Origin of the sequence: Desulfitobacterium sp. (assembly GCF_034927245.1) — a bacterium.
Lineage (GTDB): Bacteria > Bacillota > Desulfitobacteriia > Desulfitobacteriales > Desulfitobacteriaceae > Desulfitobacterium_A.
Genome location: NZ_JAYFQK010000003.1, coordinates 1 through 57,671, shown reverse-complemented (window position 1 = coordinate 57,671; position 57,671 = coordinate 1). Strand labels below are relative to the sequence as shown.

At 46.5% G+C, this 57,671-nt stretch carries 53 protein-coding genes, 1 riboswitch and 1 other annotated feature (1 of these 55 running past the window's edge); of the genes, 2 read left to right on the top strand and 51 right to left on the bottom strand.

Annotation, left to right across the window (positions count from 1 at the left end; all coding sequences use genetic code 11):
* The 44 genes from gcvPB to VB077_RS00250 form a co-directional block, all read right to left on the bottom strand.
* Positions 1-412, bottom strand: the 5' portion of a protein-coding gene (gcvPB, locus tag VB077_RS00465) for an aminomethyl-transferring glycine dehydrogenase subunit GcvPB (RefSeq protein ID WP_323413238.1). Its footprint begins 1,049 nt before the window's first position; the window shows 412 of its 1,461 coding nt (coding positions 1-412); it begins with the start codon at positions 410-412; its stop codon lies off the left edge, out of view.
* Positions 409-1,749 (bottom strand): aminomethyl-transferring glycine dehydrogenase subunit GcvPA, encoded by a 1,341-nt coding sequence (gene gcvPA / locus VB077_RS00460; protein ID WP_323413237.1) that lies wholly within the window; start codon positions 1,747-1,749, stop codon positions 409-411. Before gcvPA ends, gcvPB begins: the two co-directional genes overlap by 4 nt.
* 1 nt (position 1,750) lies before the next feature.
* Positions 1,751-2,134, bottom strand: a complete 384-nt coding sequence (gene gcvH, locus VB077_RS00455; RefSeq protein ID WP_323413236.1) for a glycine cleavage system protein GcvH — start codon at positions 2,132-2,134, stop codon at positions 1,751-1,753.
* 38 nt (positions 2,135-2,172) lie between these two features.
* Positions 2,173-3,276 (bottom strand): glycine cleavage system aminomethyltransferase GcvT, encoded by a 1,104-nt coding sequence (gene gcvT / locus VB077_RS00450; protein WP_323413235.1) that lies wholly within the window; start codon positions 3,274-3,276, stop codon positions 2,173-2,175.
* 194 nt (positions 3,277-3,470) lie between these two features.
* Positions 3,471-3,580, bottom strand: a riboswitch (glycine riboswitch).
* 58 nt (positions 3,581-3,638) lie between these two features.
* A complete protein-coding gene (locus VB077_RS00445) occupies positions 3,639-4,496 on the bottom strand; it encodes a methyl-accepting chemotaxis protein (protein ID WP_323413234.1) in 858 nt (285 codons plus the stop codon).
* A gap of 221 nt (positions 4,497-4,717) precedes the next feature.
* A complete protein-coding gene (ileS, locus tag VB077_RS00440) occupies positions 4,718-7,486 on the bottom strand; it encodes an isoleucine--tRNA ligase (RefSeq protein WP_323413233.1) in 2,769 nt (922 codons plus the stop codon).
* A gap of 53 nt (positions 7,487-7,539) precedes the next feature.
* Positions 7,540-7,744, bottom strand: a binding site (T-box leader).
* 29 nt (positions 7,745-7,773) lie between these two features.
* On the bottom strand, positions 7,774-8,241 hold the full coding sequence (locus tag VB077_RS00435; RefSeq protein ID WP_323413232.1) for a hypothetical protein: 468 nt from the start codon (positions 8,239-8,241) through the stop codon (positions 7,774-7,776).
* Between the two features lie 102 nt (positions 8,242-8,343).
* Positions 8,344-8,817, bottom strand: a complete 474-nt coding sequence (locus tag VB077_RS00430) for a DivIVA domain-containing protein (protein ID WP_323413231.1) — start codon at positions 8,815-8,817, stop codon at positions 8,344-8,346.
* A gap of 16 nt (positions 8,818-8,833) precedes the next feature.
* Positions 8,834-9,631 carry an RNA-binding protein gene (locus tag VB077_RS00425; RefSeq protein WP_323413230.1) on the bottom strand — a complete coding sequence of 266 codons (798 nt, stop codon included), beginning with the start codon at positions 9,629-9,631 and terminating at the stop codon, positions 8,834-8,836.
* Entirely contained in the window at positions 9,628-9,930 is a 303-nt protein-coding gene (locus tag VB077_RS00420) for a YggT family protein (RefSeq protein WP_323413229.1), read from the bottom strand. Before VB077_RS00420 ends, VB077_RS00425 begins: the two co-directional genes overlap by 4 nt.
* A gap of 5 nt (positions 9,931-9,935) precedes the next feature.
* Positions 9,936-10,385, bottom strand: coding sequence for a cell division protein SepF (locus VB077_RS00415; protein WP_323413228.1), 450 nt, complete (start codon positions 10,383-10,385; stop codon positions 9,936-9,938).
* A gap of 36 nt (positions 10,386-10,421) precedes the next feature.
* On the bottom strand, positions 10,422-11,132 hold the full coding sequence (locus VB077_RS00410; RefSeq protein WP_323413227.1) for a YggS family pyridoxal phosphate-dependent enzyme: 711 nt from the start codon (positions 11,130-11,132) through the stop codon (positions 10,422-10,424).
* Between the two features lie 62 nt (positions 11,133-11,194).
* Positions 11,195-12,139, bottom strand: a complete 945-nt coding sequence (locus VB077_RS00405; protein ID WP_323413226.1) for an HlyD family efflux transporter periplasmic adaptor subunit — start codon at positions 12,137-12,139, stop codon at positions 11,195-11,197.
* 10 nt (positions 12,140-12,149) lie between these two features.
* A complete protein-coding gene (locus VB077_RS00400; RefSeq protein ID WP_323413225.1) occupies positions 12,150-13,523 on the bottom strand; it encodes a sensor histidine kinase in 1,374 nt (457 codons plus the stop codon).
* Positions 13,524-13,527: 4 nt separating this feature from the next.
* The gene (locus VB077_RS00395; RefSeq protein ID WP_323413224.1) at positions 13,528-14,211 is read right to left on the bottom strand and encodes a response regulator transcription factor; all 684 of its coding nucleotides are present in this window, start codon (positions 14,209-14,211) and stop codon (positions 13,528-13,530) included.
* Positions 14,212-14,226: 15 nt separating this feature from the next.
* Entirely contained in the window at positions 14,227-15,033 is an 807-nt protein-coding gene (gene pgeF / locus VB077_RS00390) for a peptidoglycan editing factor PgeF (protein WP_323413223.1), read from the bottom strand.
* 231 nt (positions 15,034-15,264) lie between these two features.
* Positions 15,265-15,537: a YlmC/YmxH family sporulation protein gene (locus tag VB077_RS00385; protein WP_323413222.1), complete on the bottom strand. Its 273-nt coding sequence runs from the start codon at positions 15,535-15,537 to the stop codon at positions 15,265-15,267.
* 46 nt (positions 15,538-15,583) lie between these two features.
* On the bottom strand, positions 15,584-16,357 hold the full coding sequence (gene sigG / locus VB077_RS00380) for an RNA polymerase sporulation sigma factor SigG (RefSeq protein WP_323413221.1): 774 nt from the start codon (positions 16,355-16,357) through the stop codon (positions 15,584-15,586).
* A 60-nt stretch (positions 16,358-16,417) separates the two neighbouring features.
* Positions 16,418-17,143 carry an RNA polymerase sporulation sigma factor SigE gene (sigE, locus tag VB077_RS00375; protein ID WP_323413220.1) on the bottom strand — a complete coding sequence of 242 codons (726 nt, stop codon included), beginning with the start codon at positions 17,141-17,143 and terminating at the stop codon, positions 16,418-16,420.
* A gap of 3 nt (positions 17,144-17,146) precedes the next feature.
* Positions 17,147-18,052, bottom strand: coding sequence for a sigma-E processing peptidase SpoIIGA (locus VB077_RS00370; protein ID WP_323413219.1), 906 nt, complete (start codon positions 18,050-18,052; stop codon positions 17,147-17,149).
* Positions 18,053-18,222: 170 nt separating this feature from the next.
* Positions 18,223-19,287, bottom strand: a complete 1,065-nt coding sequence (ftsZ, locus tag VB077_RS00365) for a cell division protein FtsZ (protein WP_323413218.1) — start codon at positions 19,285-19,287, stop codon at positions 18,223-18,225.
* 155 nt (positions 19,288-19,442) lie between these two features.
* Entirely contained in the window at positions 19,443-19,772 is a 330-nt protein-coding gene (locus VB077_RS00360; RefSeq protein ID WP_323413217.1) for a small basic family protein, read from the bottom strand.
* A gap of 18 nt (positions 19,773-19,790) precedes the next feature.
* Positions 19,791-20,516, bottom strand: a complete 726-nt coding sequence (locus VB077_RS00355) for a cell division protein FtsQ/DivIB (protein ID WP_323413216.1) — start codon at positions 20,514-20,516, stop codon at positions 19,791-19,793.
* A 54-nt stretch (positions 20,517-20,570) separates the two neighbouring features.
* A complete protein-coding gene (murA, locus tag VB077_RS00350; RefSeq protein ID WP_323413215.1) occupies positions 20,571-21,830 on the bottom strand; it encodes a UDP-N-acetylglucosamine 1-carboxyvinyltransferase in 1,260 nt (419 codons plus the stop codon).
* Between the two features lie 27 nt (positions 21,831-21,857).
* Positions 21,858-22,736: a UDP-N-acetylmuramate dehydrogenase gene (gene murB / locus VB077_RS00345; protein WP_323413214.1), complete on the bottom strand. Its 879-nt coding sequence runs from the start codon at positions 22,734-22,736 to the stop codon at positions 21,858-21,860.
* A complete protein-coding gene (locus tag VB077_RS00340; protein ID WP_323413213.1) occupies positions 22,651-23,463 on the bottom strand; it encodes a hypothetical protein in 813 nt (270 codons plus the stop codon). The genes murB and VB077_RS00340 overlap by 86 nt, the downstream gene beginning before the upstream one ends.
* 78 nt (positions 23,464-23,541) lie before the next feature.
* A complete protein-coding gene (murG, locus tag VB077_RS00335) occupies positions 23,542-24,651 on the bottom strand; it encodes an undecaprenyldiphospho-muramoylpentapeptide beta-N-acetylglucosaminyltransferase (RefSeq protein ID WP_323413212.1) in 1,110 nt (369 codons plus the stop codon).
* A 789-nt stretch (positions 24,652-25,440) separates the two neighbouring features.
* Positions 25,441-26,535: a stage V sporulation protein E gene (gene spoVE / locus VB077_RS00330; RefSeq protein ID WP_323413211.1), complete on the bottom strand. Its 1,095-nt coding sequence runs from the start codon at positions 26,533-26,535 to the stop codon at positions 25,441-25,443.
* A 20-nt stretch (positions 26,536-26,555) separates the two neighbouring features.
* Complete coding sequence (gene murD, locus VB077_RS00325; protein ID WP_323413210.1) at positions 26,556-27,926, bottom strand: UDP-N-acetylmuramoyl-L-alanine--D-glutamate ligase; 1,371 nt, start codon at positions 27,924-27,926, stop codon at positions 26,556-26,558.
* A 27-nt stretch (positions 27,927-27,953) separates the two neighbouring features.
* Positions 27,954-28,958 carry a phospho-N-acetylmuramoyl-pentapeptide-transferase gene (gene mraY, locus VB077_RS00320; protein WP_323413209.1) on the bottom strand — a complete coding sequence of 335 codons (1,005 nt, stop codon included), beginning with the start codon at positions 28,956-28,958 and terminating at the stop codon, positions 27,954-27,956.
* An 18-nt stretch (positions 28,959-28,976) separates the two neighbouring features.
* Positions 28,977-30,383: a UDP-N-acetylmuramoyl-tripeptide--D-alanyl-D-alanine ligase gene (locus VB077_RS00315; RefSeq protein ID WP_323413208.1), complete on the bottom strand. Its 1,407-nt coding sequence runs from the start codon at positions 30,381-30,383 to the stop codon at positions 28,977-28,979.
* Entirely contained in the window at positions 30,370-31,860 is a 1,491-nt protein-coding gene (locus VB077_RS00310) for a UDP-N-acetylmuramoyl-L-alanyl-D-glutamate--2,6-diaminopimelate ligase (RefSeq protein ID WP_323413359.1), read from the bottom strand. The genes VB077_RS00315 and VB077_RS00310 overlap by 14 nt, the downstream gene beginning before the upstream one ends.
* A gap of 99 nt (positions 31,861-31,959) precedes the next feature.
* The gene (locus VB077_RS00305; protein WP_323413207.1) at positions 31,960-34,002 is read right to left on the bottom strand and encodes a stage V sporulation protein D; all 2,043 of its coding nucleotides are present in this window, start codon (positions 34,000-34,002) and stop codon (positions 31,960-31,962) included.
* A gap of 50 nt (positions 34,003-34,052) precedes the next feature.
* The gene (locus tag VB077_RS00300) at positions 34,053-34,541 is read right to left on the bottom strand and encodes a septum formation initiator (RefSeq protein WP_323413206.1); all 489 of its coding nucleotides are present in this window, start codon (positions 34,539-34,541) and stop codon (positions 34,053-34,055) included.
* 30 nt (positions 34,542-34,571) lie between these two features.
* On the bottom strand, positions 34,572-35,504 hold the full coding sequence (gene rsmH / locus VB077_RS00295) for a 16S rRNA (cytosine(1402)-N(4))-methyltransferase RsmH (protein ID WP_323413205.1): 933 nt from the start codon (positions 35,502-35,504) through the stop codon (positions 34,572-34,574).
* 17 nt (positions 35,505-35,521) lie between these two features.
* Complete coding sequence (gene mraZ, locus VB077_RS00290) at positions 35,522-35,953, bottom strand: division/cell wall cluster transcriptional repressor MraZ (RefSeq protein ID WP_323413204.1); 432 nt, start codon at positions 35,951-35,953, stop codon at positions 35,522-35,524.
* A 208-nt stretch (positions 35,954-36,161) separates the two neighbouring features.
* Positions 36,162-37,655: a sigma-54 dependent transcriptional regulator gene (locus VB077_RS00285; RefSeq protein WP_323413203.1), complete on the bottom strand. Its 1,494-nt coding sequence runs from the start codon at positions 37,653-37,655 to the stop codon at positions 36,162-36,164.
* Positions 37,639-39,795: an ATP-binding protein gene (locus tag VB077_RS00280; RefSeq protein WP_323413202.1), complete on the bottom strand. Its 2,157-nt coding sequence runs from the start codon at positions 39,793-39,795 to the stop codon at positions 37,639-37,641. The genes VB077_RS00285 and VB077_RS00280 overlap by 17 nt, the downstream gene beginning before the upstream one ends.
* Positions 39,792-40,790 (bottom strand): ABC transporter substrate-binding protein, encoded by a 999-nt coding sequence (locus tag VB077_RS00275; protein ID WP_323413201.1) that lies wholly within the window; start codon positions 40,788-40,790, stop codon positions 39,792-39,794. The genes VB077_RS00280 and VB077_RS00275 overlap by 4 nt, the downstream gene beginning before the upstream one ends.
* Positions 40,791-40,915: 125 nt before the next feature.
* Entirely contained in the window at positions 40,916-42,103 is a 1,188-nt protein-coding gene (gene nrfD / locus VB077_RS00270; RefSeq protein WP_323413200.1) for an NrfD/PsrC family molybdoenzyme membrane anchor subunit, read from the bottom strand.
* 1 nt (position 42,104) lies between these two features.
* Positions 42,105-42,716, bottom strand: a complete 612-nt coding sequence (gene dsrO, locus VB077_RS00265) for a sulfate reduction electron transfer complex DsrMKJOP subunit DsrO (protein ID WP_416337009.1) — start codon at positions 42,714-42,716, stop codon at positions 42,105-42,107.
* Positions 42,709-43,422 (bottom strand): molecular chaperone TorD family protein, encoded by a 714-nt coding sequence (locus VB077_RS00260; protein WP_323413199.1) that lies wholly within the window; start codon positions 43,420-43,422, stop codon positions 42,709-42,711. The genes dsrO and VB077_RS00260 overlap by 8 nt, the downstream gene beginning before the upstream one ends.
* Before the next feature lie 79 nt (positions 43,423-43,501).
* Complete coding sequence (locus VB077_RS00255) at positions 43,502-46,639, bottom strand: molybdopterin-dependent oxidoreductase (RefSeq protein WP_323413198.1); 3,138 nt, start codon at positions 46,637-46,639, stop codon at positions 43,502-43,504.
* A gap of 451 nt (positions 46,640-47,090) precedes the next feature.
* Positions 47,091-48,062, bottom strand: coding sequence for a D-alanyl-D-alanine carboxypeptidase family protein (locus tag VB077_RS00250; RefSeq protein WP_323413197.1), 972 nt, complete (start codon positions 48,060-48,062; stop codon positions 47,091-47,093).
* Positions 48,063-48,309: 247 nt separating this feature from the next.
* Here VB077_RS00250 and VB077_RS00245 point away from each other — a divergent pair, with 247 nt between their 5' ends.
* Positions 48,310-48,660: a PadR family transcriptional regulator gene (locus VB077_RS00245; protein WP_323413196.1), complete on the top strand. Its 351-nt coding sequence runs from the start codon at positions 48,310-48,312 to the stop codon at positions 48,658-48,660.
* Positions 48,647-49,951, top strand: a complete 1,305-nt coding sequence (locus tag VB077_RS00240; RefSeq protein ID WP_323413195.1) for a permease prefix domain 1-containing protein — start codon at positions 48,647-48,649, stop codon at positions 49,949-49,951. The genes VB077_RS00245 and VB077_RS00240 overlap by 14 nt, the downstream gene beginning before the upstream one ends.
* A 2-nt stretch (positions 49,952-49,953) precedes the next feature.
* On the opposite strand, the gene VB077_RS00235 is transcribed toward VB077_RS00240, so the two are convergent.
* From VB077_RS00235 to VB077_RS00205, 7 genes are all read right to left on the bottom strand, one after another.
* Entirely contained in the window at positions 49,954-50,826 is an 873-nt protein-coding gene (locus tag VB077_RS00235) for a PH domain-containing protein (RefSeq protein ID WP_323413194.1), read from the bottom strand.
* Between the two features lie 207 nt (positions 50,827-51,033).
* Entirely contained in the window at positions 51,034-52,218 is a 1,185-nt protein-coding gene (locus tag VB077_RS00230) for an ABC transporter permease (protein ID WP_323413193.1), read from the bottom strand.
* Positions 52,215-52,949, bottom strand: a complete 735-nt coding sequence (locus VB077_RS00225) for an ABC transporter ATP-binding protein (protein ID WP_323413192.1) — start codon at positions 52,947-52,949, stop codon at positions 52,215-52,217. Before VB077_RS00225 ends, VB077_RS00230 begins: the two co-directional genes overlap by 4 nt.
* The gene (locus VB077_RS00220; RefSeq protein ID WP_323413191.1) at positions 52,946-54,232 is read right to left on the bottom strand and encodes an efflux RND transporter periplasmic adaptor subunit; all 1,287 of its coding nucleotides are present in this window, start codon (positions 54,230-54,232) and stop codon (positions 52,946-52,948) included. The genes VB077_RS00225 and VB077_RS00220 overlap by 4 nt, the downstream gene beginning before the upstream one ends.
* Before the next feature lie 106 nt (positions 54,233-54,338).
* The gene (locus VB077_RS00215; RefSeq protein ID WP_323413190.1) at positions 54,339-55,016 is read right to left on the bottom strand and encodes a Yip1 family protein; all 678 of its coding nucleotides are present in this window, start codon (positions 55,014-55,016) and stop codon (positions 54,339-54,341) included.
* A gap of 423 nt (positions 55,017-55,439) precedes the next feature.
* Positions 55,440-56,192, bottom strand: a complete 753-nt coding sequence (locus VB077_RS00210; RefSeq protein WP_323413189.1) for an ABC transporter permease — start codon at positions 56,190-56,192, stop codon at positions 55,440-55,442.
* On the bottom strand, positions 56,189-57,157 hold the full coding sequence (locus VB077_RS00205) for an ABC transporter ATP-binding protein (RefSeq protein WP_323413188.1): 969 nt from the start codon (positions 57,155-57,157) through the stop codon (positions 56,189-56,191). The genes VB077_RS00210 and VB077_RS00205 overlap by 4 nt, the downstream gene beginning before the upstream one ends.
* Between the last annotated feature and the right edge of the window lie 514 nt (positions 57,158-57,671).

Genomic DNA, 57,671 nt, shown 5'->3' with positions numbered 1-57,671 from the left:
CTGCCGGCTGCAAAGTGAACGCATCCATTCCCGTAATTTCACCCAGATCCTGCTGGAGCTCATACATCAGCTGCAGGGAGCCTTGGGTCAACTCTTCCGGCTGATATGGATGAAGCATCGTAAAACCCGGTAAGCGAGCCAACATCTCATTGACTTTAGGATTATACTTCATCGTACAGGATCCTAAAGGATAAAAGCCGGTATCCACTCCATGATTAAAAGTCGATAACCGAGTAAAATGGCGGACCACATCTACTTCTGAAACCCCCGGCAATTCCGGTTCTTGCTCACGCAAATAATCGGAAGGAAGAAGTTTATCAATAGCAACCTCCGGAACATCACAGACAGGCAGACTGACTCCGGTCCGTCCCTCCCGGCTTTGCTCAAAAATTAACGGTTCTAATTCGATCATTTCACTTCCCCCAATCTTGCCACAAGATGATCAATGTCATCTTTGCTCTTGGTCTCAGTCACGCAAAAGAGAAGATGGTAATCGAGTTCCGGATAAAAACGGGAGAGCTCAAGTCCGCCGATAATCTTATCTTTAAGCAGTTCCTGATTGATTTTCGTCGGATTTATGTCTGTCTCAATCACGAACTCATGAAAGAAGGGTTGAGCATAAGCCAGCCGTATTCCGGGGAGCTTGCTCATTTCCTGTGCGGCATAATGCGCTTTTTGCAGATTTAAAGCAGCCATGTCTTTAAGACCTTTTTTCCCAAGCCCTGTTAAATGGATCGTGAAGGCTAAAGCACACAGCGCTTCGTTGGAACAAATATTGGAGGTTGCCTTTTCACGGCGAATATGCTGCTCACGCGCTTGCAGTGTAAGAACATAACCCTTTTTGCCGTTTATATCCGTGGTCGCGCCAACGATTCGTCCGGGCATCCGCCGAACATACTTATCCCGAGTTGCCAGGTAGCCAAGATAAGGTCCTCCATAATTAAGCGGATTACCAAAAGGCTGCCCTTCCCCGACAACAATATCTGCTCCCAATTCACCCGGCGATTTTAAGATTCCCAAGGAAACCGGGTTGACAGACATGACAAACAGGGCTCCCCGGCTATGAGCAAGCTGACCGATTTGCTCGGCCTTTTCAATAGCCCCAAAGAAATTAGGACTTTGGAGAAGAACACCGGCGATATCTTTATCCAGTACCTTTTCCAGGATTTCCGGATCAACAACTCCATCTTTGGAGGGAACTTCAATGATTTCTACACCGCGAGGGGGCAGGTAAGTTTGAAGTACTTCGCGATATTCGGGATGAATGGTTGTCGGGACTAATACTTTTTTGCGGCGGGTCGCATCACAGCTCATCAAGGCTGCCTCCGCCAAGGCGGAAGCTCCGTCGTACATGGAGGCATTAGCCGCATCCATTCCTGTCAGCTCGCAAACTAAGGTCTGGAATTCATAGATGGCCATCAATGTCCCCTGGCTGATCTCAGGTTGGTAAGGGGTATATGCCGTATAGAATTCAGAGCGTTGAAGCAGCTGATCGACATAACTTGGGATATAGTGTTCATAGGCGCCTGCGCCCAAATAAGAAGTATACTCCTCTAAATTCCCGTTACGGTTAGCAAGCCCTTTCACTAACTTCACCAAATCTTGTTCGGCCATTCCCCCCGGAACATCAAGACTCTTTTTCAGCCGAACCGTTTCCGGGATATCTTTAAACAGTTCATCAATGGACTGTACACCGATCCTAGCCAAAAGCTGATCCCGCTGATCTGCAGTGTTCGGCACGTAATTCATTTTAATGTTCCTCCTCAAGCAGTCCTTCGTATTCCGCTGCCGAAAGCAAATTATCAAGCTCTGAAAGATCATCCGCTTCTACTTTAATAAGCCATCCTTCCCCATAAGGATCACTATTTAACACATCGGGGGCGTCAAGAATAGCTTCATTGAATTCAACGACTTTTCCGTTCACAGCGGAAATGATATCCGAGACTGCTTTAACGGACTCAACGGTACCATAAGGCTCGCCTGCGGTTACTGTTGTTCCTTCTTCAGGAAGCTCAACAAAGACTACATCCCCCAAGCTTTCTTGGGCATGATTTGTAATACCTAAGGTTACAATATTGCCATCAACTTTTACCCACTCATGGGTTTTAGTGTACTTAAGATTTGTTGGATTCATTATTATCGTCCTCCTTAGTTTTTATATTAACCTTAAACCTAGTTCGTCCTTTCCCTCTTATAGAAAGGAGTCGGGATAATCTGAGCCTTAACTGCTTTGCCGCGAATGATGACATCTAAGGTTGAGCCTATTTCTGCTAAATCCGCCCGGATTAAGCCCAAGGCAATATTTTTGTTTAAGGTTGGGGAAAAAGAACCTGAGGTAATAATGCCGACTTCCTCCCCGTCTTTTTGGATGGGGTAATGGGAGCGAGCAATTCCCCGTTCAATCATTTCTAAACCGACCAGCTTGCGACTTACCCCTTTTTCCTTCTGGGCTTTAAGGGCATCCTTGCCTATGAATTCATCTTTAGTAAGCTTCACAAAGAAGCCGATTCCCGCTTCCAGGGGTGAAATGTCCGGGCCAAGTTCGTTACCATAAAGCGGAAGCTTTGCTTCGAAACGCAAGGTATCCCGAGCTCCAAGGCCAATGGGTTCAATGCCTTCAGGGGCACCTGTTTCAAGTATTTTGCGCCAAAGTTCGGGGGCTTTATCCGGGGGTAAATAAATCTCGAAACCATCTTCACCGGTATAACCCGTTCGGGAAATAAGGCTAGGGATTCCGTTTACCTCTCCGTGTTTAAACCAATAGTATTTGATCCCTGAAAGATCTGTTGAAGTCAGTTTCTGCAATATCTTTTCTGCAAAGGGACCTTGTAACGCCAACTGAGCCACTTGTTCTGAGATATTATCCAATTGAACATCATATCCATGAGCTTGTTCTGCCATCCAAGCGTAGTCTTTATCCGTATTCGATGCATTGACAACAATGTAAAAATGGTCTGTTCCGTAGCGATACACTAATAGATCATCGACTATTCCGCCATCCGGATAACACATCGGTGAGTATAAAATCTGCCCGTCTTGAATTTTAGTCACATCATTTGTAATCAAGTGCTGAACAAAAGGAAGTGCTTCTTGTCCCTTTACATCAACTTCACCCATATGGGACACATCAAAAAGACCCGCCTTCGTTCGGACCGTGTTATGTTCCTCAATTACTCCGGCATACTGAACAGGCATTTCCCAACCGCCAAAATCAATCAACTTAGCCTTAGCCGCGTGATGTTCCTCATAAAGAGGAGTGCGTTTAAGCTGTGCCACTAAAAACACCTCCTTAAGTTTTGAGTATTTCCAAATGCAAGGCAAAATAAAGGTCATACAAAAGTGTTAAATACTTTCAGATAGTAAAAAAAACAGAGGATAACGCATCGCGCGCTTCCTCTGTCCTTTAACCTGAGAGATTCGCCATTCGGCTTCCCCTTTGGTGTTCTCATTCGAGAAACTCTCCAGAGCCCCGTCTTTCAGCAGTACATTTGCCTGAGAGTTTCCCTTCCTAAATGAGCGATATTTAAGAAGTTTTCTCCTTCGGCGTCCGAGTTGATCGGATCTCTCCCACTGAAATCATTCGGTAATATATGTATTTTCCTTGCACTTATATTATACGCAAACAGTTGTGTATCCGTCTATAGTTGTTGGGCTAAATTATTTAGATTATCTCCGACCCGTTGAACTTCTTCAATCATATGCGCAATTTCTTGGGTTGCTTTCGCCTGTTCTTCGGTGATCTCCTTATTATGGACTATGCCTTCAGTGATGCGCCCAATAATCTCATGAAATCGATCTAGAATTGTTCCGATCTCATTTGCGGAACGATTGCTTTCCTCGGCGAGCTTCCGAACTTCATTCGCAACGACCGAAAACCCTTTACCATTTTCAGCGGCACGTGCTGCTTCAATAGCCGCATTCAATCCCAACAACTTTGTCTGGGTTGAAACCCGGCGAATAAAGTCCAAGATATTGGTCGTTTCCTTAACCTGCTCTTTTCCCTCATAAGCGACTTCCGAGACAGCTTCACTGATTCCGGCGACTTCTTGGGCCGAAGCGGCCATTTCTTGAATTGCTCCCGCTGCTTGTTCAATCGCTTGATGCAGCTTAATGACATGATTTCGGATTACATCCTTCACTCTTTCCTCTTTTAACAAGGAAACCACCACGCCGACAGCAACACGCGCCACAGGCGTTACTATCTTAAGCGGCCCGGCAATTCCAAAGCTCCCCAGTTTTGTTCCTTCCGTTTCAATTGCAATATTTAATCCTTCACGAACACGTCCCTGGGAATCTTCCTCATCTTCCTTAGTGATAGCAATTTCATGGATTGGAGTCGTCATAATTCTCCGGCTGCCATCATGGATTTTCCCGACCCGAACCCCTGCCGAGTCGGAAATAATTTTTCCGGTTGAATCACATACAATACCATGATAACCACTCTCGGAATAAATCAATTTAACGATTTGATCTGCGATCTGCTGAGTGAGAAGCATTTCCACCGCTCCTTCATCTTCCTTCTAAATTTATGAAGCTCCATCTCCATTTGCGCTTTCTCACTTTTTGTAATTGTGAATCTGCTCCAAATTTTCAGCCAATGGTGCCTCTGGTTATATTCTATGTTTTTTGAGGAATAATGTCTACTCTTGTCATAATATAAGGTCCTAAGGTTGGATTTAAAATCCGTCCTTAGGGCCTTATATTATGTTATTTTATATTACATTGTTTCAACGACCGATGCGCAACGCGGGCAGAGTGTCGGATGGGCTTCATCCTTGCCTACTTCCGTATGATACATCCAGCAGCGTTCACACTTTTCACCCTTTGCCGGGCTGACCTTTATTCTTAACCCTTCGATCTCTTCAGCTTGCGCTGCGTCTTCAGGTACTGTTTCCGTCGGCTGATGCAATTTAACGGCAGACACAATAAAGATTTCCGCAAGGCTGGAAAACCCTTGAAGGAATTGATAAAGATCATCGGGGACGTAAAGATCCACTTGTGCCGTCAGCGGATGATTGATGAGCTTATCTTGGCGGGCTTTTTCCAATGCTTTTGTCACTTCCGCACGCAAGGCTAAGATCCGATCCCATTTTTCTTCCAGCTGATCATCTTTCCATTCCGGCTTCACTTTTGGCATGTTTTCCACTTGAATATTAGATCCTTCAGGGACTCCCGGAACATAAGGCCAAATCTCATCGGCTGTGAAGGTAAGAATCGGGGCAATTAAGCGTACCAAAGCATCTAAGGTCTGATAGAGAACCGTCTGTGCACAACGGCGCAGTTGAGAGGTCCTTCCTTCGACATAGAGACGATCTTTGACGATATCGAGGTAAACTGCACTCAACTCAATCGTACAGAAATTATGCACAGTATGGTAAACCCCGTGGAACTCGTATTTTTCATAACCTTCAAGGGCTTTGTTAATAACCTTCCCCAGTTGGAGAAGCGCCCAGCGATCAATCTCATAAAGCTCAGAATAAGGAACCTGATCTTTAGCGGGGTCAAAGTCATTAAGATTACTGAGCAGGAACCTTAAGGTATTGCGGATCTTCCGATACGCTTCAGACATTTGCTTCATAATCCGTTGGGAAACTGCAATATCATTTTTATAATCGGCAGAGGCAACCCAAAGCCTTAATATATCCGCCCCCATTTGGTTTGTAACATCGAGTGGATCAACCCCATTTCCCAAAGACTTCGACATCTTGCGGCCCTTTTCATCGACCAGGAAACCATGCGTGAGTACGGCTTTGTAGGGAGCTGTTCCAAAGGCAGCGACAGAGGTTGACAGCGAAGAATTAAACCAACCGCGATGCTGATCCGAACCTTCAAGATAGAGATCCGCCGGCCAAGCTAATTCCTTCCGTTGTTTAAGCACTCCTGCATAGCTTGTTCCCGAGTCAAACCAGACATCCATAATATCTGTTTCCTTGCGGAACTTATGTCCGCCACAGGAACAGACCGTCCCTTCGGGCAGAAGCTCCTCTGCGGAATGCGCAAACCAGGCGTCTGAGCCCTCTTGACGAACGAACTCCTGAAGTTTGGCAATTGTTTTATCGGTCAAAAATTCTTTTCCGCAATCCTCGCAGTAGAAAATCGGGATGGGTACACCCCAAGTCCGTTGACGGGAAATACACCAATCTCCCCGGTCTCGGATCATGTTATATATCCGATCCTTACCCCAAGCGGGAATCCACTGCACTTTATCGATTTGCTCCAAAGCTTCTTTGCGGAAGCCATCAATGGAGGCAAACCATTGTTCTGTGGCTCGGAAAATGATAGGGTTCTTGCAGCGCCAGCAATGAGGATAGCTATGGGTTATCTTTTCTTCATAGACAAGTGCATTTGCTTTGTTAAGATCATCTATCACGACGGGATTTGCTTTGGCGACTTTCATACCGACATACGGTCCGCCTTCTTCAGTAAACTTACCTTGATGGTCGACCGGACAAACGACGGGTAAATCATACTTTTTCCCGACGATGAAGTCGTCTTCCCCATGACCCGGAGCGGTATGAACACACCCTGTTCCTGCTTCAAGCGTGACATGTTCACCCAGGATCAGCAGAGATTCCCGATCAAGAAGCGGATGCTGGCATTTGACAAATTCTAAATCCTTGCCCACAAACGTTTTCTCAACAGGTAACTCCAGCTTCCATAGCGCACGGAGCTGATCAAGAAGTCCTTCGGCAACAATCCAATGTTCTTCGCCGACTTTGACTTGGGCATACGTAAATTCAGGATGCAAACTGATAGCCACATTAGCGGGAATAGTCCAGGGGGTCGTGGTCCAAATCACAACATAGGTCTTATCTTCGGTGAGAACCCCTTTACCGTCTTTTACGGCAAATTTGACGTAGATCGCCGGAGAACTATGATCGGCATATTCAATCTCTGCTTCAGCTAATGCTGTTTCACAGGAGGGACACCAATACACCGGTTTTAAGCCTTTATAGATATATCCTTTTTTCGCCATTTCACCAAAGACGCCAATTTGCTCGGCTTCATATTCTTTATGAAGGGTTAAATAAGGATGATCCCAATCGCCGCGCACACCCAGGCGCTTAAACTCCTCACGCTGAATTCCGACATATTTCTCAGCATATTCTTTGCACTGCTTACGGAATTCAAGCGTCGGCACGGCATGCCGATTCACGCCGAGTTTTTTAATCACTTGCTGCTCAATCGGCAAGCCATGCGTATCCCATCCGGGAACATAGGGAGCATCATATCCCATCATCGTCTTATACTTGACGATAATATCCTTGATGACCTTATTTAAGGCATGCCCGAGATGAATATCTCCATTGGCATAAGGCGGTCCATCGTGAAGAATAAACTTCTTCTGACCGGCTCTTGCTTTTTGAACCTGCTCATAGAGATTATTATTTTCCCACTTTTTTAAGATTTCCGGTTCGCGTTGGGGTAAATTCCCCCGCATCGGGAAATCTGTTTCCGGCAGGTTTAAGGTATCCCGATAATCCATTATAATTCCTCCTAAATAAAGATATAAAAAAATAAAAAAATCCCTGTCCTCTGGAAAGGGACGGGATATTCTCGCGGTGCCACCCTTGTTGCTCAATTGAGCCACTTGGAACCCGATAACGGAGGTGATCCGGAAAAGCTTACTCAAAGATTCAGCCTCTCACTCTAAGGTGATTTCCTTGCCTTACCCCGCGGGCTTGCACCGACTCCCGCTCGCTGATGAGGATACATCAAGGACTGTCCTTATCCACGTTTTATTAAAATTTTTTATTAAAGTTCAATGAATGCTTAAGCCAGTATTTTCCGGATTATACTGACTAATTTGGCTGTTCCCTCCGCATCGACCGGCTCGACGAGAAATAAACAGAGGTACGCAATCCCTCGTTTCTCTAAGTTCAGTACCATCTCAGACAATCCGTCTTTTACAAGGTTAACCTGATGAGCGTCCGGTTCCGGAGATAAATCAACAACAAGCCCGCGCTGCTCCATTTGATCAAGTGCAAGAAACGCGCGATCAAGTAATTCATCGCTGCCTGCCATAAGAATATCTCCGGCCCGAAAAGGGTCTGCCTCAGCCTTTCCGAGGTAGATAACCTGAATATCCTCCGGATACAGCATTAGCTCACTGATGCTTGAAACCAGTTCCAGATCAGCACGGCCTGCTTTTCCAACCGGGTGATCCTTATCCCGGCAATGCAGTCCTAATCCCTCGATCAAGAAATCGGAAGCCAGTTCCGTGTACAATATACTCTTCATTAACCAGCCATCCTTCTAATAAACTATTACCTAAACGATATCGTACATTTTACATGATTCCGGCCTATTCCGCAAGATTTAACATCATCAAGATAATCAGTCTTAGGAAACTTCAGTAGAAATTCCGGAACTTTTATTAAAAGATTCGGCAAGGTCAAGCTGTGCGTTCAGGAAAGACTTTAATTGGGTCCGAATCAGTTCTCTTCGTTTAAGAAGCTCTTCAATTTCCTCATTTGTTTCGCTAACCTTTTTCTGAGCCTCTATAAGCTGCTGAGTGCTTTCTTGTTCAGACTTCTTGAGGATCAGTTCAGCTTCATGCCGGGCGGATTGCTTGACTTCCTCTGCTGTCTGCTGCGCTAGCACCATCGTCTGCTGCAGTGTCCCTTCAAGCTGTTTATATTGCTTTAGTTCCTGCTCAAAGCGTTGAACCTTTTCGCGGAGATCAAAGTTTTCCGTATAAAGAATTTCAAATTCCTTACTCACGGTATCGAGGAATTTTTCCACTTCTTCCGGGTGATAACCGCGAACCCCTTTACGAAATTCTTTATTCCTGATGTCCATCGGAGTCATTGGCATGGTTCTATTCCCCTTTCTAGCGCTTTTGTATCCGGTATAGGATAATGCTCCAGCCAATCCGCCCTTTTCGCGTCTCCCCCGCTTCGCAAAGGCGTAAGCGACCTTGCCCCCGGCAGGATATTATATCTCCGGACTTCACTTCTAAATCGGGTTTGCTTATGATCAAATCATTTCGTTTAATCTTTCCTTGACGAACCCATTCTTGAACAACGCCGCGGGCGACATTAAAACCTGCGGCAGCAATGGCATCAATTCTTGAAGAGGAAACCGTTATCCGCCGTTCTTCTCCCGGATCTTCCCTGAGCATAAGATCTCCTTGCACCCGCTCGACCCGAATATTGACCCGTCCGGCTTTACACCACTCCAGGAGTAAATAATCCGTAATCTCATCAACGACTGCAACAATCATTCCCTGAACTCCGGGGCGGATGTCTCCGACCAACTCCCGCTTCAGGCCAAGTCCCATCAATGAACCCAAAATCTGCCGATGTTCCAAATTGACATGGGGATCTGTTGAAACCACCGCTAATAATGTGATTCCTTCGGGTAAATATTCCAGACTCTCGGTATTCTGTCCCAGGAAATAGCAAACTCGTTCAGCGTCCGGAAAGCCGCCACGAGCCTGGTAACTTAAGGATTCCTTCTGCAAAACCCGCTCAAACCATTGGGCCAGACCGAGCCCTAAGAAAGGGGTTCTTACCGCAAGCTGTTTCCTCATCGCTTCCTCTGTAAGATCTAGGAGATGCGCCGCTTCAAGACGCATCTCCTTATCTTGCCAAAAGCTTAGAACATGACGATCGATCCGGTGCTTCATAACCCTAACCTTAACAATAAGCTGTAAATAAGAGGCAATACCGCTATTCGTATAAGATAGAGAGCAAAATAAGCGAAAATCGGGGAGAAATCTATTCCGAAACCCATTCCTCCGATTTGAAAGCGTCGGAAAGGCCTTAAAAGCGGTTCGGTAATCTCATCAAGAATGCGGCCGAGCCATGAATTCGCCAGTGGTGGTATCCATGACATAATGGCTTGAAGAATGACAGCCCACCCTAGGATCATTAATACTGCATCTACAACTTGGTAAATAAACGTAAGGATAGAGATAACGACCACACTCCTTATTTACTGCTCAATGCCCAGGAAAATCCTTTTTCTTTAATCTTTTCATGAGACTCCCCGGAGATATCGATATTATTAGGCACGAACAGGAAGATTCCCTGCCCGACTTTTTGCATATTGCCCCCTAAAGCATAGGTAGCGCCACTGACAAAATCAACGATTCGTTTGGCAAGATTGTGGTCTACAGTCTCTAAATTGACAATAACAGGACGGCGATTTTTAAGCTGATCCGCAATATTTTGGGATTCCTCAAATGAAGTAGGTTCCAGCACAATAACTTTAACTTGTTTTTGGGTATGTATGCTCACGACTTGAGCATTTTTTCGGCTTGATGGCCGAGTCTCCTCTTGTACGTTCTGCTCGCTTTCTTCCTCTTCAAAGAGTTCCTCATCATCCTCTTCATCGGCAAATCCCATAATCCCAATCATTTTGTCCAATATTTTAGCCATAAACAAATCCTCCTTTGATTCCTCAGTTATATTAATCTAAATGTTTGCGTTTCTAGTGATGGGTTTACGTTCTCCAAAAATCTGCCTGCCCACCCTGACGATTGTAGCTCCCTCGGCAACGGCCAGCTCAAAATCGCGGCTCATCCCCATCGAAAGCTCTTTTAGCTTGACATGGGGAATATTTTTACTTTGTAAAGCATCCCGAATTTGGCGAAGTTCCCGGAAAAAGACTTGGGTCTCCTCCGGAGCGGCATCCAAGGCCCCAATCGTCATCAGACCCTGAACTTGAACATGAGGGAAATCAGCGATAATATCTAAGAAATCCTCGACCTCTTCCCTCATCAGCCCTGCTTTATCGGGGTCACGAGCGGTGTTGACCTCAATCAGCACCGGCCAAATGATATCTCGCTTGGCTCCTTGTTCCTCAAACGTTTTAAGCAGACACATTCGGTCAAGGGAATGAATTAAGGCGATTTTATCTGTTAAATATTTAACTTTATTGGTCTGCAATCGTCCAATGATATGCCATTCACAATCTTGGGGTAAGGCGGGAGCCTTTTGAACCCATTCTTGAACCCTGTTTTCCGCAAAAATACGCTGTCCCGCTTGATAGGCTTCCCTTACTGTTTCTGCATCCATGGTCTTACTGACTGCCAGAAGTTTGATGTCTTGCGGTTTGCGCCCGACACTTTCCGCAGCCTGTCCAATTCTTTGATAAACCTGTTTTAGGTTATTTTCAATACTCAACGTTTACACCACCAATGCTGAAAGATTCTACACGTGTTCCATATTTCCTGCTAATTCCAGCCCTAGGATGGGATTTTTACGTTTGCCGTCAAGCCTTCGATCCCTGATCGCGGATTTTTTACAACGGGAATACCCTGTGGAAGATTATTCACACAGACTAAAGAATCATTTTCATCGATCACGTTAACCTTGCGGAATTGTAAAATTCCTTCCTGAACAACATAGACTCCAAGCTCCTCTCCCTTCGTGTAAAGGGCACTTTTGGGAATGACGATTCCCGTCTCCGAAGGTTTGGCAACCCATTGCACACTTTGAATTCTCTTGTTTACTGTCCCCTCAAGGTATTGATTAAATCGAACCACAATCCCCTTTGGATTATCAGATACCCGCAGGATTTTACCGGTACGGATCTGATCGTCCAGATTAAATTTGACCGTTTTCCCTACACTCAAATCCTTCGAAGGTTCTACCTCAACAAACGCCACAGTAGGGCTTAAGTTATTAACCACTTTCCCCAGAGGAACGCCCGCTTGGACAGTATCCTTCGGCGCTTCGGAATTTTCCTGCTGCTCAAGAATCCTGGCTAAATCCATATTCACCAAACTCTCGGGGGTAAGCACACTTTCTAAGCCGTCTACTTTTTGAAAAAACAATCCGCCTTTAGGCATACTGACTTGAGCCGTTTGCCGCTGGGTATTGCTTCCGGGAGCGGCCCCTTCCGGATGGATCTGGGCCACAGGTTCACCGAGTCGAAATCTTTGTCCCTCTTTTCCGAGCAATTCCACTTTTCCTGACGCGGGAGATTGTATGACATATTCCTCATTGGCGAAGATTGCTTTGACTGTAACATAATGGTCAATACTTCCCGTTTGTGCCGTTTCCACCTCAAGTGATCCTGTAATCCAATTTGCACGATATACCCAACCTAAGGAGAATAGGATGAGGGCCACGAGCAAACTACCCCAGAGCACGCTTGCTGCCCGAGCATGTTTACTCCTCTTACGCATATAATTCCTCCTATTCGGCGACTGGTATTTCACAGGCAAATACCGATCCCGAGCCCAGATGGGAAGTCACTTTGATTCTCCCATTTGAACCCTCAACGATATGTTTAACAATGCTTAAGCCTAAACCTGTGCCCCCTTGTTCCCGAAAACGCGCCTTATCTACCCGATAAAACCGTTCGAAAATACGCGGAAGATCCTGTTCGGGAATCCCACAGCCTGTATCTTTAAATTCTAAATAAACAAAAGAACCTTTTTGACACGCGGATAACTCGACTTTACCTTTTGTTGTATATTTCACAGCATTCTCCAGCAGATTCAGAAGAACCTGACTCAGCATGTCTGTTCCCATTGCCACAGTCGGCAAATCAGAGGGTATATCCACGACTAATTCCAATTTTTTGGCCCTTGCATAGGATGAGATCACAGGTTCAATATGTCTATAGGCTTCCTGAACCAGGCTTGTCCCCCCTACTAAATCGGTCCGCCGATTTTCAATTCGCGAAAGGGTCAAGAGGTCGTCGATAAGCCGCTGCAAGCGTAAGGTTTCCGTCTGGATAATCGTCAAGAATCGTTCACGAAGCGCAGGATCATCAGCCGCTCCGTCGAGCAGGGTTTCCACAAACCCTTTAATTGAGGTCAAAGGTGTTCGCAGTTCATGGGAAACATTACCGACAAAATCAGTCCGAACCTGCTCTAAGCGGCGAAGCTCGGTCACATCATAACCGACAATGACAGCCCCCCGTGAACGCGTCTTTGTCTGTTCCTCCAGAAATGGATTAACCTGTACCCTAACTATTCGTTCACCCATAGTAATTTCAGAAATACCGGACTGCCCTTTTTCCAAAGCATTTTGCACTAAACCTTCCAGTTCCGGATAACATAAAGCTTCGATAAAATATTTCCCTTTGAGTTCATCCTTCGTGAAAGTAAAAATGCTTTCGGCAGCTGTGTTGTTCAGAACCACCCTGCCGACTTGATCGAGGGCCACAACCCCTTCTTGCATCGAGGCGAGGATTGTTTGAACTTTCTCAGCTTCTTGCATATTTTTTTGGAGGTTGACTCTGAATTGCTGAGCTACGGTGATCATTTCAATCCCGATTTTCCCCAGTTCGTTGGAAGAATCAAGATTATAAACCTCGCTGAAATTGTCGAAGTCTCCTTTGGAAATTGAGTGAGCCGTGTTATAAAGCTTTTTCAGCTGATAGCTTAAACGATGGGTAAGGTAATAAATTATTCCCGCAGGTAATAATATTGCCAGAATCAAAGTGCCCCAGTCAATAATGAACTTTTCTCCATTAACAGCCTGTTCTCCCAATACAAAAAGGAAAAAAGAAAAAGATACCGCGGTCAGATAAACGATTAATATTTTCCACTTTATACTCATATTATTATTCCTTTAACCGGTAGCCAATGCCCCGCAGTGTTTCAATATATTCAGGATTGGAGGGATCCCGTTCCACTTTCTGCCGCAAATGCCGAACATGGACATCGACTGTTCGGGTATCTCCGGCAAACTCATAACCCCAAACGCGTTCTAAAAGCTCATCCCTTGAATAGACCTTGCCCGAATGCGTAGCAAGGACTCGCAAAAGTTCAAATTCTTTGGGTGTGAGTTCAACCGCCTCACCTCTGACGATGACCTGAAACCGATTTAGGTCAATTCTCAAGTCACCCCGTACTAATTCAGCTTCTTCTGTTTGCGGTTTAGCCCGGCGAAGCCGAGCACGGATGCGAGCTAAGAGTTCACGCGGACTAAAGGGTTTAGTCAAGTAGTCGTCGGCGCCAAGCTCCAAACCCAGAACCTTGTCAATCTCCTCTCCTTTAGCCGTTAACATGATGATCGGGAGGTCTCGGTATTTCGAATTTTGCCGAAGCCGATTGCATATTTCCATACCATCCATACCGGGCAGCATAAGATCAAGGACTACGAGGTCAGGATGCTTTTCTTCAATCATCGTCAAAGCTGCCGGACCATCCCCCGCCACCAGTACCGTATACCCTTCCTTTTCGAGATTAAATTTGAGCAATTCTTGAATGGGCTCTTCATCATCCACCACTAGAATAACAGCCATCGATTATCCTCCTCGTCAATCTTTGCGCCGTATCCATCCCGCCATCCGGCCCGTTTTCGGTCCTTCCCGGCGATGAGAGAAAAAACTGTCCGTATGACAAGACGTGCAAATAGAGGCACTCCAAATATGCTCCGGCACTGCTCCCGCCTCAAGCAAAAGCTGTCGATTCGCTTCCCAAAGGTCAAGCTGAGCATGGCCCGGGCGAGAAGGTTTAATAAAGGGCGTTTCCTTAAATGCCTCTTGGAAAAGATTGATAACACGTTCGTCTACTTCATAACAGCAGGCCCCGATACTCGGACCCAGGGCAACCCAACAATCGCTTATGTTTCCTCTCATGTTTTGAAACTCCAGAAGAACACGATGAGCGATTTTTCCTACTGTCCCCCTCCAGCCTGCATGGGCAATGCTCACCGCTTTCAGCGTCGGATGATAAAAAAACACAGGTACACAATCCGCAAAAAAGGCCATAAGGCCCAGCGAGCTTGTCGTGACTAAACCATCTACCCCAGGCAGAACCGTTTTTATATCCCGGCCTCCCCGACCGGCATCAGCGGGCTCAACGCGTTGTACCTTTACATCGTGGACTTGTTCACCGATGACAAAATCGTTCCATTCGGCGTCCCATTCTTGAAGCCAAAGTTCGCGATTCCGTAATACGCGATCTTGATCATCTCCCACATGCAGCCCTAAATTTAAGGATTCATATGGGGTTCGCCCAATACCGCCCCACCGTGTTGAAAAACCAACTTGAATTCCGCATTCTTCCCATTCCGGAAGTGTAAGATAGGTTAACCGTTTACCTTGACGAAAACACCAACCCATATTTAACTCCTCTCATTCAGAGAAATAGAGCTTAAAGATCCCTTCTCTTAACTATACCATAATATTTCCAGTCTAAAAACCAACTAAAGTCCTATCTTCTTCTAGGAAATTCAACAAAATTCATAAGGGAAACTTTTTATTGCCTTTAGGAACTTACGAATATGCAAAAAGCTCCCCAAAGGGAGCAAAATATACATCTAATCGCGGCAATGTATTTAGAAATAGTTAAACCTAACGGTGCTCCGGATCTTGGTTAAAACCGGCCAACCCCTGAGCATCCACTAAGATAACATCCACGCCGATCTTCTTGACGCGATCCCATGAAATGCTGATATCCTCAGTTCGGTTCCCTCCAAAGAATCCCCAACTGCGTGACGGTCCCGAAACAACAATTCCCTTCACCACACCCCGTTCCAAATCCAAATCCAAATCCTTTATCGGACCGAGCCGCCGGCCGTCCTTTATATTGACAATATCTAACAAGCGAAGTTCAGAGATCCGCATCGATATCCCTCCCTCTCTATTATATGAGGGGAGGTAGGTTTTTAGACTATACATATTTCCGCATGTGGTTTAAAGCTGCTTTTTCTAAGCGCGAAACCTGAGCTTGAGATATGCCAATCTCATCCGCAACTTCCATTTGCGTTTTGCCATGAAAAAAGCGCAAGTTTAAAATGAGTTTCTCACGCTCGCTTAAGCGACGAAGGGCTTCACGCACCGCGATACCCTCGAGCCAGCTGGCATCCGAATGCTTCTCATCCCCGATTTGATCCATCACAAAAATCGGATCACCCCCATCATGATAGATGGGCTCAAAAAGTGAAATCGGTTCTTGAATCGCATCAAGAGCGAAAATCACTTCTTCCCGCGGCACCGTCAATTTATTAGCAATTTCCGAGACCGTCGGTTCCCGAGAGCATTCGCTCACTAACTGATCCCGAACCTGGAGAGCTTTATATGCGATATCCCGTAAAGAACGACTCACTCTTATTGGATTGTTATCCCGTAAATACCGCCGGATTTCGCCGATAATCATCGGCACAGCATACGTTGAAAACTTGACATTTTGCCCTAAATCGAAATTGTCAATCGCTTTCATAAGTCCGATACATCCCACTTGGAAAAGATCATCGACATATTCTCCTCGATTTGTGAATCTCTGAATCACACTGAGGACAAGCCGTAAATTTCCATAGACAAGTTTTTCTCTGGCCTCACGCTCCCCACTTTGATAAGCAACAAACAGTTCTGTCATCTTCTTACTGTTCAAGACAGGCAATTTTGAGGTGTTCACTCCACAAATTTCAACCTTGTTTAAAGCCATTCGAGCACTCACCTTCCCAGCCAATTTCCTCTTGGTGAGTATACCCGAACTGACTTTATGTTATTCTAACCGACAAAATTCTTTCTTCAGTCTCCTAATTATACGCTTTTCCAATCTTGAAATGTACGATTGGGAAATCCCCAGCCGATCGGCAACCTCTTTTTGGGTTTTCTCCTCTCCATTATCCAAACCAAAACGAAGTTCCATGATCAGTTTTTCACGGTCGGAAAGGCGTCCCATTGCCAGATGGAGAAGCTGGTGATCTACCTCTTCTTCAATGGGCCGTGAAATAATATCATTTTCTGTTCCCAAAACATCAGACAGCAATAGTTCGTTTCCATCCCAGTCAATATTTAAGGGCTCGTCAAAAGACACTTCGGAACGTGTCTTATTATTCCTGCGCAAATACATAAGAATCTCATTCTCGATGCATCGGGAAGCATATGTAGCCAGTTTAATCTTCTTTTGCGGATCAAAGGTATTCACGGCCTTAATGAGGCCGATCGTCCCGATCGAAACAAGATCTTCAATCCCTATACCGGTATTTTCGAATTTGCGGGCAATATACACAACCAACCGCAGATTCCTGGCAATCAGCACATCGCGAACCGTTGAATCCCCCATTTCCAGACGTTCCAACAGATCGACTTCTTCATCCGAACTCAGCGGAGGAGGCAAGGCCTCGCTGCTGCCGACATAGTAAATTTCCTTTAGGCCGATCAGCTTTTGCTGTACCATAGTCCATAAGACCAAAAGTTTAGTTAATATCTTTTTGTACCCTTTCATCACTTAACCTCCGCTTCCTTGAACATGTTCCGGATGCAGTAATGCTTGATATTGCCCATCTGGACTTAAGGATTGTTGTACTAACGCTAATGTCGCTTTGATTTCCTGACTCTTTAATCCTGAGCTGAAAAAAACGCGTTGCGGACGAATTCCCAGCAGCCAGCTTTTATGTCCAACCGCCTGGTAGGGAATAAAGACAAAGGTTTTCATCCACAAAGGATCCGCTTTCCAAAGCCAAGGCCAGGGATCCTCTAATTCCCGCCAAGGCGCTTTAAGTATGGGCCGTAAATTTTCCGGCAAAGCGGCGGCAGCGATTTCCTCTTCCATGAGGAGCACCGGAATCCCGGTCAGAGGATCTCGCAGTTGATTACCCGTATCCAGCAATGCTCTCACTTTAACCGTCTCACGGTCTGCTTCAAATTCAATTTCTAAGTCATACAGAACAGGCTTCAACTGCATTGTTTTGGTTAACCAGCGAAGCCAAAGATTTTGCCCGCCCCACCAAATGAGTATACCGGCGGGTAAAATCCAGAAATTCTGTGCACCTAAGCTAAAAACAGAAGACATTAGCCCATCAAATTCCGCCCAGCCCCACAGCGCGTATACCGCTCCTCCCAAACCGGCAGATATAACCCAGAACAAAGCTAATCGCTTAACGTAAGTCCTCCAACCGGCAGGGGCAAAGCTCACCCAGATCATAGCAAAGGGGGTGAGCAGCTTGCTGAGGACTAAGAGTGTTGAAGCCGGCCAATACGCCGAAAGAATCACCGGAAACTCACCCAGGATCACGCCCCCGATCAGACGATATCTGCATTTTGGAATATTAAGCAGCCGAGCTGTTAAAAGCAGGAGGAAAAGATCCATTATTCCATTAATCACAAGATCAAGATCCAGGTATCTCACGTTCATCTCCTAGGCAGTCCCTTCTGTTCCTGAACGCTCTTCTCAGATTATACCGTAGATGGAGAATAAAACCTGTCGTATTGCGTGGGAAATTTTAGGAAAACGCAGACGACTCTTGACGAATATAAAAGAGCCAGCCCCTCGGCTAGCTCTTTTGAAAACAATAATATATTTTATTAACGTCTGCGGCGCAAAAACTCAGGGATATCAAGGTCATCCGGAGCGGCTGCCGGTACAGGCCGAATAACCTGCTCAGCGGACGTTCCCGTTTTACTGAACGAACCCTGCATCTGATCAAAGCCTGTGGCAATCACGGTAACACGAACTTCATCCTTCAAGCTCTCATCAATCACAGCCCCAAAAATGATATTGGCTTCGGGATCAGCGGCTTCGGCAATGATCTCCGAAGCCTCATTGACTTCAAATAAGGTCATATTTTGGCCCCCGGTAATATTGAGAAGCACGCCTTTTGCTCCTTCAATGGACGTCTCCAAAAGCGGACTGGAGATTGCTTTGCGCGCGGCATCGGCAGCCCGATTCTCCCCGGTGGCTTGTCCAATCCCCATCAATGCGGAACCGGTGTTTTTCATGATGGTTTTGACATCGGCGAAGTCCAAATTGATCAAGCCCGGTACGGCAATTAAGTCTGAAATCCCTTGAACACCTTGCCGCAGTACATCATCCGCGATACGAAAGGCCTCATGGATCGTTGTATTCTTATCTACCACCTGAAGCAGGCGGTCATTGGGGATTGTTATCAGTGTATCCACTTTGCTTTTTAATTCGGCGATTCCTTTTTCAGCCTGCATCGCCCGTTTCCGTCCCTCAAACGTAAATGGACGTGTGACGACGCCAACCGTCAGCGCACCTAACTCTTTTGCGACTTCGGCCACAATCGGAGCCGCGCCGGTTCCCGTACCGCCCCCCATACCGGCAGTGACAAAAACCATATCAACGCCTTTCAAGGTTTCAAGAAGTTCATCTCTGCTTTCTTCAGCCGCTTTCGCTCCGACCTCGGGATTTGCTCCGGCGCCTAATCCCTTGGTTAATTTTGTCCCAATCTGAACCTTTTGACCTGCTCGCGAGAGATTTAATGCCTGAGCATCCGTATTTACGGATACAAACTCAACACCCTTTAAACCTGCTGTAATCATGCGATTGACTGCATTGTTTCCTCCGCCGCCGACTCCAACGACTTTTATCCCAGCAAACTGATCATAATCCAAATCAAATTCAAGCATCTAGCCATTCTCCCCCTCGCGAATTCAACGGTTATTTTAACTCTTAACAAGCGAACCTTTTCAACACTTGCATACTTGTTCTATGTACAAGCCCGATATTCCTTTTTTCACGTATAACTTTTTACGCCAGTAAAATTGAAATACCGATATATAAGCTATTTTTTAATAAGATTTCTCCTAATAATTGCCAGGTTGTTAAATAAACGTACTCCAAAAGCAACAACTGCTGCCAAATAAAGATCAACGCCAATCCGATCACCGATATATGCTAACAAACCGGCAAGCAGGATATTGGTAAAAAACCCGCTTATAAAAATCACCGCGTCAAAATGATCCTCTTGAGCCGCCCGTATACCGCCAAAGACAGAATCCAAAGCCGCCAGAATCGCGACCGATAAATATTTAGAGTACTCTACCGGAACGGTAAAAGGACTGAACCAGCCTATGGCTAATCCCAGCAATAAACCCAGAAATGGTAACCACATTTTAAATAATCCTCCTCATCATCGGCCAATAACAGGCTTGGTGGCAGTGAAATCAATATATCTCACTCCGCTTTCAAACGATTTGTAGCCCGTGTCATTCAGAAGCTGGTAAAGTGCTTCTAATTTATTTTTCCAATCTTCGGCTTCTCCTAACCTTACTTCAACCCCGCTGGTTAGATAAAGGGTAATCTGCTGAATAGGATTAACATAGACTTCCCCAATTAAAGGTAAAAGCTGTTGCGGTGATTCCTTTATGAGAAGAAGAGCTGTCTCTAAGCCGGGAATTTTTAGTTCTTGTCCCGGACCTGCCGTATCCGGTATTGTAACACCGTTGATCACAGGGTAGCTCTGATCCGGCCAGCCTTCGCTTCTTTGCAGAAATATGCCTTGATCATCCACTTTCACCACTCCGTTAGGAACAACAACCAAAGCAACCGGGGTACGCTCTGTGACATGGGCGACCAGAGTTTGCGGAAATTGACGACTAAATTTAACCTCTTTAACCAAAGGGTGAAGGCTTAGTTTCTTTCTTAAATCTTCCTGATCAATTAAAATTAAGTTCTGTCCTTTGGCACTATCCATTAAGCGTTCAATTTCAGTCTGAGGGATCAACTGTAAACCCTCGATTTTGACATTTTGAATCGTAAAATAACTTGATCTTAGAAAAAGCGTTGCACCCGCTACCAATAGGATAACCAAAATCGCGGCATAAAAAAAGGCCGTATTCGTTTTCTTGGGCGTCATGTCTGTTCCCCCTCGTCCCAAGTATAACGAATACTGCCCCTGCTGTCATGCTTTTTATGATTTAACACGGGTTAACTTGGCACCGATTTGACGGTATTTCTCTTCGAGATTTTCATAACCGCGGTCAATATGTCCGACCTTTTCGAGAACGGTAGCATCCTCCGCCGCCAGCGCCGCAAGAAATAGGGCAGCACCCGCCCGTAAATCAGTCGCTTCTACAAACGCCCCCTCTAAGCTTTTAACCCCGCGAATGATTGCCGTCCGGCCTTCGATCGTAATTTGTGCTCCCATGCGCCGCAATTCATCCACATGTTGAAAACGGTTTTCAAAAACGGTTTCCGTAACGACACTTGTATCCTCGGCCATCGACAGTAAAGCCATAAACTGCGGCTGCATATCCGTCGGGAATCCGGGGTATGGCATTGTTTTGCAGTTTACTCCTTTGATTTTTCCGGGTCTGCGAACACGAACCGTATCGTCACCGATTCGGACTTCGGCGCCGATTTGACGAAGCTTCGCAATGACAGGTTCTAAATGCTCCGGAATAACATTTTCTACTTCTATATCCCCCTGAGTCATAGCAGCCGCAATCATATGCGTCCCAGCCTCAATCCGGTCCGGAATCACCTTATATTCGGTCGGCTTAAGTTGGCTGACACCATCAATCCGAAGGACATCCATACCCGCGCCCCGTACTCTTGCCCCCATCTTATTCAGGAAATTTTGCAAATCTACAATTTCCGGTTCACGGGCTGCGTTATGAATCAATGTCGTTCCCTTAGCGAATACCGCCGCCATCATGACATTCTCGGTTGCTCCCACACTGGGCACATCAAAATAGACATCTCCACCTCTAAGTTCATCGGCCCAAGCTTCTATGTAGCCATGTTTCTCGTTAACCTTGATGCCCAGCTCCTGAAGGCCTTTGATATGTTGGTCCATAGGCCTTGAGCCAATCGCACAGCCTCCGGGCCTTGAAATGCGTACGCGCCCGTTTCTGGCCAGCATTGGGCCCAAAATCAGATTTGAGGCCCTCATTTGACGCATTAAGCCTTCATCGACCTCCCATCGGTTCAGATCCAAGGAATCGATGATTAACCCGTCATGATTAAACGTAACTTTTGCTCCGAGATACTCAAGGACTTCTATCATATGTTCAATATCTGCTAAATGCGGAATTTCCAGGAGGTTAGTCCGTCCGGAGACGAGAAGAGTCGCCGCCAATAAAGGTAAAGATGCATTTTTAGCACCACTGGTCCGCACCCTGCCTTCCAGCCTTTGCTTTCCTGTGATGACGTATCGGTCCATCGACATAGAAATACCTCCCCTGCGGTTATACCTTTACGAGGTCATATAGTGAACTTCAGTCTGAAGTTTAACTCCGTACTTTTCAAAGACGTCCTTTTGAATCGCTTCGATAAGAGCTAAAACATCGGCAGCCGTCGCATTTCCCCGATTGACAATGAAGTTGGCATGTTTGGCGGAAACTTGGGCCCCGCCTATTCCCTTGCCTTTCCACCCCGTTTGTTCAATGAGCCTGCCGGCTGAATCTCCCGGAGGATTTCGAAATATGCTGCCGGCATTAGGTAACTCCAGGGGTTGAGCCGATTTGCGTTTAGCCAGATTTTCAGCCATTTGGGCTTTAATCGTTTCTTTATTTCCGGGTGTAAATTTTAGTTCTGCGGCTAATATCCATGCTTTACCTCTAAGGGAACATTCCCGATATCCAAAAATAAGATCCTCTTTATTAAACGTTGCGAGCTTCCCATCCTCTGTTAAAACCGTTACCTTGTGCAGCACATTTTGAATTTCTCCGCCATGTGCACCCGCATTCATCACAATTGCTCCGCCTAACGTCCCGGGTATACCCCGGGCAAATTCCAACCCGCTAAAGCCCCTTTCCGCCGCTTCTTGGGCCAGACGAGCTATGGAACAGCCTGCTTCGGCCTGTAAACTATATTCTCCCCATATTTCTTCTGTTAAAGCAGTACTCACAACGGTGATGCCCTCTAAGCCCTCGTCGGGAAAGAGCAGATTAGATCCGCGCCCAATCAACCGGATCGGAATTTGACTTTCCTGAGCCAAACGCCAAAGCGTCTCAAGTTCTGCCACACTATTGGGCCATACAACCCATTCAGCTGTACCACCGATCTTCCACGTGCTCAGCGTCTTCAACGAAATATTCTGTTCGATTCGTCCCTTGATTCCGTTCAACACCATTTACATTCCACCTTATGTTCTGCTTTACTTCCCGCCAAGATACTCCCAATTGCAAAGCGAGCAGTATCGAGCGATAAATGCTTTCCTCAGCCTCAGACTTTGGATAGCGCGGAAGGTTTCCTATAAACCGAAATTTGCTTCGATTGGCATAGAAATCCACAGAGTCATCATTGATCACCCAAGCCCCTTCGGAAAGCCAATTTCTAAAGGGTCTTCCTACAGAGGAATCTTTAATCAATCCCTTTAACCAATTCGCGGAAACAACCCAGTGCAAACCTCGTCTCCGTTCGGCAACCCAACGGCCTTCCTTGTCAAACCACAGAAGAGAAGGCTCATACCCGGCCCCGGCTAAAAATTTCCAAAGCAAAGGCCGTCCCTCTTCTTGCTCATCTTCAGAAACCGGGAGAATCACTTCCTGCTCCCACAGCTTATGTAATAGATTAAACACCGGCTCTTGCAGCAAGCCCTGTTTCTCTCCCCACTGCCGATAACTATTATTGACTTCAAACTCAGGCCAATAAACAATCTCTGTCGGACCATAATCCGGTAAACCCTCATCCTCATCATCCACTCCCGGAATGGTTAAGTCCTTTAAATCTAAAGGATCTTCAACAGAAACTTGTCTGAGAATCGTTTCGATCTGAAAAGCTCCGAGCAATGATTGAAGTCCCGGTCCTTCTTCCGTACCATGCGGCGCAAGTATAAGAATCTTCCGCTTCGGCCACATGACAATCCACTCCCTTCCTATCGACTGCCATATGTTATGCCGACAGCCAAGAAGGTGTGAATCAGGAATGGGTTCCTTCTATTTCCACCCCGTTTCCAGGCAAATATTAACAATCTTGCTTAACGCTTCGGGCTCCCCTAATCCTTTGGCTTTAGCGCTCATCTCCTGAAGACGCGTTTTTTGACCCGTTAACTCTTGAATCGTGCGCCATAGGGTTTCGCCATTTAGATCTTTATCCAGAATAACTCTCGCCGCCCCGGCTTGTTCTAAGGCTCGCGCATTATATTCCTGGTGGTTCTCTGCCGCATAGGGATACGGAATGAGAATGGCCGGTTTTCCCGCAACCATCAATTCCGCAAGTGATGCCGCCCCCGCACGGCCGATCCAAAGATCGGTACAGGCTAAAGCCGCAGGCATATCATTCAGGTATTCAAGGATCTTCCAATTCCCTCTCTTCCACTGAATGCCTGCCTGCTGCAATCCTTTCAGGGTTTCCTGATGGGTTGCTTTTCCGGTCGCCCAAATCACTTGGATTTCCGGGTGAGAGGACAGCTCTTTCAGTACCTTAAGCATGGCTTGGTTGATACTCCTAGCCCCTCGGCTTCCTCCGGTGACGAGCAGCGTCATCTGCCTGGGGTTTAAATTAAGCCTCTGGGCCCCTGCCTGCCGGCTTACTTGCCCGATTTCCGCACGTACAGGCAGCCCTGTCAGAATGATTTTTTTCCGGGCGCCAAAATGTGCAATACTATCCGGAAAAGTTACCATAACTTTTCGAACAAAACGAGCCAGGATTTTATTGGTCACCCCCGGCAAGGCATTTTGCTCATGAAGCAAGGTGGGAATTCCAAAGAACGCCGCCGTTAATACTACCGGTCCGGATACATACCCGCCTGTCCCCACAACCAAATCAGGTTTGAACTTTTTCAGGATTTGCTTTGTTTTCCACAGCGCCTTGACGCTTTTTGCTCCTACCTTAAACGTTTCCACGCTGATCTTGCGCGGCAGCCCCTGTCCGGGCACGCCGGCAAAATCCAAACCGGCCTCCGGAACGAGCTTTGCTTCCATCCCTGTATCTGTCCCTACATAAAGGATCTCGGTCTGCGGTTCAGCGGACTGCAGGCCTTTAGCAATCGCTAAGGCAGGATAAATATGTCCTCCGGTTCCTCCCCCGGTTACTATCACTCGCACGGGATCAAGCTCCTTTCGTCTGTTAATTATCCCTTATCATAAGTTTCTCTTGGGCGCGTCGCTTTTGGGTCAAGTATTCTTTGTCCCCGGGATTTTGCTTTACACCGGTCACTCTATAAGCTTCGCGGACCAGACTAACGCTCAAGTTCTTCGCTCCGACGGATTCCCGCCAATAATCGCCATCCCTGGCTCCGTTGGCGGTTGGAAACGTCCTGTTTCCAATCCGTCTCCGCTGCAAACTTTTCGCGAAGTCTGGTAGCCGCTTGCTTAGAAGTCGTTCCCTTGTGTAAATCAAAATCCTTCGGCAGTTTCTTGGGCTCCGGTCAAGTATTTCTATGTAGAACTACGTTTACAGTTTCTCAAAGCAAGTTTCGCTACCGAGGTCCCGATGTTCAGCTTTAGCTGAACGAGTTCACTCTTCTTATGACCCCAGGCGCCGCTTTGACCAAAGGGAGTGAATTAAAGCGAGCAGTCACCGAACTTAGCTCAGAATTCGGGCGGAGGCAGGGCAGCGCCCATGGATGGGCGCTGCCGGCAACAGAGCCAAGGATGGGTCGCCTCCCGCCATCCTTGGCTTCGGCGACACTCGGTCATCCATGACCATCGCGATTTTGCCGGGCGATGACACAGGACGTGTCAAGTGTCACGTGTGCCATGGACGGCAAAACACGCGACAACCCTGCCGGAGCCCGAATTCTGAGCTCTAGTTCGGTCTGCGAGCGCCACAAACGACCGTGGCCAAAGCGGCGCCGATGCCCCCACTAAAAGGGGAATCTATCGGAAGTAATCTTATCTTGACTCCCGCGAAATATTGAGCAGCACCCCCACCCCGATCATCGTAAAGACAAGCGATGTTCCACCATAGCTGAGGAAGGGTAAAGTAATTCCGGTCACAGGCAAAATCCCGCTGACAACGCCCATATTGATCATGGCCTGAATGATGATCATTGCCGTTAAGCCAACCGCCAAAAGACCGGTGAAAGCATCCGGCGCTCCCATTGCCACGCGGAAACCCCGCCAGGCAAACAAAAAGAAAAGGATGACCACAATTGAAGCGCCCACAAATCCCAGTTCCTCACCGATCATCGCGAAAATGAAGTCTGTGTGATTTTCCGGAAGATAGAGGAATTTTTGTTTGCTTTGACCGAGTCCTAAACCAAAGAGCCCACCCGGTCCCAAAGCCAATAAGGCTTGAATGGTTTGATACCCTTTTCCTGAGGGATCTGCCCAAGGATCAAGAAAAGCGGTGATTCTGCGGATTCGATAGGGTTCGGCGGCAATCGCGGCAACGACTAACCCTACCCCCGTTCCACCTAAAGCCAGCATATGACTGACCCGTGCGCCCGCCGCAATCAACATGAAAAAAGTGGTCCCGGCAATAGATAACGTTGTCCCTAAATCAGGCTGAAGCATCACAAGCCCGGCAATTAAGCCCAATAAACCCAATATCGGCAGCAGCCCCTTGCGGAAGGATTTAATTTTATGAGGATCAAGGGACAAGAGATGAGCCATGACTAAAACCATCGATAATTTAATAACTTCGGAAGGCTGAATCGATAACGGCCCTAACCCAATCCACCGGTCGGCACCATTAACCCGACGTCCCACACCGGGAATCTTGACCATAACCAAAAGAATAATCGCCAAAATCAGTGCGGGTTTAGCAAAACGCCTTAATATCTGCAAATTTAACCGCATCGTCACAACCATTGCTGCCAAACCGAGACTCACCCATATCACCTCCATCTTTAAAAAGTGATAGGGATCATCATATTGGACATACCCTTTAACAGCGCTTGAACTATACACCATCACCATTCCGATAGCAAGAAGTGCAAAAATAGCGCCCAGTAAAATCCAATCCGGTCGGCGGCGTCTAGGCATTTTCAAGTTCCCCCTTTGACTTATGAAATGGGTTCCCTATAATGCCTACGCACTAACTCCTTAAAGAATTCCCCTCTTTCTTCATAACTTTTAAACATATCCCAACTTGTACAAGCCGGAGAAAGAAGAACAACATCTCCGGCAGCAGCCTCGCTGATCGCAAGTTCGACTCCTTCCTCGAAACTCCCTGCCCGAACGATTCGCGCGACTCCGACATCCTTAGCCGCTTGCTCCATTTCATCAGCTGCCATGCCTAAAATAACCACGCTTTTAACCTGATCCTTAACGATTTTCATAAAATCATGGAAATCTAGTCCTTTATTTTTCCCCCCGGCAATCAAGACGATAGGCTGTTCGTTAAAAGCGTATAAGGCCTTTTCTGAGGCATCAGGGTTTGTTCCCTTTGAATCATTAACAAAAAGAATCCCATCGAACGTGCCCACAATTTCCTGCCGATGCTCCACACCTTTGAACTGGCGAAGCCCCTCGGCAATCTCGGAAAAACTCAAACCCATCTCATGGGCTGCTCCGATGGAAGCCATTACATTTTCAAGATTATGGCTGCCGCGGATTTGTAATTCCTTCCGATTGAGAATCCGCGTGATCGATCCCTTCTCCGTATAAACGATATCTTCACCTTTTAGGCAGATTCCATCTTCCAAATAATTCGTCGGACTGATAAAGAGAATTCTTGCCTTAAGTCCGGGAGCAAGAGCACGAACTGCCGAATCATCCCAATTCAAGATCGCCAAGTCTTCGGCTGTCTGATTTTCAAAAATCCGAGCTTTGGCCGCCAAATATTTTTCAACGGTCCCATGTCGATCCAAATGATCCGGTGTGATATTTAACAGGATGGCAATATTTAAACGCAGCTGATCAATCAGTTCCAGTTGAAAGCTGGAAAGCTCGGCAACAATAATCCCTTCTTCAGAGAGTTCATCAACACGGCCGCTTAGAGCCACTCCGATGTTCCCGGCAACAACAGTCGGACGACCTGTTCGTTGGACTAACTCGCCAATCAAGGTCGTCGTCGTTGTCTTCCCATTTGTTCCCGTGATCCCTACCTTCTTGGCTCGATTACCCCTTAAAGCAAGCTCAACCTCACTCCAAACCGGTATGCCTTGGGCCGCTCCTTCTTGGATAAAGGGAAGCTTCGGCGAAACACCCGGTGACAGGACAATCAGTTCCGCTTGGATTTCCTTCCACTCAGGGACTCTGCCCAGGATAAGCTGACTTTCAGCGAGGCCTAACTCATTTACCCCTTCAAGATTTTCCGGATTCTGTTTATCTGTCAAAATAACGTCTGAACCAAAGCCTAATAACTTTTTAACGGCAGCCAGGCCGCTCCGGCCCGCACCGACAACCAATACCTTTTTACCTTTAAAATTCATACAGCTCACCCTTACATCTAGTTTGCTCTACCCGAGCGAAGGCAAATACGAAATGATCCCTAATATTCCACAAACAAGCGAGGCTGTCCAAAAGGTTAGGACAACTTTCCATTCATTCCAACCTGAGAGTTCAAAATGATGATGGATCGGTGCCATCTTAAAAACACGCTTTCCTGTCGTCTTGAAGGAAATCACCTGAATGATCACTGAAAAAGCTTCGATAACATAAACTCCCCCGATAAGCAGGAGAATGACCTCTGTTTTCGTAAGCACAGCCAGACCGGCTAAGGCTCCCCCTAAAGCAAGCGAACCGGTATCTCCCATAAACACCCGAGCCGGATATTTATTGAATCTTAAAAAGCCAAGGCAGCCACCCGTTAAGGCTGCTGCAAACACCGCCAAATCGGACTCATGCGCCAAAATTGCGACTCCGCCTTGGGTTACTCCAAGCATGGCAATCAGCGTATAGCAGAGTGCACTGATCAGCGTTGTTCCCGCCGCTAAACCATCTAAGCCATCGGTAAGATTCACGGCATTCGTTATACCAACTATGATGAAAGCCACAAATGGATAGTAAAACCATCCTAATTCAAGATGAATTGGCGTAAACGGAATAATAATGTCCGTTCCCCGTCCGAGTAAATACACCGCCGCCCAGGTCAAGCCAATGGCCAGCGCAATTTGACCGATCAGCTTTTGGTAAGCTCTTAATCCTAAAGAGCGATGCATCACCACTTTAATAAAATCATCAATAAATCCAATGAGTCCAAAACCCAGCATCGCACCCACAACGGTAATCATTTCTGCGGAGGTTGGCTGTTCTGCGCTCAACAGGGCGGCTGCAACAATCCCGACGAGAAAAATGATGCCGCCCATAGTTGGGGTTCCCGCTTTTTTCAGATGTCTTTTAGGACCATCCTCCCGGATATTCTGTCCGAACTTGAGCGTATGCAGCAAAGGGATTAGGAAAGGGCCTAAAATCAAGCAGATGATCAGCGCTAAACTTCCAGCCATCAATAAACGTTCAAACATGAAATAATTCCTTCCTTTTTAGGATATTTGCAAAGCTTCTGTTACTTTTTCCAACTTCATCCCCCGCGAAGCCTTGATTAAAACCCAAGTTTCACGTTCCAACCTGCTAAGAAGCAGCTTTGCCTGGGAAATTGCGCTTTCCCTATCATCACAAATGTGAACTCTATCCTGCGGAAGTCCCGAATCCAAGGCCCCGCGCGCAATTTCTTCAGCTAAAGGCCCTACCGTGATAAGCTCGGTGATTCCGAGCTCTGCGACCGATCGACCTACCTCATAATGGCCGCTTGCACTCGCTTTACCCAATTCATACATCTCTCCTAAGATTGCCAGAGTTGACTTACCGGATCGTTCACTTAAAACCTTAAGTGACGCCTGCATAGAGGTTGGGTTAGCATTATAGACATCGCTTAAGAGCATGCTTCCATAGATCCCCGGATGTAATTCCAGACGCATTTTTGAAAGCTCCAGCTTAGCCAGGCCGTGGCAGCCTTCCTGCAAGGAAATTCCGTAAGCCTTTCCGATGGCAAGCGCGGCAAGTGCATCTAATACATTATGCTCACCGGGTAATGGAAGGAATGCCTGAGCTTGCTCTGTTTGAGCCATAATCTCGAATTGCGTTCCCAAGGTTCCGGTTTGTTGAAGATTCTTCCCTTGAATATTCGGTTCGTGATACTTGCCTTCAATTCCGTAAAAAAGCGGTTGATGGGGATCCTTCTCCGCTTTGCGCACACTCCATAAATCATCGCCATTGAGAATCGCTATTCCCTCCAAAGGAAGGGCTTCGATCAATTCCCATTTTGCCTTGGCGATATTCTCCTGTGTGCCCAAAAGTTCCATATGGGTTGTGCCTATATTCGTAATCACGCCCGTATCCGGGCGAACATAATCACAAAGAGCCTTGATCTGGCCCAGTCCGCGCATGCCCATTTCGATCACCATAATTTCCGTCGACTCCGGGGCATTAAGAATCGTCATGGGCACTCCAAGTTCGTTATTTTGATTTTCCTTATTCTTATGAACAGCGTATTTTTGGGAAAGTACGGCTGAAACCATATCCTTTGTTGTGGTTTTACCGTTGCTTCCGGTAATGGCCACGACTTTGACGCCTAATTCCAGGCGCCATGCTTTTGCTAATTCCTGCATCGCCTTTTGCCCGGATTCCACCAGAATAAGCGCCTTACCTTCAGGAACGTTCAAATCCTTCCGTTCCTTCATCTTGGATTTTTCGGCAATGACCAGACTTGCCCCATTATTCCAGGCGGCTTCGATATAATCATGTCCATCTGCCTTTTCCCCCGCCAGCGCAAAGAAGATTTCGCCTTTGCGGGCTTGCCGGCTGTCAAGGACACAGCCGAATACGGGCACTGACAAATCCCCGAGACACTCTGTTCTCAGGATTTGAGCGACACGTTTACTTTCCCACATAACCAAGCCCCCTTAAGGCCTCTTTGGCAACTTCCCGATCATCAAAAGGAAACGTCTCATGGCCGATAATCTGATAATCCTCATGCCCTTTTCCGGCAATCAAAACGGTATCCCCGGGCTTAGCGATTCGGCAAGCCGTTTCAATAGCTTCCCGGCGATTCACCATTGCCGTATACTCTACCCCGGATACGCCCACAAGAATATCTTTGATAATTTGTTCCGGCTCCTCAGTCCGTGGGTTATCCGAAGTCACGATTACAAAATCACTCAGCCTTGCCGAAATTTCACCCATCTGCGGTCGTTTGCCTTTATCGCGATCGCCGCCGCAGCCAAAGACGGTGATTAAACGGCCTTGAGTAAATTCCCGAGCCGTCTTGAGAACGTTTTCAAGACCGTCCGGAGTATGAGCATAATCAACGATAACCGGGAACGGCTGTCCCTCGCGCACATTTTCAAAACGGCCGGGTACTCCATGGATTTCCGCCAGGGCATCCGCCGCCAGCTGAGCATCACGCCCGCTTTCTATAGCCCAGGCAAAAGCAGCCAGGGCATTGTAAACGCTGAACATCCCCGGTGTCCGATAATGTACTTCTTGGGATTTGCCCTGAAAATGAACGGTCATCTGAATCCCATGAGCGGATAATCGGATGTTATCTGCCCGGTAATCCAAGTTTTCGGCATGAATCCCATACAACACCGTTCGGGCGGCTGAAACTTGACAGAGCGTTTGAGCGGCAGGATCATCGCCATTGATGATTCCGACTTTAGGCTGCTTATTCCCTTTAAGCCCCTTAAAGAGGCGAGCCTTCGCCTGGAGATACCCCTCCATCGTCTTATGATAATCTAAGTGATCTTGTGTCAGATTTGTAAAAATCGCGGCATCAAATTCAATTCCCTGAACCCGTCCCAGGGCCAGCGCATGGGAAGATACCTCCATGACCACAAGTTCCGCCTTTTCGTCAACCATCATGTTTAAAAGCTTTTGCAGGTCAACCGCTTCCGGTGTCGTCCGGCTGCCGGGAATTTCCCTTCCGGCAATCCGTGAACCCAGCGTACCGATTAAGCCGGCTTTTTTCCCCTGCTTTTTCATGATCTGTTCGACAAGATAAGTAATCGTTGTTTTACCATTGGTCCCGGTTACCCCAACCATTTCCAGCCGGCTGCTCGGATACCCATAAAGGTTTGCGGCTATTTTCCCAAGAACATCGCGAACATGATCAACTTGAACCTGAGGAATCTCGAAAGGCAATAAACGCTCAACGAGAAGCGCTGATGCCCCTTTTTCGATAACCTCAGCCGCAAAATCATGCCCATCCGCATTTGCTCCCGGAACACATGCATAAAGATCCCCCGGCTCAACCTGCCGTGAATCCATCGTCATTCCTTTTATTTCTGTAAAAATATCTCCGGAGGAAGCCAGTACCTTAATTCCATCAAGAATATCCGCAAGTTTCCTGCTCACCATTGGCACCCTCATCACACCTTTCAACTCTAGTATAGACAGTTCTTATTCCGGGCAGACCTGATATTACTTCGTTAGTATAAAGAAAACCGACGGTTGCCTTATGCGACGCTGCTACGGTGCTGTCAGCGGTGTTCGCCCCTGCAGCGCCTGAATTGCCTCAATATCCTCATCGACCTCTTCCCACCAGTGACCCATCGTCGGAGCCCCGGCCTCGCCGCCCAGATATAGAAGCACCGTTGAACCCGCTTCGACCTGGGAATCTGCCGTTGGAATCTGATCATGGATATTCTGTCCCGACCCCTCTGTCATCACTTTAAACCCGGCTTGGGTAAGAACTTTCTCCGCCTCGGCAAGAGGCAGGCCCAAAACGGAAGGAACGGCGGCCGCTTTCTTGATCGGTGCAAATTCCAGACCCGGCATCGGTTTGCTGGGGGTCAAAGGGGCATTCAAATCCGGTTTGATTCCTAAATATTTTAATGAGTCCAGCATTACGGATTGTACCATCGGAGCTGCCACAGCACCCCCATAGAAAGGTACTCCGTCGACAACCCCCAGAATCACTAATTTGGGATCATTGGAGGGGGCAAAGCCGATAAAGGAGGCTACATATTCCCCTTGAATATACGCACCATTCGCCACTTTTTGGGCGGTCCCGGTTTTTCCCGCAACCCGATACCCCGGCAAAAAGGCGCGGCGTCCTGATCCATTTGTTACGACTCCTTCAAGAATTTCCCGTTCCAGGGTTGATGTATCTTCACTGATAACACGCCGAACCTGCTGCTCTTTGAAAGGCTCCAATACCTTGCCGCTCGGCCCGACAATTTCTTTAACAAGCTGCGGCTTCATCAATGTTCCGCCATTGGCGACAGCCGAAACGGCGGTTAACAGTTGAATTGCTGTGACATTATTCGTTTGCCCGATGGACATTGTTGCTAAATCCAGCGCTGTTGCTTTCTTTTTATTGGCAAGAATTCCAACCGCTTCCCCGGACATCTCAATTCCCGTCTTTTGACCAAAACCAAAAGCCGTTAAATACTGATAGAACTTATCCATCCCCAAACGTTGGCCCATTTCAATAAAACCGGGGTTACACGAATTCTCAGCGACTTGCCTAAAAGTCTGAGAACCATGTCCTCCCGCCTTCCAGCAGCGCACATTCTTACCTAGGACTGTATAAAAACCCGGATCGAAAAAACCTTCATTCGGGCTGATCTTTTTCTCCTGCAAAGCCGCTGCCAGGGTAATAATTTTAAACGTTGAGCCCGGTTCATAGCCGTTTTGAATAGCGATGTTCCGCCGTACACTGGCATCATACTCCTGATACTTGTTGGGATCAAAGACCGGAGCGGTGGCTAAAGCCAGCATTTCACCGGTTTTCGGGTCCATGACCAGAATGGAAGCATTCTTAGGAACCTGACCGTTCATATTGGCTCCCTGACCGGACATCAGCTTTTGCAGCTCCCGTTCGGCAAACGCTTGAATATTTTTATCGATGGTTAAGCGAATCGTGTTCCCTTGTTTAGGGGCTAAATACATCTGCTGGGCTTGCGGTAAAATGATCCCATTGGCTGCAAATTCGGACAATACAGCCCCCGGAATTCCCTTCAGTTGATTTTCTCTTGTCAACTCTATTCCTTCCAGCCCCTGATTGTCAATACCTGCAAAACCAATAATGTGAGCCGCAAGCGGTCCGTTCGTATAATAACGCTGACTATCTTCGGTTACACCAATCCCGGGCAGCTCTAAGCTTCGGATTTGGGCCGCTGCTTCAGGGGTAATTTTTTTCTTGACATATTCCAGGGCCGAACGCTTCGTAATTTTCGCCTCGACCTCTGCGGCAGGCATTTGAAGAATCTCCGAAAGTTTTTGGGTAATCTCTGCTGTCTTCCCGGAAGCTCTCACTTCGGCCGGTAAAGCATAAACCGTCTCTGTGCTCACACTCATCGCGAGTACATTCCCGTTCCGATCTTCAATATTACCGCGTTTGGGTGCTACCGGAACACCCCTGAAATGTGTATCATCCGCCTTTTTCGAAAGCTGCATGCCTTGAGCCAGCTGAACATAGCCTAAACGTATGATCAGAACGATCAAAAAGGCACTGACACACAAAAAAAGAAAGGCGATTCGTTTACGCATGACTACATAAGGACTCATCGTCCTCCCCCCCTTTATTCGGGGCGTCACCGTACTCCAAACCGCCTTTATCAGCGTTGAGTAGAAGCAAAGAAACTCGTAAATTTTTGTGATATTTGCTTCAAGAATGAAGGTTCTTCCGTTGCAGTCTGTGATGCTGCCTGTGATGCTGTTTGAGTCGGCACGGCACCCGTTTGGCTCTTGATCGGCATCGTTCCAGCCACATATACTGTACCCGTCGGTTTTTGCATCCCCATAGCCAGGGCCTCACTCTCGATTCGACTCACAGACCGAAGCTTATCGACTTGAACCTGAAGCAAATTATTGTTGGCTTCCAGTTCGGTAATCTCTTTTTCCATAGCCCGGATTTGTGCACCTTTGACAACCGTGATGTTGATCGTTTGCACAGCAAGAACCGCTGCCATAGAAAAAGTCAGTCCCAAAGCCAAAATGCTTTTCCAGCGAGAGTGGGCCTTTTTCCTGCGAATCATTTTTTGGGGGGAACGGGGCAATTCGTCTAAGGGCTGCTGCCATTCTAATTTTTCCTGCGCTACTATCAAAGGTATTCGTCCTCCTTTCGCTTTAGACCGTTAAAGTTTTTCAGCAATCCTAAGTTTGGCACTTCTCGAACGAGGATTCTCCTCGATTTCTTCGGCTGAGGGTATAATCGGTTTGCGGGTAATGACTTTTGCTAAAGGGGTTGCCCCGCACATGCAAACCGGAAAATTAGGCGGGCATGTACAACGTCCCCGCCAAGAATTCATCTTTTCTTTGACAATACGGTCTTCCAGCGAATGAAACGTGATCACGCCTACTCGCCCGCCCGGTGCCAAACACGTGATGACTTGATCCAAGGCCCGCTCTAAAACTCCCAGCTCATCGTTAACCGCAATCCGTAAAGCCTGAAAGGTTCGTTTGGCAGGATGAGGCCCATCTCTTCGTGCCCCTGCGGGAATCGCACTTTTGATGACTTCTACCAATTCTTCGGTCGTTGCAATCTCCTTTTGAGCTCTGGCCTTGACGATAAACTCAGCGATCCGCTTGGACCACTTTTCTTCTCCATATTTCCAGATAATATCGGCAAGCTGCTGTGCACTCCATGTATTCACCAGCTGACGAGCAGTGACCGGATTTTGAGGATTCATCCTCATATCAAGCTCAGCCTCATGCATATAACTAAAACCGCGTTCTGCTTCATCCAGTTGGGGTGAAGAAACCCCGAGATCAAAGTAGATCCCTTGAACCGGCAGAAGTTTAAGGTTTTGTAAACTTTCCTGAAGGTGTTCAAAATTCCGGTTGACCAGAATAAGGCGTTCATCCTTTGGAAAAATGTCCCGAGCATTCGCAATGGCCTTAGGGTCCTGATCAAAAGCAATCAATTTCCCTTCCGCTGACATCTTTGAAAGAAGCAGACGCGCATGACCGGCTCCACCGAGAGTACAATCGACGTAAATTCCCGAAGGGTCCTTAAAAATTCCTTCTATCGTTTCTTTAAGCAATACTGTGACATGATGAAATTCCAATACCTTCGTCCCCTTCTTTAAATCCCCAGATTAACCAAAGATTCTGCAGCTGCGATATAATCCTTTTCGGCCTGTTCACTGTAGTCTGCCCAAAGTTCCTGACTCCAAATTTCAACTCGGGACGATATCCCCACAAGAACCACATCTTTTACCAATTGGGCATATTCCCGTAAATTGGCCGGCAAAAGAATTCTTCCCTGCTTGTCCAGTTCACATTCGGTTGCACCGGAAAAAAAGAATCGGACGAAAGCCCTGACATCAGGCTGTGTAAACGGTAAGGCACGGAGCTTCTGCTCAATAGTTTGCCACTCCTCTTCGGGGTAAATGAACAGACAATGATCTAAGCCTTTGGTAGCGATAAATTTCTCCCCCAAGGCTTCCCGGAATTTAGCCGGTACAATCAGCCTGCCTTTTCCATCGATTGTATGGAGGTATTCCCCCATGAACATTGATGTCACCCCACAGCGATAATCTTTCGCCCCACTTTGCCCCACTTTACCCCACTATTTCTCCATTTCTAGGAAATATCCTGCCGGCTTATCCTTTTTTATCATAAAAAAAATAAAAATAGGAATAAAGTCCTAGTACAAAAAAAGAGATATCGCCAATCTGCTCTCAAAGCAGTCAGCGATATCTCTAATTATTTTCCAATCCTCCTTAGTATTTCCGGTCATTGTTCCCATTGTTCCCATTTCTTGCAGAGGCTTCGTCTCCATATTCTTCGATTTTGCGATATAAATTCCGGACACTGACCCCAAGGAGCCTGGCCGCCTGAGTCCTGTTACCGTTGACCTTTTTCAGGATTTTCAGGATATAGTCCCGCTCCACCTCGGCAAGCGTTAAGACCTTCTCCTCTGCGCCGTTATAGATTTTCTCCCCCGCATCGTTACTTTCTTCCGGCAGCTCCCGCTGCCTTGGCGGCTTTTTCGGCTCTTCCGGCTCTTCTTCCTTTATCTTTTTACCCGTCCGCGGGGAAATCTGCTCCGGCCAGAAATCCTGCGGATAGATCTCCGGTCCTTCCGCCAAAATGGCGGCCCGTTCCATCAAATGAGCCAGTTCGCGAATATTTCCCGGAAAGTCATATTGAAGCAAGGTCTGTTTCCCTTCGTCCGAAAGTTGTAAAGCGTTTTGGCCGAGTCCTTTCTTGCGGTTGGAATCCAAGAAATACTGTGCTAACGGAAGAATATCCTCTCTTCGCTCTCTCAAGGGTGGCAGGCTGAGCGTCAGTCCGTTTAACCGGTAATAGAGATCTTGGCGAAAACGGCCTTCTTCTACCTCCCGCGAAAGATCGCGGTTCGTCGCCGTAACGATTCGGACATCAACCCGACGCAGGCGATTATCGCCCACCCTGCGAAATTCCCCCGTTTCTAAAAAACGCAAAAGCTTGATTTGGAGCGAAAAGGGCATTTCTCCAATTTCATCAAGAAAAAGTGTCCCGTGATCGGCCATCTCGACCAATCCTAATTTGGTCCCGCCTGCCCCTGTAAAAGCTCCTTTTTCATAGCCAAATAGTTCACTCTCCATCAAGGTCTCCGGAATCGCACCTGAGTTTAAGGGAATATACGCTTGAGAACTTCGGGGACTCCACACATGCAAAGCACGAGCAAAGAGCTCTTTGCCTGTTCCGCTCTCTCCTTGAATCAGAACAGGAGCATCGGCCTGAGCTAATTTTTGGGCTAAGTTCGTTAATGAATGAAGTGCTTCACTTTCCCCAATAATCTGCAGCTCGGGCCTTTGCCGATTAACCACTTGGCGCAAGCCTGTGTTTTCGAGCATCAGCTTGCGTTGCTCCAGGGCCTTTTGGAGCGTGATCTCCAGCTCAGATAAATCACAGGGCTTCATCAGATAATCGAAAGCGCCCTTTTTCATGGCTTCAATGGCCGACTCCACCGTACCGTGCCCGGTGAGCATCACCACTTGCAAATCAGGCTGGCGCTCTTTTATTTGCGGCAGAAAGGTAAGACCGTTTCCGTCCGGTAAGCGTAAATCGAGCAGCACCAGATCGAAAAGGCTCTCCCGGAGCAAATCCATCCCTTCCTTTGCCGATCCGGCCTCCCATATCTCATAACCGCGGCGTTTTAAGCGCTGAGCGATTACTGCTCTTAATTCCTCTTCATCATCAAGGATTAAAATTTTAGAACGGCTTTTCATGGCTCAATCCCCCCTTATAAGGCAGAGTAATGATAACCTCGGTTCCTTTCCCTTCTTCGCTTTCAAGGACCATCGTTCCCTGCATGCGCTGAACCATTCCATAACTGACAAAAAGACCTAAGCCTGTCCCCTGACCGGCTGCTTTAGTCGTAAAAAAGGGATCAAAAACCCGCTTCAGATTCTCCCTGGAAATACCCTCGCCATAATCCCGCACCACAACTTTGATCTGTTGTTCCTCTTTAAAAGCCCTGATTTCAATCACATTTTCTCCCTGGGAAGCGTCCATTGCGTTTGTCAAAATATTGAGCAAAACCTGCTGCCATTCATTTTCGTTTCCCATAACCCATAAACCGGAATCAATCCGGGTTTTAAAGATCAGCTTTTTTTGTTTGGCGCGATACTCCAATAAGGATACCGTTTGCCCGATTGCATTTCCCACATCCATCAACTCGTTTCCCTCTTGTCCCCGCCGGGCAAAACGGAGGAGCCGTCCGGTAATTTGTTTACAGCGCTTAATTTGCTCGCTGATAATTTTCAAAGCTTTTTGAATTTCCGGGTTTTCCGGCGGGTCGGTTTGCTCCCTCATCCGATCGAGTAAATCCTCGCTATGGGCACCGACAATGGCTAGGGGGTTATTGATCTCGTGGGCTACCCCGGAGGCCAAAAATCCTACGGCAGCCATTTTTTCCGTCTCCACGACTCTCGCCTCCATCTCGACTTGCCGGGTTGCATCCTCCAGGAGCAAGAGATAAGCGGCCTGCTCTGAATTTCCGGGATTCAGCCCATAGTACATTTGGCGAAAATAACGGCGTTCTCCGTTCACATCAAGGGGAATAACCTTGCCATTCTCCTGAAATAAACAATCCATTCCTTCCCCGTGAAAAAGCGTTTCACAGGAAACATCCTGCAGTTTGTCTGTACCAAACCAATTCGCCATAATCGAATTCCACCAAAGGATCTGCTTATTTTCATTAAGCAGGACCATCCCGGCCCCAATTCCTTCGACTACAGTTCTGAAAAGTTCCTGATCTTCAAGAAGCGCTTGATTTTTTTCATGAAGCTGGCGAAGCATTCGATTAAAGGCCGTGACTAGATTACCGATTTCATCATCACTTTCCCGCGGGATCTCTGTTAAGAGGTTCTCCGTCGCTCCGACTTGACGAACCCTTTCTTCAAGATGTTCAATCGGCCGGGTCAATCTTAAGCCAAAATATATGCTGATCACTGTAACGCTCAAAATCCCTAATAAAAGAATACCCAAGATCCGCACTGCAAACTCCCGAACGGGAGTATATGCCTCACTCACCGGCTGCTCAATAAATACCCCCCAATTCGTTGTTTTGACGTGATTAAAGGTCCCTAAAACACGGACGCCTTCCGCATTCCGGTATTCACTTTCATCCTGATTCGGAGGATTTCCGGCCAAAAACCGCTGTACCGCAGGATTATTCCTTACATTTTCCTGAGCCAGGACCCGGCTGAAGTCCGTATGCCCAATTAAATTTCCCTTTTCATCGGTGAGATAAATATAGCCCGCTTGACCGATCGGCAAATTGGTAAACTGGGTGACCAGGCTTTTAAGGTCTGTTCGGGCTTGCAGATAACCTAAAATCTGCCGTGTCTGGGGATCTTGAATGCTCACCGTAAGATAAACCTGGGGACGATTATCGGCGGAAAAAAATACCCCGCTTAAGGAAAAAGCCTGTTCCGCATTGATTTGAAGATTGTTCAATTTTTTATCCCCATCGTTGGGAAAAATGACATCTCTTCTCGATACCTGACCCAGAACGCGGTATTTCGTATCGGCGACCTCCAGGCTTTCAAAATAAGGCACTTCGCGCAATAGCGTACCTAAGGTCACCTCACGTGCACTTAGGTCTGCACCGACCAGGGTATAAGCACTCGTTGAGGCAACATGAATGAGACTGTTGGCCATAGTCGTTATAAAATCATCAATGCGGTCGGATAAAACCCTGGCCCGCTCATAATTTTGCTTTTGAATATTATTTTGCAGATTAAGCTGCGCCGCGTTAAAGCTGGCAAAGCCAAAAACCGTCAGCGGCAGGATGGACATCAGAATACCGAAGATAAGAACGCGAGCTTTAATTCTCTTCCACCAAGGGGAACGCTCATAAGTCATGGTTGAATCACCTTATCCGCAAAGCTCAAAACGCCGGGGGAAAGGCTGAGACCAAGTTCTTGAGCTTTCTTCAAATTAATGGATAAAACAACACGATCAGGGATCTCAACGGGAATATCTTGCGGAGAATACCCGCGCAGAATTTTACTGACCATATGAGCCGATTGAACCCCCTGTTCCCGGTTAGACGTACCATATGAAGCAATGCACCCTTCATCGGTATCTTCGGGATAGACTCCAAAAACCGGAAGCTTTTCTGCCGCGGCTAAATTGACAATTTCACCGGTGCTCGTTTCCAGGTAAAAGCCGGGGAGGAGAATGATCGCCTCAGCCCCCTCCTGTTCAATGCCTGCGAAGGCAAGCTGTATTTCCTCGGAATTGGCAACCGTATAAATGTTTACGGATATGCCAAAGGCTTGGGCAACCGTATTCAGTTCCTTCTGAATGGAGTCAAATATCGGAACCCGGGTATCCCCCAGCACTGCCACCTTCTTAACTCCCGGCAATAAACGATGCAGAAGTTCCAATCGTTTCGGCGTCAATTCATAGTGTTCGTTATTCAGCCCGGTTAAGTTTCCCTCCGGCCGCGATAAGTCCTGAACCAGCCCAATTTCCAGCGGAGAAAGTGTACCCATGAAAACAACCGGCGTCTGAACTCCGCTTTCTGCCGTCAGTGACTTCAGAACCTGAGCTTCCACCGCTCCGGCAGCCACGAGCACATCCGGTTTTTCCTGCAGAAGCAGACTGCCTAAATCACGCATCTGGCTGAGATCGTTATCGGCAATTTTGACCCGGTACGTAAGATTGACTCCCTCTGTATAGCCTAACTGCCCCAGCTCAGACTTTAACCCTTCAACCTTCGTTAAGCGAAGATCATTGGCTGCTAAAATCCCGACTTTGGCGATCATTGGCTTTTCCGAAGGAATACTTCCTAAATAGCCGGCGATCATCACCAAGGAAATGCAAACTAACGCCATAAGGCCGGTCCTTTTCACGGGCACACCTCCTCCCTCATTATTTCTTCATTTACCAGTTTAGCATTAATCGAAGCAACATCAAGAAGCTGCCGCATCATGAATCTTATCCATTATGCGGCAGCCTCTTGTCAATGATTGAAACTTTACATCACTTCATGCCCCGCCTTGAAATTTTGGGGTGAAGCTGTTGGATTTTTAGGCAATCCATAAACCGGGAGAAAACGAAAAGCAAGATAGAGAATGACAATTTCGGCAAGGGCAAAAATCCCGATCATCAGTAAATGCTCCGGGGCTGCCGTGTAAGGATTCAGCGTATCCGTGCTGAGCGGGAGCTGTTGACCGCCGATAACAAAATTTACCCGCATCGCAATGACCCCGATCAATGTGCAAAACGACCCGAGGGAAATCCAGCCCAAGGATTTTTTCGTTTTAGACAGCAGCGTAAGAACAAAGGGCAAAAGCAGACCTAAACCCAATTCAACCCCTAAGAACATCGTTTGATGACTCCCGTGCAGCAAAACCTCGGCAGCCGCATAACCTGCGGCGTTTGAATAGTACAGAACGATAAAGTCAATCACCATCAATGTTCCGTCAACCACGATGAACCATTTCATCAGCTGACCGATATCCAAAATCAAAGCTTTGCGCTCAGGCGTAAGCATTTTCTCCGGAGAGAGGAAACGCTCGGTCAGAATGAGCACCAAGATCAAAAGACCGGTTCCGGAAACCATAGCCGACATCAGGAAAATAAGGGGCATCAGTCCCGTATGCCAAAGCGCACGGGCTTGGATATTGGCCAGGATAAAGCCTGTATATCCATGCACGAGAAGGGCCAGAGGAACTCCGAGCGTGCCCAGTCTTTTAATCCACAGATCATCTTTAGCCAAGGCTTGTTCGGAAAGGTCGCCATTGCCAAAGGTCAGGAAGCGATACAGCTTCTGTCTGAACCCGGTTAAGGTCACAGCCCCTTGGGCAAAATCCCGGCGCATCATAAACCATAGGTAGATCACACTATTTAAGGGATAGAGGGTAAGCAGGAAGGTTCCGTAGGAGATTGCGGAATGGGGATTAAGGCGATAAAACAAGGTGTAAAAACGTTGGGGCTGTTCAAGATCGCCGATTAAATGGAGCGGCGCAATGGCCAGCAAGGCAATCGCCATAACAACACCGGCCTTGGCGATCGATTTATATTTTTTAATTCCAAAAACCGTTCCCAAACTCGAGAGAACGAAAGCCCCGGCACTTAAGCCGGTGTAGAAAAAATAAATGGCGATCATCACCCCCAGTTGTACGGGGTGATCGATGTTGGCAAGATAGGTCACATTATCCACCCTATTTCACTCCTTTCTCCAGGTTTGTATAGCGGGCCCCCATGATATCCCGGTCAGCACCGATATAATACACCATAGGTTTCGTATTCATTTCGGGTTTAAGAACCTGTACCGAGTTATTAGCGATGAGTTTAGCTACAAGGCTTTGAGGATCGTTTAAATCCCCAAACACACGGGCTCCGCCGACGCAGGTTGTGACACATGCCGGGAGAAGGCCCGCTTGAACCCGGTGATAACAAAAGGTACATTTCTCTGCCGTTTTCCGAATGGGATTAACGAAACGGGCATCATAAGGACAAGCCGCCATACAGTATTTACAGCCTATACAATGGTCATAATCGATCAAAATCGTTCCATCGTCAGCCCGATAGGTTGCCTTGACAGGACATGCCGCTAAACAGGGGGCATTGTCGCAATGGTTGCATAATCGCGGTAAGCGGTAACGCGTGACCTCCGGATAGGTCCCTTTCTCAATTTCCTTAACCCAAGTCCGATATTCACCCTCCGGAACTTGATTTTCAATCTTACAGGAAACGGTACAGGCATTACAGCCTACACATTTTCGCAAATCAACAACCATCGCGTAACGTTTCTTTTTCTCCGCCTCAGCCACGAACCCCACTCCTTTCCAACGTTTCAATATAAGATTTGTTTTCCTCAAAGGCTATGCTTTCTTCCCTGCACAGTTCTAAAGCCAGTTGAGCAAAGTAAGAATAAAATCCGGAGACTTCTAATTTCACAAGTTCTGCCGTAAATTGGGGCAGCCAACCCAATAAATGGTCGTTAATCATTGTCTTTTGCAATTGGCGAACCGTTGTTATATCTTGCCCCGCCTTGGTTCTCCTATCTTCCAACCGGCAAAGATAAGCCATAAAAAGGAGTTCTAAGCCAAGGTGGTCGGGAATCTTCGTCTCCTTAAGCGGTGCAAATATCGCCAGGGCTCCCGGATTAAATCCTAATTTTTCATAGAGATCCGCAAGCCGATAGGCCTGCGTTCCCCAATGCGCACCGTACTTTATCTTTTTGCCTTTTTCGCGTTTCGCTCCCCGGATCGTTGACTCAAAAGGGGGAATAAAACGGCCCGATACCGGCACAAAAAAGAGGTCATAATATTCTTGCGTTAAATTTTCAAGCTTAGGATCATACGTGTGAACATTCTTCAAAATATCCTTTAACGGATTGAGCTCCGCCGCCGCTGCCACTTCTGTCCACATCTGAATTCCTTTGATCAGCTCAGGTGAGGGCTCTTTCAAAAAAACCTCGGCCAGAACCTCATAACCCTTTGCTCTATTTATCGCTTCTTCAGCCATTGCGAACATCTTCTTCCCCCCTAACACTCTTCCGATAACTAACTATCGGGAGTCAAAACTCCAGCAGAAATAAAAATTTCCTTTATAGCTATAGCTTGATGAGCCGAGCCTTTATCGTATTCCGATCGGCTGATCCCCCCACAAGGTCAACAAGAGGGTGCGCATTTTTCATACTGGTATCGCGCAGTGCCAAAAGATTCAGCAGTACGCCTTTACCGCTCTTGGGATCTGCCGGGATCTCTTTGCCATCCACAGTATAAGATTTAGCCCCCGCACCCCAATGGCCGAAACCGTATTCCACGGCAATTGAACCTTGACGTACACCACGGCGGACCTTAGCCGTTCCCTCCGCTTCCCCCGAAGGGGTAACAAGCTTAACCTTATCGCCGCTTTGGATTCCTAATTTTGCAGCGTCCCCCAGGTTGAGCTCAATATAGTTCGTATCTTGCAAATCCTTGAGGACGGCAACGTTGGACAAGTAACCGCCGGTACGATAACGGGGTTTATATGAAATAACTTGGAACGGCCAGTCTTGATCAGGGTAAACCTCATCGATCGTGCGTCCGTCAGCAAAAGCCGTCGGCTGCCAAGTGGCCGTGCCCGGAAGCTGCTTGCCTGTCATCGAATCGCGTGTCAATCCTAATTTTTCGTTGTAGATATTGATGACTTTCGCAAATTGGTTATGAAGAACGTCGCCGTCATAATTCTTATCATAGTCTTCAAATCGCCCGCCGCGAGCAAGCAGATAATAGACTTTTTTCCATTCTTCCGGGGTAAGCGAGGACTGATAAGGTTTTAAATCTTCCTCAAGGCCCGCTAATTGCAACTCCTCCGCATCAATATCCGGAACCGGCGTTTCATCAAACGCAATATTCGCCATCGCCTTCAGGAAGAAATCCGCGGCAGAGTTCATTGGTGCCGCTTCTCCTTGAGCATTGGGAATTCCCTTATCCCCAACCCCCGGTAAGTTGAGAAGCTTGCCTACCTCAATCAGATAGGCTTCCAACGAATAAGGCTCGCCGCCCTTTGTCTTGGGAACAAGCGGTTCAATCACCGGCCGGCGGGCTCCGTTAGCTTTGGTGAGGATCGTGTTCCACACCGTCGGCACGCCCCAGCTTTCATAAAACGTAGTGTCAGGGATGATGTAATCGGAGTATTGAGTCGAATCACCCATCAGTACATCCACGCCGATGATCAACGGAATATTCTTGGGATCCTTGATATAGTCCTCGACATCATTGCGGAAAAGTCCCGGCGTTGCATAGAGAGGATTCGTCATCCACAGCATCAGAATCTTTGCCGAATACGGATACCCGGCCATCATTGACGGAATAACATGACCCTCCAGTGAATCGGCAAGCGGAGTCCAGGGCAAAGTCGCCGGATACGGATTTTCGCCCTTAGCCTTGCGCGCTTTGAACTCGGGAGTATCCTCATAGTTCGCACCTTCGCGGCTGATTTTGAACCCCTTGGCTTTTCCATCGGGAACAGCGGTAAGGTCATAGCGTTTTCCTTTATCGACCGCAATATATCCGCCGCCGCTTTTTGTCGAACCGCCTTTGCGGTTGATATTGCCGACAAGCGCATTGAGCATGATCACGGCCATAGAACTGTAGAAACCATTCGTATGCATGGATACACCGCCATGATGATCGGTTGCCGCCTTTGTTCCGTGGCTGAAAAATTCTTGGGATAGTTTAAAGATGCGTTCTTTCGTTAGACCGCAGGCTTCGGCATATTCCTCAAAGGTAAAACGATTCGCTTCATCGAGAAGAATCTGCAAAGCGCTCTTCACCAGAATTTCTTGACCATCTATGGTTACCTTGCCGCTATAAAGAATTACCCCTTCATTCGTATCCGCAATGTTCATAGGATTGCCTGTCGCTTTATCAATAGCGACATAGTTGATTGGCGCGGGCTGTGCATTTGCCGCCGGTTGAGCATTGGCTGCAGCCGGCTGGTCTTTTTCGGGTGTCTTCAGACCTATTTGTTCAGCCCGAAGGAATTTGCCGAAGTCCGGATGGTTGGGTTCTTGGATGACAAGGTAGGTCGCATTCGTCCATGAGGGATTTCCTTTCTTGGCAGCGGCCGCTTTGGTTGGCGCCGCCAAATAAGATTCATTGATTTTCTTTTGCTCGAACGCCCATCGAACCATAGCCATCGCCAGTGCCCCATCGCCGCCCGGACGAATAGGTACCCAGGAAGATTCCTCGGCATTGGGTGAATTATACATCCCGTTTTGCAGAACCGGATCGACAATAACGGCCTTCATCTTCCCTTCGGCCTGCGCCAGTGCCGCTTTCCGGGCCATCGGCTGGAAGGGAGCGCCTGCCTGGCCCGGTGCATTACCAAAAAACATCACAAATTCGGAACCCATGTAATCCGCCTTCATATGAGGCTTCTTATCCCAGGTATCGAGGAAAGCCAAGAAGGCTACCCGCCGGCTGATCCCGCAGATTCCGCCGTGTCCGAAAAAGTTCGGGGAGCCAAAACATTGGGTAATGAAACGTTTCGGGAATTCTGTCCGACCGTCATCACGTCCCCCGATAAATACCAATTGGTTGGCCTTTGGCCCCCAGCCGGGCTGCTCAGGATTCAGCGGAGTCGTTTTGTCATGAACTTGGCGAAGCCCTTCAATGACTCCGTTTTCCCCCATTTCCTTAAACAGTTCACCGCCTTCGACCGTTTCCTGGACGGCCTGTTCCCAGGTAATCGGTTTCCATTTTCCCTCTCCGCGTTTACCTGCACGTTTTAAAGGAGTGAGAATCCGATTCGGATCGTAAACCATCTGAAATGCCGCGTTTCCTCTTTGACAAACGGTTGCTTTTTGAATATGACCCAACTCTTGATATTGACCCAGACTCAAATAGGAATCCTTAAGCGGAGTCTTAAAGGGAAGATGCGGTTCGGCATTGCTGGGATGGTATGGATTACCCAAGACGCGCATAATCTTACCCGTCTTCTTATCAATTTTGACCCGGTTCCCGCAGTTGCTCCAGCAGCCTAAACAAACACTCGCTTTCAGGGCAATATCGGGATTAAGGGTTATACTCCCTGTCTTTGGATCAATCCGCATTTCTACCGGCAAAGCGTCATGGTCATAGGGTGTAGGATTGGCCATCATTTCATCGGCAAGGACATCAGGGATCATTCTTTCCATCCCTAAGCCGGCGGCAGTCAACGAACCCACAACGGCTACAGATTTTAGGAATTCGCGCCTGTTCATATCATAGTCTCCTTTCTCATGGGGCATATTTGCACTCTTTCGACAATCAGCGTATTATCTTACAATCCCTTTAATTGCAAATTCTGTGCCACTGATTCCAAATCTTGAGAAAGTGAAAAAAGGGCAATTCGCTAATCTTAAAAATAAAAATCAGCCTAGGTATGACATTAAGTCACACTTAGGCTGACAATAAGGCATACCTCTTCTATGACAAAAAGGCATACCAACTACAAAAAAGCATAAGCTATTACTTATGTTGCTATCGTTGACCCCTTTAACTTGTCTAATAACGGGAAAGAAGAGATAAAAGCAAGGGTGGCAGGATTTTTGGTATTTTCAGATTCCCGGGTTTCGAAAAATATACTTATTAGGTTGTTAAAAGACGAATCAGAGCTTGTTCGAGTTAATGCATGTGATTCTCTATCAATAGTAAGTCGCCTGAAGTTATTAACTATTTGCCTAGATACTCTTCAAGCGTCAGTCCTTGTTGGGTGATCAATTGAGCAACTTGTGTTCCAAGATAACGTATATGCCAGGGTTCAGCCTGATAACCGGTAATATTTTCTTTGCCCTGTGGATAGCGAATAATAAAGCCAAAGGCTGGTGCATTTTGTGTTAACCATTGACCCTCTGGAGTAAGCGCGAAGGACTGTGATAGTTGATAATTGTTAGAAGCAGAAGTGACGTCCATTGACAAGCCTGTCTGGTGTTCACTGCCGCCTGGAGGGGCACTAAACTGAGCCTTAGTCGGAGAAATTTCCATATTTGTTGCATAGATCTGAGCTTGGCGCTGATAAGAACGGTATCCAGAAACCCCCAGGATTGATATATTATCTTGTTTAGCTTTAGCAAAAAGTTGTTCCAAAGCCTGAGCTGCTTCTAGTCTCATCTGTTTTTTGGGATCATACCCCTCAAAGGAAAATGGAATATTAGGGATTACCAGCTTCGATGGGATATATTCAGCTGGCAAACCATTCGCCCTATTAACTAAAACTAATAGGTCTGTAGGATTAGAAACTAGGTGAAAATTAATATCGATGAGAGTTTGTAAAGATGCTTTTGTTTTCGGACCATAGATTCCATCCGCTTTGATAGGGGGAGACTTCTGTTGAAGTTGTAGAATTACGCTAGCAGTCTTCGAGCCGTATATTCCATCAACTTTTATACTAAAACCAAAAGAAACCAGTACGCTTTGTAAAGCTTTTACCTGTGGACCCGTGCTTCCTATACGGTAAATACCTTCCGGTAGTGTTAAGGAAGGAATTTTTAAGATCTGTCCAATATTGATTATGTCACTCGTCAATTTGTTCGCTGTCTTTAACGATTTGACAGTAGTACCAAATTTCTTGGCAATTTTATAAAGGGAATCGCCCGGCTGTACTTTGTACACACGGGGCACTTGGGGCGTTAAAGAGTTAGGCATTATGATCTCCACCTCCCTCTCTAATATATTCTTCATTTCGTTTTTGGGATTCTTTTTCCTATTGTCCATATACCTGTAACAGCTAACTTTTAAACGAACTTTTATTATTATATGGATATAAGAAACTCCTTAAAGGGATTACGCGGGGTTATTCAACATTAAGTAAATAACCGGAAAATACTTGTTATATATAGATTATCGATATATAATATATATCGATAATCTATATATTTGGGGAGTGAGCCATATGCAGGTCAACAAAAGTCTGCTTGCTAGCAGCACAACTATGCTGGTCTTGAAACTGCTTGAAAAAGAGGACATGTACGGCTACCAAATGATCGAAGTACTTGCTAAGCGATCGGACAATACCTTTAGTCTAAAGGCAGGAACTCTCTATCCTATCCTGCACGGCCTTGAGAAACAAGGAATGTTAAGCTCTTACGAAGGAACCACCGACAGCGCGCGGGTGAGGAAGTATTACAATTTGACTTCTAAAGGCCGGCGACTTTTACACGAGAAGCAGGCTGAATGGAATGCCTATTCTGACGCGGTAAACAAGGTATTAAAGAGAGGTGGCGCTGGTTATGCCTTCTCATGAAAGTATAAGCGCATATATTAACGAGGTTTGCAACCAGGTCAGATGGAAAAGGGTCCGTCCGGTCATCGCCAGAGAAATAGAAAACCACATTGACGATCAGATTCAAAGCTACATATCCAGCGGCATGGAGCCCGACGAAGCAACCGAAAAAGCGCTTCTTCAGATGGGTGACCCATTGGAGATCGGCTCGGCGCTTGACCGTACGCATCGTCCGAAACCTGAGTGGAGCATGCTGATACTTATAGCTGCTGCCCTTTTGATCGGCCTTGCCATCCGCATGTTTGTCTCTCCCGTTAACGAATTCGGCCAACCCCTGCTGCCCAGCTCTCTATTGGCGGTTGCTATTGGCGTGGTCTGTATGACGGCTGTCTACTTTTTTGATTTTTCGTTAATTGGGAAATACCCCAAACTCACCCAAGCCCTAATTATCTTTTCGGCCCTGGTAACTTTTGTTTTATCACCTCGCGTTAAAGGCGCACCCCTATATCTATATTACGTTGTTTTGCTGTTGCCAATCGCGTATGCCGCCTTTATTTATATTCAGAGGAAAAAAGGCTATTGGGGAATCGCGTTAAGTTTGATCGCCGCATTTGTTCTCTCTGGTATTGCCTTTGTGGGATCGCTTTGGTCAGAAGCATTGCTAGTGTTCCTATCCTGTCTGATCATGTTGAACATTGCAATCGCGAAAGAATGGTTTTGTTCCAAGTCTGCATTGGGGCTTATACTTACAAATTTGTCGGCATTAGCTGGGGTATTGGCAGTGATACTCACACATATCGAGTACATCACACGCTGGTTCGGTAGCATAGGGGGATACTATCTTCCGAACTTGGTAAAGGCGCTTCTCCGTAGCTCAAAGCTGTTCGGACAAGGTGATCCTACGCTTTACAATGTCCTTCCGTTCAGTTATGACGAGAGATATTTGCTTGCATATCTGACACACAGGTTTGGCTGGATAGCCTTTTTCGTAATTGTTACCGTGCTAACCGCCTTCATTGTTCGCGGCTTTTATCTTGCTTTCAAAAAAGCAAGTATCCTTGGGTTGTTTATTTCCACTGCTGTGTTGCTCACGTTCACCTTTCAGACCATTGCCTACATAATATGCAATCTGGGTTTTCCGATCCTTTTTGCCGGTACATTACCTTTCATCACCTATGGGAAGACGGCGACGGTGGTAAATATGGCGCTGATCGGACTTATGCTCTCGGTATTCAGGACAGGAGCACTTAGATTTGATAATCCTTATGACTCCGCCAATAGCCTAAGTAAAAAATCGCACCCACTCAATTGAATCTAATTTGGCGTAGTATTCTTTTCCCAAGCTTCTAATAATTGACCGTAAAGTTGTTCTGTTTCGCTTGGTTCGTCGGTATTCACGATCCGTAAGCCAGACTTTACATTTATAAAAATGAAGGGGGGCTTTTTCGTATCGACAAATAATTTTGCCTTTCCAATCCCCTTTATTTTGAAATAGCCCTTCAATTTGCTCCCTAGAGCAGAACCATTCGTTCTAAGCTGAATTTCAGGAATCTGGTCTTGTATCGAGATATCAACTATATCTGAGAGCTTAATTTCTTCTCCATATTCTCCACTAATTTTTAAAGTGCCGTCCTGAATGGTATACTCAGCCGGCTTACTACCGAAATAAATGAGTCTACCTGCATTACCGAGAATTAAAACCATGATAATTGCTACAACTCCAATGATTGTTATCGTTCTTTTCCTACTTGTACCATCCAGTTTCTTACTATTACCATCAGCTTTCGCCATTTGGCTTTTCTCCGTTATTAGGTTGATAAATTCTTCTTTATTTTGTGGAGAAATTATCGCAATTTTACCCTCCCCGTATTTAATCTCCAACCTGTCTAGTGATAGGGCCGGCGAGGATATTGGATTTCTTGTACTTTCTATTTTTGTTATTTCCCTTAAAGGGACCGTCTGGCGAATAGGACCACATTTAATCTTTAGCTCATCGTCCGTCACTTGATATCCTGTTCCAAACCAAATCCATGCGATAAATGCCACAGTTGGTATAACAATTAATGTACTCGTCGGATCGAACTGACCTTGGTCTAATGCTATCCATCCTGTTAGAACAACTGCACATAACATAGGAATCCATATTAGGAGACCAAGCCACATGTCACGTTTGGATGAAAAATTCACTTTTTCTCTCCCTCCGTTGTTTCTCCAACTTTTCCAACCTAGAATACCGCCGGTTATGGGTTGTCCAGGGGGTCCTAAAACGCATCCCGCATCTTCTCAACCGGGTAGCCAGAGCCGCTGCTGTCTCCATTAATCATCTGATAAATTACTTCCGGTTGCTTTGGGCGAAGATGGCGGTAACCTTTTACCGAAAAAAATAATCACAGTTTATTCGTAACGCAAGGCATCGATGGGATCTAGTTTAGCGGCCCGGTTGGCCGGGTAAAGACCAAATAATATACCGATACCCGAAGAAAAACAAAAAGCAAACAGGATGGTCCCAAGTGAGATAACGACCGGCATTTTTAATACTGTGGAGATAATCGCTCCTATCCCTATACCGAGCAAAGTACCTATGCCTCCACCAATCGCGGAAATGGTAGCAGATTCTACCAGGAATTGGATCAGAATGTCGCTGCGTCGCGCTCCGATAGCCATCCGCAGTCCGATTTCCCGAGTGCGTTCGACCACAGAAACAAGCATTATATTCATTATACCGATTCCACCAACCAGCAAGGCAATCCCAGCCAAGGCACCGAAAACCGAAGTGATAATCGTAAGGATTGAGCTGAACTGCTCCATCATCTGTTCATTGGTCTGAGCCTTGTATCCTTTCTTCGCCGCATGTCGCATCTCAAGAATACTAACGCTCTGAACGGTGGCAGCCTTTAATTGATCGCTTTTCTTTACACGCACCATCGCTTTTTGAATTTCCTGATAATCACTTATTTCTAACAGTGTATTTATCGGGATAAAGGTTTGAGACTGCTGTGAACCTAGGAAAGATGCTACAGGTTTAGTCACCCCACAAACTTGAAAAGAAATGTTGTTAATGCGCAATGTTCTTCCAACTGCCACACTGCCGGGACCAAACAGATCATCTGCCACGGTTTGGCTGATTACCGCTACTCTGCGGGCCATCTGGTTTTCCGACTCGCTAAAGAATCTCCCTTGGCTGAATCCTGCTTGGTCCACTTTCGGATAGTCAGAGTTAGTTCCAATGAGCATACTGGGTTCCTTCTTGCGTATGGTTTGCAATGATGACGGATATGGTAAATACTTAACGGGAATCACAAAATCAATGCTGTCAACGGAATTTTTAAGTAGGTTACAGTCATCCAATGTCAGCTTGCCTATTTGCCCGTTGTCATTAGCTATTGGCATTAAGGCAAAACTGTTGGCCCCCATTCCTTCTACTGTCTGCGATACTTGTTTATTCAGGCTTTGCCCAAGGGTGACGATGACAATGACCGCCATCACTCCGATGATCATACCCAACATTGTCAGGGTAGAACGTAGCTTATTCACCCGAATTCCTTCGAGAGCTCCCCCAATCATTTCGGTAATCTTCATACCATGCCTCCTTGCTGCAGCCAATCCTCCAGCAGATGCCGTGCGTTTAACGGCTGATCCACTTTTTCACTATTGCGTATTCGGCCATCCCGAAAATGGACAATTTGTTGGGCATGGCGTGCAATTTCCGGCTCGTGCGTTACCAAAATGATGGTGCTGCCCTGGCGGTGTAATTCCTGAAACAAAGACATGATTTCATAGCTGGAAGCACTGTCAAGATTACCGGTTGGCTCATCCGCCAGCAGAAGTCTGGGATTGTTTATTATCGCTCGGGCGATAGCCACCCGCTGTTTCTGTCCTCCTGACAACTCATTGGGATGGTGACTGGCACGACTGATCAAGCCTACCCGTTCCAGTGCTGCGGCTGCCAACGTTTGTCGTTTTTTTCTGTCCACCCCGGCATAAAAGAGCGGCAGCTCAACATTTCGCTGTGTATTAAGCCGAGGCAAGAGATTAAAACTTTGAAAAACAAAACCAAGCTTGCCGTTGCGCAAAGCTGCAAGCTGACGTTCATCCATGCTCCGTGTATCAACTCCATCCAGCAGATAACTTCCTGCTGTAGGATAATCCAATAGGCCAAGGATATTCATCAGTGTCGATTTACCTGAACCTGATGGTCCCATCACCGCGATAAACTCCCCATCATTGACAGTAATATTGACATCTTTTAGCGCCTCTACCTTGGTAGTGCCAGTGTTATAGGTTTTAACCAAGTCCTTTATTATGATCATTTTATGCGAACCTTGCTTCCGTCTTGGAGTTGACCAGGGTTAGTTATAACTTGGTCGTTTTCCTCCACCCCACCTAAGATTTCCACCGTAATGCCATCGCTAATCCCGGTCTTTACTTGGGTGAGCTTGGCCACCCCATCTTTAATGATATAGACACTGTCTCCGTTATCCTTAATTACCAGAGATTCAATGGGCACCACCAAAGCCTGACTGTCAGAAGTAGTAATTTCCAGATCCACGTTATAACCTGGAAGCAAACGGGTAGCTCCCTCCACACTTACAATAATAGGCAAGAAGGCAGCCTCAACCTGGTTTTTCATTGCCTTGGTCCCTACCTCCATCCCCACCTGAGTAACCCCCCCTTGGTACTTATCCCCCTGAAAAGCGTTGCCGCTAATCTCCGCCGTTTGACCTACCTTAATCTTTCCCGCTTCGCTTTCGGGCACATCGGCATAGATACTGAGGGCGGCAAGGTTCCCAATCGTCAATAACGGTGTGTTCACGCTGATTTTATCTCCCCGTTTAACCTTAAGGGATAAAAGTTGTCCATCACGGGGACAAATCAATTCCTGTTGAGCAGTTTGCTTTTCCACTAATTCCAGCTCTTGTCTGGACGAGTCAACCGCCGCCTGCAACGATTGCAGGTAAGCTGGCGCTGCATCCTGAGCCCGCTGCAAATCAGCTTGGGCTTTATCATAAGCTGCCTTGCTGTTATTGAAATCAACCTGAGCTTTTTCCAGGTCATCCTGAGCCACTGCCCCATTCCGGTACAAAACCTGCTTGCGCTCCAATTTATTCTTATCTTGGTTGTATATATTTTCAGCCTGAATCAACGCCGACTGGGCAGAAACCTCGTCCGCAGTTTGTCCACCGGAGCGCGCTTGGTATAACGCCAATTCTGCCGAAGCCAGCTCTGACTTGGCTTTAGCCAGTTTCTGTTCCGCATCGGGAATATACAATTCCATTAAGACCTGACCGTCTGTCACTTTGTCTCCCATTTTCACACGTATGTCTTTGACAGTCCCGCTGACTTGACTTAAAACGCTTTCGCTATCATCTGCTACAACATTACCTGAAGCCGGCACCTTTTCAATCAGATGCTTCTCACTCACCCGGGATACCGACACCGGTATTACATCTTTATTATTAATACGGTAGATATTTAAAACTACCATAACTAAAACCAACAGAATCGCCCCAGTGATCACTAATTTTTTCTTAAATGAAGTAGACTTTCTGGGCACTCCGCTGGGTATCAAACCAGATGATACCTGCTCTGTCAATACTTTCACTCCTCTTAGTCCCTAACAATGATCTATTTTCTCTTAAACTTTAGGTAATGCATCTTTTCACATAAACTCATTACCTAATACTGATACTACTTCTTGTTTATACTACCGGGGTTTTTATAAGCAAGGACACGACAACCACGTAAACCAACCAAATCGCTCCCATGAATAAAGCCAGCCCTTTAGGCTTCTTTTTCATGGCGATAGATCCACCCATAATAAGTAGAATCAATCCCCAGATATTGAATAGATCTATATTTTTCATCAGACGATATAGAAAACTGGAAGTATCTGTGTTCCCTAAGAATATTGCCAGACTAGTGCTGACCTGTAAGGCAGCTTTATATCCCATGGTTTTGATTAGCCCGGTAAAGATCAAAGCTTTTATGACTGATGGTATCCAGGCAAAAACAGCTACTGAGTATAATTGTTTAAAATGAGCCTCACCAACACTTAATTGATTGTAAAAAGCAAGGATAACCGCCATAACCAACCAGATCAAAGGAAAAGTGAATATTGACGAAGCAATTTCCCCCGGTAGCACAAATTTCATTGCCGACGCAATCTGATCTTGGCTCATCCCACGAGCAAGTAGCAACTGCTCGGTAAATGCTTTAGTCTCCGACATGACTAAAAGAGTTAACGCTAGGTTGATAACGATAATGACTAAGCCCGGCCATAAAATCCGGGGATTCTCGACAATGTCAGCAAAAGCCTTACCTGGAGAAATAATGACCTTCCCAAATCTCTTCGCGATTGACATCTTTGTTTTTTCCATAACATACCTCCGTAATTTAGTAATTCAACTACTTATTTCCACATATAAGCAATTATTTCCTTCTATTTATCCTGAAATTTCTACAATGAGAGTGTCAACTTTCAGCAAGCTGTAGAGGATTACAAAAAGCGCTTTGCTATTATTCAGAAGCGGTCTTAGGCGAAATAGGCCACTCTCGGAGTTCAATCCCACGGCTTATAAACCCTTCTTGTGGTATTGGTTGTCGAAAAAAATTGTATTTCGTAACTATATCAAGGACTTGCCCGTTGGGTGAGCGTTAGCGAATCCTTAAGATGGTTATAAAATACAATTATACTGCTGTTAACTGCCGGTATATTCTTCAACAATCATTTCGCAACTTTCGGGAAAATTAACTTGCAAAAAACAACCAGTAATAATAATTTATCCATTACTTCAAATATTTTAGCGATGTTCAATGGCTAGCTTCTCCAGTTTGAAGGTATCAGTTGTCAGAAATAAAATTATTACATCAATCACTAAAAGAATTATGGCTATAACATACATAATCGCTTGCCCATCATTTATGTTAAACACATGCAATATTGTCTCTTTCCATGTTTTAGGGAGAGCAGTAAAGCCGAAATTTGCTACTAAAAACGCTACCATTATTCCAGTATTTAGGTTTTGTGTAACTTGGCGCACTGTTGATGCTCTTAAAGACAAAAAGAGTCCAATTTCTGCCATCAGCCAGGAACCAAAAAAGCTTATCAACAAGATGCTTAACATCGTTTGCGCAGAATAGTTAACAAACATACCGCTATTTACGTTTAAGTTGGCAGCAAATAACCCTATTATTTCTATAATTAAGACAAAACACATTCCATAGCTTATAGTGGCAGTTAGCTTCCCTAATAAGATCGCGTAATCGGGAATTCGGCTGGCCAATAAGGTTTCAAGGGTGTGTCGTTCTCTTTCCCCAGCAAAACAGTCTACGATTATCGAAGTAACCATAAAAATAGAATAAAAAGCCCCGTATATAACTGGTAATGGTGATTCAATCCACATAATGCCAAATTGCCATGGCAAATAGCCACCTACTATTCCAAAAACAGCAACGAGACGTAATCCCGATCCACGGCCACTGCCTCTTTGCCAGATGAGCTCTTTTATTTCTTTCCATTCCTTCCAAAAAATTGTTAAAATGTCGTGTATCATAATTTATTAAACCTCGTTAACTTTTTTATTGCTTTTCCCTCCGACACAAGGTTTAGAAATACCTGTTCTAGATCGGGCCTATTTTTTCGCACCTCTTCTACTTGGGCGCCAGCTTCCACCAACAAGCGAACCAAAGGAGCAATTTTTACCTCACTGTTCACTAGTAACTGTAGGCAGCCCTCTTGGTTTAAATGAACTTCCTTTACCTCGGGACGCTCACTCAAGAGATTTATGACGGTCTGATCAAAACAAAGACCCATTACCTCTACTTGTTGAACATTAACGGTGGACTCCAATTCATAAGGAGTACCTGATGCGACCAACTTACCTTCATTAATGACCGCAACCCTGTTACACAGCTTTTCTACTTCCGCCAAGTTGTGTGTAGTAAGAAATACCGTAGCACCATCATTTCTAACCAACTTGGAAAGGTCATCGCGCAAAGAAGCTGCAGCTATAGGGTCTAAGCCTGCTGTTGGTTCGTCTAAAAAAACCAGACGGGGATGATGGATAAGAGCTCTGGCTACAGCTAACTTCTTCTTCATTCCGTAACTCCAGCCACCAATCTTTTCTGTTCGCCGTTCCCAAAGATTTATGTGAGTCAAGAGCTCCCGTATGCGGCTGCTGCGCTCCGCCTTGGACAGACGGTATATTTTGCCATATAGCTCCAGGTTGTCCTCCGCGCTTAGACGTTCATATAAACCATCATGTTCTAATAGAACTCCGCAAAATTCTCGAATCAGTTGGCCGTCTTTATGGGTATTAAATCCGAGTACCTCGGCTGTTCCCTGATCTGGACATAGAAGATCCAGGAGAAGCCTTATTGTAGTAGTTTTTCCCGCCCCATTGGGTCCCAAAAAACCGAAAACAATTCCGGAAGGCACTTGTAGAGATAAGTTTTCTACTGCATGAAGAGATCCGAATCTCTTGCAAAGACTGTCTGTGCAAATTGCTAATTCGGTCAACCCCTATTCCCCCCGCTATTTAAGCATTTCCTTTATTTTTGGTGTTTTATGCTCGATCTCTTGAAAATAACGGCTCCAATTGTACAGATCAATCCAGCATAAATGAGGTTGTTTATATGACTATATGCGCCATATAGATACCCTATTATGGCAAGAATACTTAGAATAATGCTCACAGTGCGCATTTTCAAGCTCTCTCCTTTAACATTAATTCAGCAATGCTTGATGGAAACCCCTCCGATCTTTATAATGATCGGACCTTCCTTAGACGATGTCGGTTTCAACTCGATAAAGGTTTCTTGTTTCTGATTTTCCCTTGCCTTACGGTTGCACTTATTCAACCATAATTTTATTTTACCTCCTTAACTATATGATAATAGCCTCTCGGCATTCGCCGAGGTAGATGGTTCAAGACTTTGCTTGAACCATCAATATTGAATTCCTCCTACTTTTCGGTAGGGGGTTTTCATTTTTGGAAACACCAAATTGGAAATTCCCTCAGAAAATTTTTATT

What these genes read in the sequence shown, in the direction of transcription:
- murD (WP_323413210.1), bottom strand. Translation starts at nt 27,926, where the DNA reads ATGAATTTTAAAGGTAAAAAGGTATTGGTTGTCGGTGCGGGCCGGAGC.
- VB077_RS00430 (WP_323413231.1), bottom strand. Translation starts at nt 8,817, where the DNA reads ATGCCAATGACTCCGATGGACATCAGGAATAAAGAATTTCGTAAAGGG.
- VB077_RS00355 (WP_323413216.1), bottom strand. Translation starts at nt 20,516, where the DNA reads ATGACGCCCAAGAAAACGAATACGGCCTTTTTTTATGCCGCGATTTTG.
- VB077_RS00285 (WP_323413203.1), bottom strand. Translation starts at nt 37,655, where the DNA reads ATGAAAAGCCGTTCTAAAATTTTAATCCTTGATGATGAAGAGGAATTA.
- VB077_RS00310 (WP_323413359.1), bottom strand. Translation starts at nt 31,860, where the DNA reads ATGAGGGTGCCAATGGTGAGCAGGAAACTTGCGGATATTCTTGATGGA.
- VB077_RS00305 (WP_323413207.1), bottom strand. Translation starts at nt 34,002, where the DNA reads ATGAGTCCTTATGTAGTCATGCGTAAACGAATCGCCTTTCTTTTTTTG.
- VB077_RS00255 (WP_323413198.1), bottom strand. Translation starts at nt 46,639, where the DNA reads ATGAACAGGCGCGAATTCCTAAAATCTGTAGCCGTTGTGGGTTCGTTG.
- VB077_RS00225 (WP_323413192.1), bottom strand. Translation starts at nt 52,949, where the DNA reads ATGATCATAATAAAGGACTTGGTTAAAACCTATAACACTGGCACTACC.
- mraZ (WP_323413204.1), bottom strand. Translation starts at nt 35,953, where the DNA reads ATGTTCATGGGGGAATACCTCCATACAATCGATGGAAAAGGCAGGCTG.
- VB077_RS00370 (WP_323413219.1), bottom strand. Translation starts at nt 18,052, where the DNA reads ATGAACGTGAGATACCTGGATCTTGATCTTGTGATTAATGGAATAATG.
- VB077_RS00280 (WP_323413202.1), bottom strand. Translation starts at nt 39,795, where the DNA reads ATGACTTATGAGCGTTCCCCTTGGTGGAAGAGAATTAAAGCTCGCGTT.
- VB077_RS00340 (WP_323413213.1), bottom strand. Translation starts at nt 23,463, where the DNA reads ATGTGGCCGAAGCGGAAGATTCTTATACTTGCGCCGCATGGTACGGAA.
- mraY (WP_323413209.1), bottom strand. Translation starts at nt 28,958, where the DNA reads ATGTTTGAACGTTTATTGATGGCTGGAAGTTTAGCGCTGATCATCTGC.
- VB077_RS00315 (WP_323413208.1), bottom strand. Translation starts at nt 30,383, where the DNA reads ATGTGGGAAAGTAAACGTGTCGCTCAAATCCTGAGAACAGAGTGTCTC.
- pgeF (WP_323413223.1), bottom strand. Translation starts at nt 15,033, where the DNA reads ATGGGTTGGTGTTTTCGTCAAGGTAAACGGTTAACCTATCTTACACTT.
- VB077_RS00400 (WP_323413225.1), bottom strand. Translation starts at nt 13,523, where the DNA reads ATGAGTATAAAGTGGAAAATATTAATCGTTTATCTGACCGCGGTATCT.
- VB077_RS00415 (WP_323413228.1), bottom strand. Translation starts at nt 10,385, where the DNA reads ATGGCTAAAATATTGGACAAAATGATTGGGATTATGGGATTTGCCGAT.
- VB077_RS00245 (WP_323413196.1), top strand. Translation starts at nt 48,310, where the DNA reads ATGCAGGTCAACAAAAGTCTGCTTGCTAGCAGCACAACTATGCTGGTC.
- ileS (WP_323413233.1), bottom strand. Translation starts at nt 7,486, where the DNA reads ATGGATTATCGGGATACCTTAAACCTGCCGGAAACAGATTTCCCGATG.
- VB077_RS00215 (WP_323413190.1), bottom strand. Translation starts at nt 55,016, where the DNA reads ATGGAAAAAACAAAGATGTCAATCGCGAAGAGATTTGGGAAGGTCATT.
- VB077_RS00360 (WP_323413217.1), bottom strand. Translation starts at nt 19,772, where the DNA reads ATGTGGTTACCATTTCTGGGTTTATTGCTGGGATTAGCCATAGGCTGG.
- ftsZ (WP_323413218.1), bottom strand. Translation starts at nt 19,287, where the DNA reads ATGCTTGAATTTGATTTGGATTATGATCAGTTTGCTGGGATAAAAGTC.
- murB (WP_323413214.1), bottom strand. Translation starts at nt 22,736, where the DNA reads ATGGTGTTGAACGGAATCAAGGGACGAATCGAACAGAATATTTCGTTG.
- VB077_RS00385 (WP_323413222.1), bottom strand. Translation starts at nt 15,537, where the DNA reads ATGCGGATCTCTGAACTTCGCTTGTTAGATATTGTCAATATAAAGGAC.
- gcvH (WP_323413236.1), bottom strand. Translation starts at nt 2,134, where the DNA reads ATGAATCCAACAAATCTTAAGTACACTAAAACCCATGAGTGGGTAAAA.
- spoVE (WP_323413211.1), bottom strand. Translation starts at nt 26,535, where the DNA reads ATGCCTAGACGCCGCCGACCGGATTGGATTTTACTGGGCGCTATTTTT.
- VB077_RS00230 (WP_323413193.1), bottom strand. Translation starts at nt 52,218, where the DNA reads ATGAAGATTACCGAAATGATTGGGGGAGCTCTCGAAGGAATTCGGGTG.
- VB077_RS00250 (WP_323413197.1), bottom strand. Translation starts at nt 48,062, where the DNA reads ATGCCTAACTCTTTAACGCCCCAAGTGCCCCGTGTGTACAAAGTACAG.
- murA (WP_323413215.1), bottom strand. Translation starts at nt 21,830, where the DNA reads ATGTCGATGGACCGATACGTCATCACAGGAAAGCAAAGGCTGGAAGGC.
- VB077_RS00425 (WP_323413230.1), bottom strand. Translation starts at nt 9,631, where the DNA reads ATGAAGCACCGGATCGATCGTCATGTTCTAAGCTTTTGGCAAGATAAG.
- VB077_RS00405 (WP_323413226.1), bottom strand. Translation starts at nt 12,139, where the DNA reads ATGCGTAAGAGGAGTAAACATGCTCGGGCAGCAAGCGTGCTCTGGGGT.
- sigG (WP_323413221.1), bottom strand. Translation starts at nt 16,357, where the DNA reads ATGGCTTTAAACAAGGTTGAAATTTGTGGAGTGAACACCTCAAAATTG.
- gcvPA (WP_323413237.1), bottom strand. Translation starts at nt 1,749, where the DNA reads ATGAATTACGTGCCGAACACTGCAGATCAGCGGGATCAGCTTTTGGCT.
- VB077_RS00395 (WP_323413224.1), bottom strand. Translation starts at nt 14,211, where the DNA reads ATGGCTGTTATTCTAGTGGTGGATGATGAAGAGCCCATTCAAGAATTG.
- sigE (WP_323413220.1), bottom strand. Translation starts at nt 17,143, where the DNA reads ATGAAAGGGTACAAAAAGATATTAACTAAACTTTTGGTCTTATGGACT.
- VB077_RS00240 (WP_323413195.1), top strand. Translation starts at nt 48,647, where the DNA reads ATGCCTTCTCATGAAAGTATAAGCGCATATATTAACGAGGTTTGCAAC.
- VB077_RS00445 (WP_323413234.1), bottom strand. Translation starts at nt 4,496, where the DNA reads ATGCTTCTCACTCAGCAGATCGCAGATCAAATCGTTAAATTGATTTAT.
- VB077_RS00435 (WP_323413232.1), bottom strand. Translation starts at nt 8,241, where the DNA reads ATGAAGAGTATATTGTACACGGAACTGGCTTCCGATTTCTTGATCGAG.
- VB077_RS00210 (WP_323413189.1), bottom strand. Translation starts at nt 56,192, where the DNA reads ATGATACACGACATTTTAACAATTTTTTGGAAGGAATGGAAAGAAATA.
- VB077_RS00260 (WP_323413199.1), bottom strand. Translation starts at nt 43,422, where the DNA reads ATGTTCGCAATGGCTGAAGAAGCGATAAATAGAGCAAAGGGTTATGAG.